This is a genomic window from Streptomyces sp. NPDC048521, from assembly GCF_043199855.1.
Lineage (GTDB): Bacteria > Actinomycetota > Actinomycetes > Streptomycetales > Streptomycetaceae > Streptomyces.
Genome location: NZ_JBICWR010000016.1, coordinates 112,245 through 169,915 on the forward strand (window position 1 = coordinate 112,245; position 57,671 = coordinate 169,915).

40 protein-coding genes and 2 pseudogenes (2 of these 42 cut by a window edge) are annotated in these 57,671 nt (G+C 71.4%); 29 read left to right on the forward strand and 13 right to left on the reverse strand.

The genetic code is table 11. The annotated features are described in order from the left end of the window. The 8 genes from ACGFRF_RS31250 to ACGFRF_RS31285 form a co-directional block, all read left to right on the forward strand. Positions 1-1,191: the 3' portion of a gamma-aminobutyraldehyde dehydrogenase gene (locus ACGFRF_RS31250; protein ID WP_393745678.1), read on the forward strand. The gene continues 345 nt to the left of window position 1, outside the view; the window shows 1,191 of its 1,536 coding nt (coding positions 346-1,536); the start codon falls outside the window, past its left edge; its stop codon occupies positions 1,189-1,191. A gap of 68 nt (positions 1,192-1,259) precedes the next feature. Continuing rightward, a complete protein-coding gene (locus ACGFRF_RS31255; RefSeq protein ID WP_393745680.1) occupies positions 1,260-2,507 on the forward strand; it encodes a spermidine/putrescine ABC transporter substrate-binding protein in 1,248 nt (415 codons plus the stop codon). Continuing rightward, positions 2,504-3,670, forward strand: coding sequence for an ABC transporter ATP-binding protein (locus ACGFRF_RS31260; protein WP_393745682.1), 1,167 nt, complete (start codon positions 2,504-2,506; stop codon positions 3,668-3,670). The genes ACGFRF_RS31255 and ACGFRF_RS31260 overlap by 4 nt, the downstream gene beginning before the upstream one ends. Positions 3,671-3,672: 2 nt before the next feature. Beyond that, the gene (locus tag ACGFRF_RS31265; RefSeq protein ID WP_393745684.1) at positions 3,673-4,602 is read left to right on the forward strand and encodes an ABC transporter permease; all 930 of its coding nucleotides are present in this window, start codon (positions 3,673-3,675) and stop codon (positions 4,600-4,602) included. Then, positions 4,603-5,403: an ABC transporter permease gene (locus ACGFRF_RS31270; protein WP_393745686.1), complete on the forward strand. Its 801-nt coding sequence runs from the start codon at positions 4,603-4,605 to the stop codon at positions 5,401-5,403. Positions 5,404-5,425: 22 nt separating this feature from the next. Then, positions 5,426-6,856: an NAD(P)/FAD-dependent oxidoreductase gene (locus tag ACGFRF_RS31275; RefSeq protein ID WP_393745688.1), complete on the forward strand. Its 1,431-nt coding sequence runs from the start codon at positions 5,426-5,428 to the stop codon at positions 6,854-6,856. 126 nt (positions 6,857-6,982) lie between these two features. Further along, positions 6,983-7,447, forward strand: a complete 465-nt coding sequence (locus ACGFRF_RS31280) for a hypothetical protein (protein WP_393745690.1) — start codon at positions 6,983-6,985, stop codon at positions 7,445-7,447. A gap of 85 nt (positions 7,448-7,532) precedes the next feature. Next, positions 7,533-9,359 (forward strand): chitinase, encoded by a 1,827-nt coding sequence (locus ACGFRF_RS31285; protein WP_393745692.1) that lies wholly within the window; start codon positions 7,533-7,535, stop codon positions 9,357-9,359. A gap of 52 nt (positions 9,360-9,411) precedes the next feature. On the opposite strand, the pseudogene ACGFRF_RS31290 reads toward ACGFRF_RS31285, so the two are convergent. Together ACGFRF_RS31290 and gabT are read right to left on the reverse strand one after the other, a co-directional pair. Continuing rightward, a pseudogene (locus ACGFRF_RS31290) lies at positions 9,412-10,287 on the reverse strand (phosphatase PAP2 family protein); the annotation flags it as partial. Between the two features lie 64 nt (positions 10,288-10,351). Beyond that, positions 10,352-11,686, reverse strand: a complete 1,335-nt coding sequence (gene gabT, locus ACGFRF_RS31295; protein ID WP_393745694.1) for a 4-aminobutyrate--2-oxoglutarate transaminase — start codon at positions 11,684-11,686, stop codon at positions 10,352-10,354. 290 nt (positions 11,687-11,976) lie between these two features. Between gabT and ACGFRF_RS31300 the strand changes: the two genes are divergently transcribed. The 3 genes from ACGFRF_RS31300 to ACGFRF_RS31310 all read left to right on the forward strand — a co-directional run bounded on the left by ACGFRF_RS31300 (position 11,977) and on the right by ACGFRF_RS31310 (position 18,421). Further along, positions 11,977-14,442, forward strand: coding sequence for an ATP/GTP-binding protein (locus ACGFRF_RS31300; protein WP_393745696.1), 2,466 nt, complete (start codon positions 11,977-11,979; stop codon positions 14,440-14,442). 116 nt (positions 14,443-14,558) lie between these two features. Further along, the gene (locus ACGFRF_RS31305) at positions 14,559-16,232 is read left to right on the forward strand and encodes a PucR family transcriptional regulator (protein WP_393745698.1); all 1,674 of its coding nucleotides are present in this window, start codon (positions 14,559-14,561) and stop codon (positions 16,230-16,232) included. Positions 16,233-16,975: 743 nt separating this feature from the next. Then, on the forward strand, positions 16,976-18,421 hold the full coding sequence (locus tag ACGFRF_RS31310) for an aldehyde dehydrogenase family protein (protein ID WP_393745700.1): 1,446 nt from the start codon (positions 16,976-16,978) through the stop codon (positions 18,419-18,421). Between the two features lie 538 nt (positions 18,422-18,959). Here the strand turns inward: ACGFRF_RS31310 and ACGFRF_RS31315 are convergent. Beyond that, a complete protein-coding gene (locus ACGFRF_RS31315; RefSeq protein ID WP_393745702.1) occupies positions 18,960-19,970 on the reverse strand; it encodes a LacI family DNA-binding transcriptional regulator in 1,011 nt (336 codons plus the stop codon). Between the two features lie 301 nt (positions 19,971-20,271). Between ACGFRF_RS31315 and ACGFRF_RS31320 the strand changes: the two genes are divergently transcribed. The 7 genes from ACGFRF_RS31320 (at position 20,272) to ACGFRF_RS31350 (ending at position 29,746) form a co-directional block, all read left to right on the forward strand. Beyond that, a complete protein-coding gene (locus ACGFRF_RS31320) occupies positions 20,272-22,209 on the forward strand; it encodes an acyl-CoA dehydrogenase family protein (protein WP_393745704.1) in 1,938 nt (645 codons plus the stop codon). A 181-nt stretch (positions 22,210-22,390) separates the two neighbouring features. After that, positions 22,391-23,662, forward strand: a complete 1,272-nt coding sequence (gene dxr, locus ACGFRF_RS31325; RefSeq protein WP_393745706.1) for a 1-deoxy-D-xylulose-5-phosphate reductoisomerase — start codon at positions 22,391-22,393, stop codon at positions 23,660-23,662. Further along, a complete protein-coding gene (locus ACGFRF_RS31330) occupies positions 23,659-24,963 on the forward strand; it encodes a M50 family metallopeptidase (RefSeq protein ID WP_393745708.1) in 1,305 nt (434 codons plus the stop codon). Before dxr ends, ACGFRF_RS31330 begins: the two co-directional genes overlap by 4 nt. Before the next feature lie 171 nt (positions 24,964-25,134). Next, positions 25,135-26,292 carry a flavodoxin-dependent (E)-4-hydroxy-3-methylbut-2-enyl-diphosphate synthase gene (ispG, locus tag ACGFRF_RS31335; RefSeq protein WP_393745710.1) on the forward strand — a complete coding sequence of 386 codons (1,158 nt, stop codon included), beginning with the start codon at positions 25,135-25,137 and terminating at the stop codon, positions 26,290-26,292. Positions 26,293-26,447: 155 nt separating this feature from the next. Beyond that, the gene (locus tag ACGFRF_RS31340) at positions 26,448-27,296 is read left to right on the forward strand and encodes a GNAT family N-acetyltransferase (RefSeq protein WP_393745712.1); all 849 of its coding nucleotides are present in this window, start codon (positions 26,448-26,450) and stop codon (positions 27,294-27,296) included. Positions 27,297-27,421: 125 nt separating this feature from the next. Continuing rightward, positions 27,422-27,952 (forward strand): GNAT family N-acetyltransferase, encoded by a 531-nt coding sequence (locus ACGFRF_RS31345; RefSeq protein WP_393745714.1) that lies wholly within the window; start codon positions 27,422-27,424, stop codon positions 27,950-27,952. Positions 27,953-28,042: 90 nt separating this feature from the next. Continuing rightward, the gene (locus ACGFRF_RS31350; protein WP_393745716.1) at positions 28,043-29,746 is read left to right on the forward strand and encodes a proline--tRNA ligase; all 1,704 of its coding nucleotides are present in this window, start codon (positions 28,043-28,045) and stop codon (positions 29,744-29,746) included. A gap of 329 nt (positions 29,747-30,075) precedes the next feature. On the opposite strand, the gene ACGFRF_RS31355 is transcribed toward ACGFRF_RS31350, so the two are convergent. The 3 genes from ACGFRF_RS31355 to ACGFRF_RS31365 form a co-directional block, all read right to left on the reverse strand. Next, entirely contained in the window at positions 30,076-30,984 is a 909-nt protein-coding gene (locus ACGFRF_RS31355; protein WP_393745718.1) for an aminoglycoside phosphotransferase family protein, read from the reverse strand. Positions 30,985-31,130: 146 nt separating this feature from the next. Further along, positions 31,131-31,625, reverse strand: a complete 495-nt coding sequence (locus ACGFRF_RS31360; RefSeq protein WP_393745795.1) for a ferritin-like domain-containing protein — start codon at positions 31,623-31,625, stop codon at positions 31,131-31,133. Positions 31,626-31,684: 59 nt separating this feature from the next. Continuing rightward, a complete protein-coding gene (locus ACGFRF_RS31365; RefSeq protein ID WP_393745720.1) occupies positions 31,685-32,197 on the reverse strand; it encodes a hypothetical protein in 513 nt (170 codons plus the stop codon). Positions 32,198-32,414: 217 nt separating this feature from the next. On the opposite strand from ACGFRF_RS31365, the gene rimP reads away from it, so the two are divergent. The 9 genes from rimP (at position 32,415) to ACGFRF_RS31410 (ending at position 44,976) form a co-directional block, all read left to right on the forward strand. After that, entirely contained in the window at positions 32,415-32,924 is a 510-nt protein-coding gene (gene rimP, locus ACGFRF_RS31370) for a ribosome maturation factor RimP (RefSeq protein ID WP_393745722.1), read from the forward strand. Positions 32,925-32,926: 2 nt separating this feature from the next. Next, a complete protein-coding gene (gene nusA, locus ACGFRF_RS31375; protein WP_393745724.1) occupies positions 32,927-33,913 on the forward strand; it encodes a transcription termination factor NusA in 987 nt (328 codons plus the stop codon). Positions 33,914-34,032: 119 nt separating this feature from the next. Beyond that, a complete protein-coding gene (locus ACGFRF_RS31380) occupies positions 34,033-34,329 on the forward strand; it encodes a YlxR family protein (protein WP_393745726.1) in 297 nt (98 codons plus the stop codon). Between the two features lie 145 nt (positions 34,330-34,474). Then, on the forward strand, positions 34,475-37,558 hold the full coding sequence (gene infB, locus ACGFRF_RS31385; RefSeq protein WP_393745727.1) for a translation initiation factor IF-2: 3,084 nt from the start codon (positions 34,475-34,477) through the stop codon (positions 37,556-37,558). A 303-nt stretch (positions 37,559-37,861) separates the two neighbouring features. Further along, positions 37,862-38,155: a DUF503 domain-containing protein gene (locus tag ACGFRF_RS31390; protein WP_393745729.1), complete on the forward strand. Its 294-nt coding sequence runs from the start codon at positions 37,862-37,864 to the stop codon at positions 38,153-38,155. A gap of 72 nt (positions 38,156-38,227) precedes the next feature. Next, on the forward strand, positions 38,228-38,698 hold the full coding sequence (rbfA, locus tag ACGFRF_RS31395; RefSeq protein WP_393745731.1) for a 30S ribosome-binding factor RbfA: 471 nt from the start codon (positions 38,228-38,230) through the stop codon (positions 38,696-38,698). Beyond that, complete coding sequence (gene truB / locus ACGFRF_RS31400; protein ID WP_393745733.1) at positions 38,695-39,600, forward strand: tRNA pseudouridine(55) synthase TruB; 906 nt, start codon at positions 38,695-38,697, stop codon at positions 39,598-39,600. The genes rbfA and truB overlap by 4 nt, the downstream gene beginning before the upstream one ends. A gap of 274 nt (positions 39,601-39,874) precedes the next feature. Beyond that, the gene (locus ACGFRF_RS31405) at positions 39,875-43,891 is read left to right on the forward strand and encodes a trypsin-like peptidase domain-containing protein (protein WP_393745735.1); all 4,017 of its coding nucleotides are present in this window, start codon (positions 39,875-39,877) and stop codon (positions 43,889-43,891) included. Positions 43,892-44,028: 137 nt separating this feature from the next. Beyond that, complete coding sequence (locus tag ACGFRF_RS31410; protein WP_393745737.1) at positions 44,029-44,976, forward strand: bifunctional riboflavin kinase/FAD synthetase; 948 nt, start codon at positions 44,029-44,031, stop codon at positions 44,974-44,976. Between the two features lie 81 nt (positions 44,977-45,057). On the opposite strand, the gene ACGFRF_RS31415 is transcribed toward ACGFRF_RS31410, so the two are convergent. The 3 genes from ACGFRF_RS31415 to eccE form a co-directional block, all read right to left on the reverse strand. Continuing rightward, entirely contained in the window at positions 45,058-48,483 is a 3,426-nt protein-coding gene (locus ACGFRF_RS31415; RefSeq protein ID WP_393745739.1) for an SCO5717 family growth-regulating ATPase, read from the reverse strand. 362 nt (positions 48,484-48,845) lie between these two features. Beyond that, positions 48,846-49,604: a hypothetical protein gene (locus tag ACGFRF_RS31420; protein ID WP_393745797.1), complete on the reverse strand. Its 759-nt coding sequence runs from the start codon at positions 49,602-49,604 to the stop codon at positions 48,846-48,848. Positions 49,605-49,609: 5 nt separating this feature from the next. Further along, on the reverse strand, positions 49,610-50,980 hold the full coding sequence (gene eccE, locus ACGFRF_RS31425; protein ID WP_393745741.1) for a type VII secretion protein EccE: 1,371 nt from the start codon (positions 50,978-50,980) through the stop codon (positions 49,610-49,612). A 206-nt stretch (positions 50,981-51,186) separates the two neighbouring features. On the opposite strand from eccE, the gene eccB reads away from it, so the two are divergent. Continuing rightward, entirely contained in the window at positions 51,187-52,710 is a 1,524-nt protein-coding gene (gene eccB, locus ACGFRF_RS31430; protein ID WP_393745743.1) for a type VII secretion protein EccB, read from the forward strand. A 23-nt stretch (positions 52,711-52,733) separates the two neighbouring features. Next, positions 52,734-54,014, forward strand: a complete 1,281-nt coding sequence (gene mycP, locus ACGFRF_RS31435) for a type VII secretion-associated serine protease mycosin (protein ID WP_393745745.1) — start codon at positions 52,734-52,736, stop codon at positions 54,012-54,014. A gap of 126 nt (positions 54,015-54,140) precedes the next feature. Here mycP and ACGFRF_RS31440 read toward each other — a convergent pair. The 4 genes and pseudogenes from ACGFRF_RS31440 to ACGFRF_RS31455 all read right to left on the reverse strand — a co-directional run. Continuing rightward, a pseudogene (locus ACGFRF_RS31440) lies at positions 54,141-54,257 on the reverse strand (DUF4333 domain-containing protein); the annotation flags it as partial. Between the two features lie 90 nt (positions 54,258-54,347). Further along, positions 54,348-54,887, reverse strand: a complete 540-nt coding sequence (locus ACGFRF_RS31445; protein WP_393745747.1) for a hypothetical protein — start codon at positions 54,885-54,887, stop codon at positions 54,348-54,350. Positions 54,888-55,204: 317 nt separating this feature from the next. Beyond that, complete coding sequence (locus ACGFRF_RS31450) at positions 55,205-55,693, reverse strand: hypothetical protein (RefSeq protein ID WP_393745749.1); 489 nt, start codon at positions 55,691-55,693, stop codon at positions 55,205-55,207. A gap of 77 nt (positions 55,694-55,770) precedes the next feature. Then, positions 55,771-57,671, reverse strand: the 3' portion of a protein-coding gene (locus tag ACGFRF_RS31455; protein WP_393745751.1) for a hypothetical protein. 373 nt of this gene lie beyond the right edge of the window; 1,901 of the gene's 2,274 nt are visible here — the last part of the coding sequence; the start codon falls outside the window, past its right edge — the gene reads right to left on this strand; the stop codon is at positions 55,771-55,773.

The following is a 57,671-nucleotide window of genomic DNA, read 5'->3' on the forward strand; positions in this document are numbered from 1 at the left end:
CGCGAGTTCGACGTGCCGGGGACCATCGACAACACCGCCTTCTTCGCCGGTGCCGCGCGGCATCTGCAGGGGCAGTCCGCCGGTGAGTACTCCGGTGACCACACCTCGTACGTCCGGCGCGAGCCCATCGGTGTCGTCGGCTCCGTCGCGCCCTGGAACTACCCGCTCCAGATGGCCGCCTGGAAGATCCTCCCGGCGATCGCCGCCGGAAACACCATCGTCCTGAAGCCGGCCGAGCTGACCCCGCTCACCTCGCTGCTCTTCGCCCGGGCCGCCACGGACGCCGGTATCCCGGACGGGGTCGTCAACATCGTCACCGGTGCCGGGAAGGAGGCCGGGGAGCACCTGGTCGGCCACCCGGACGTGGCCATGACCTCCTTCACCGGCTCCACGCCCGTCGGCAAGCGCGTCGCCGAGATCGCCACCGCCACCGTCAAGCGCCTCCACCTGGAGCTTGGCGGCAAGGCCCCGTTCGTCGTCTTCGACGACGCCGATCTGGAGGCGGCCGTCCACGGCGCCGTGGCCGGTGCGCTCATCAACACCGGGCAGGACTGCACGGCCGCCACGCGCGCGTACGTGCAGCGCCCGCTGTACGAGGCGTTCGTGGAGCGGACCGCCGCCCTGATGGAGACCGTACGGCTCGGCGATCCCTTCGCGCCCGGTACCGACCTCGGGCCGCTCATCTCGCACGCCCAGCGGGACCGAGTCGCCGGCTTCGTGGACCGCGCGCGCGCCTATGCGCGCGTGGTGACCGGCGGCGAGGCGCCGAAGGGCGACCTCGAGGACGGCGCCTACTACCGGCCCACCCTGATCGCCGGCGCCGCGCAGGACAGCGAGATCGTCCAGTCCGAGATCTTCGGACCAGTACTGGTCGTACTGCCGTTCGACGGTGATGATGAAGGCATCCGGCTGGCCAACGACACCCCGTACGGACTGGCCGCCTCCGCCTGGAGCCGCGACGTCTACCGGGCGAACCGTGCCACCCGTGAGATCAAGGCGGGCTGTGTGTGGATCAACGACCACATCCCGATCATCAGCGAGATGCCGCACGGCGGCTTTCAGGCCTCCGGCTTCGGCAAGGACATGTCGGCGTACTCCTTCGAGGAGTACACGCAGGTCAAGCACGTAATGTTCGACAACACCGCGGTGGCCCGCAAGGACTGGCACCGCACCATCTTCGGGGACCGATAGAGCCGACGGAACCGGCCGCCGACCACCGGCCGGCCGCCACCCATCCCTCCCGAAAGGGCACCACGCGCATGGAGCAGTACGAGCCCGACCGCCTGACCCCGGCCCAAGTGGCCGCCATGCGGCGCAGTCTGCGCAACGGCAGGGCCGCCATGACCCGCCGCTCGCTGCTGCGGGCCTCCGCGGGCGGCGCGCTCGCGATCGGCGGACTCGGGGCGCTGAGCGCCTGCGGGATCCCCGCGGCGGGCAAGACGCAGGGCGGCACCTCCGCGGAGGACCACTCGGCCCAGGAGAAGAAGGTGAACTTCTCCAACTGGACCGAGTACATCGACGTCGACGACAAGGGCAAGCACCACCCGACGCTCGACACCTTCCGCAGGCGGACCGGCATCACGGTCAACTACACCGAGGACATCAACGACAACAACGAGTTCTTCGGCAAGATCAAGCCGCAGCTCGCCGCGGGCCAGGACACCGGCCGCGACATCATCGTCCTCACCGACTGGCTGGCCGCCCGGCTGATCCGCCTCGGCTGGGTGCAGAAGCTGGACCCGTCCAACCTGCCGCACGCCTACACCAACCTCTCGCCCCAGTTCCGCAACCCCGACTGGGACCCCGGGCGGGCGTACTCGTACCCCTGGCAGGGCATCTCCACCGTCATCGCCTACAACAAGAAGGCGCTGGACGGCATCGAGGTGAAGTCGGTCTCCGACCTGCTCGACAACCCCAAGCTCAAGGGCCGCGTCGGCTTCCTGTCGGAGATGCGCGACTCCATCGGCATGACCATGCTCGACATGGGCAAGGACCCGGGGAAGTTCACCGACGACGACTTCGACGCGGTGATCGCCCGCCTCCAGAAGGCCGTCGACAAGGGGCAGATCCGCCGCTTCACCGGCAACGACTACACGTCCGACCTCACCAAGGGCGACTTCGCGGCCTGCGTCGCCTGGGCCGGTGACGTGGTCCAACTCAAGGCGGACAGCCCGGACGTGGACTTCGTCATCCCGGACAGCGGATACATGACGTCGACCGACAACATGTGCGTTCCCAACAAGGCGCGTCACAAGACGAACGCCGAGCGGCTCATCGACTTCTACTACGAGCCCGAGCCGGCCGCCGCGCTCGCCGCCTACATCAACTACGTGACGCCGGTCGACGGCGTGAAGCCCTACCTTGCGAAGATCGACAAGGACGCGGCGAACAATCCGCTGATCGTTCCCGACAAGGCCATGCAGGCGAAGTCCCATGCCTTCCGCTCCCTGAGCCAGAAGGAAGAGACGGCCTACGAAGAGAAGTTCGCGAAGCTCACAGGGGCGTGACGACGATGAAGACGACACCAGACAACAGCGGCGACGTCCGCCTCTCCGGCATCTCCAAGACCTACGGCGCCTTCACCGCCGTGCACCCGCTGGACCTGACCGTGCCGCAGGGCTCCTTCTTCGCCCTGCTCGGCGCCTCCGGCTGCGGCAAGACCACCACCCTGCGCATGATCGCGGGACTGGAGGAGCCCTCCTCGGGGACCGTGCGCCTCGGCGACCAGGACGTCACGCACCTGCCGCCGTACAAGCGGCCGGTCAACACGGTGTTCCAGTCCTATGCCCTCTTCCCGCACCTGGACATCTTCGAGAACGTCGCCTTCGGCCTGCGCCGGCGCGGCATCAAGAGCGTGAAGAAGCAGGTGGAGGAGATGCTCGAGCTGGTCCAGCTGGGCGAGCAGGCGCGTAAGAAGCCGCACCAGCTCTCCGGTGGCCAGCAGCAGCGTGTCGCCGTGGCCCGTGCGCTGATCAACCACCCCAAGGTGCTGCTCCTCGACGAGCCGCTCGGCGCCCTCGACCTCAAACTGCGCCGCCAGATGCAGCTGGAGCTCAAGCGCATCCAGACCGAGGTCGGCATCACCTTCGTCCACGTCACGCACGACCAGGAGGAGGCCATGACCATGGCCGACACGGTCGCCGTGATGAACGCGGGGCGCGTGGAGCAGCTCGGCTCGCCCACCGACCTGTACGAGAACCCGCGGACGACGTTCGTCGCGAACTTCCTCGGTACCTCCAACCTCATCGAGGCCGAGGTCGACACGAAGAGCGGCGACGACATCGTGCTCAAGGCGGGCGGCGGCAAGCTGGTGCTTCCCGAGGCCCGCTGTTCCGCCCCGACGACGGCCGGCGGCAGGGTGCTGGTCGGCATCCGCCCGGAGAAGATCTCGCTCACGCACGCCGACGACGCGGGCTCGATCCCCGAAGGCCGTAACCGCCTCACCGGCAAGATCGCCGACGCGAGTTTCATCGGTGTCTCCACGCAGTACGTCATCGACAGCCCGGTCTGTGACGAACTCGCGGTGTACGTGCAGAACGTCGAGCGGGACGGCCGGCTCGTCCGCGGCGCCGACGTCGTCCTGCACTGGAGCCCGGCCCACACCTTCGGCCTGGACGCGGCCCAGGACATCGACGCCGGTGTGGAGACCGTCGAGGAAGAGGCCGCATAGACATGTCGACGCTCACCGAGGCGCCCCCGCCTCTCAGTCCCGCCGCGCCGGAGAAGAAGCCCCCGCGCAAGCGCGGCCGGTTCACCCCGTACTGGCTGCTGCTGCCCGGCATGCTGTGGCTGATCGTCTTCTTCGCGCTGCCGATGATCTACCAGGCCTCCACCTCCGTCCAGCAGGGCTCCCTGGAGGAGGGCTACAAGGTCACCTGGCACTTCGCGACCTACTGGGACGCGCTCGCCGAGTACTGGCCGCAGTTCCTGCGCTCGGTGCTCTACGCGGCCTCCGCGACGATCCTGTGCCTGCTGCTCGGCTATCCGCTGGCCTACATGATCGCCTTCCGCGCGGGCCGCTGGAAGAACCTGATCATGATCCTGGTGATCGCCCCGTTCTTCACCAGCTTCCTGATCCGCACCCTGGCGTGGAAGACGATCCTCGCGGACAACGGCCTGGTCGTGCAGACGCTGAACTCGCTGCACATCCTGGACCTCACCAGCTGGATCGGCTGGACGGCCGGCGACCGGGTGCTGGCTACCCCCCTCGCGGTCGTCTGCGGCCTGACGTACAACTTCCTGCCGTTCATGATCCTGCCCCTGTACACCTCGCTGGAGCGGATCGACGGGCGGCTGCACGAGGCGGCCGGCGACCTGTACGCCAAGCCGTGGACCACCTTCCGCAAGGTCACCTTCCCGCTGTCGATGCCGGGCGTGGTCTCCGGCACGCTGCTGACCTTCATCCCCGCGGCCGGCGACTACGTCAACGCCGAACTCCTCGGCTCCGCCGACACCCGCATGATCGGCAACGTCATCCAGACACAGTTCCTGCGGATTCTGGACTATCCGACGGCGGCCGCCCTCTCCTTCATCCTCATGGCCGCGATCCTGGCCATGGTCACGATCTACATCCGCCGCTCCGGGACGGAGGATCTGGTCTAAATGCCCTTCGTCACCTGGCTCAAGCGCCATCTCGTCATCATCGCCGGCCTTGTCACCCTCGCCTACCTGCTCCTGCCGAACGTCATCGTCACGGTGTTCTCCTTCAACAAACCGAAGGGACGCTTCAACTACGAATGGCAGCAGTTCTCGACGGACGCCTGGAAGGACCCGTGCGGCGTCGCCGACATGTGCGGCTCACTGTCCATCAGCCTCCAGATCGCCGTGTGGGCGACGATGGGCGCCACACTCCTCGGCACGATGATCGCTTTCGCGCTGGTCCGCTACCGCTTCCGCGCGCGCGGTGCCGTCAACTCGCTGATCTTCCTGCCGATGGCGATGCCCGAGGTCGTCATGGCCGCCTCGCTGCTCACCCTGTTCCTCAACATGGGTGCCCCGCTGGGCTTCTGGACGATCCTGATCGCCCACATCATGTTCTGCCTCAGCTTCGTCGTCACCGCCGTCAAGGCCCGCGTGATGTCGATGGACGCGCGACTGGAGGAGGCCGCGCGGGACCTGTACGCCGGCCCGGTGCAGACCTTCCTGCGGGTCACCCTGCCCATCGCGGCGCCGGGTATCGCCGCGGGCGCGCTGCTCTCGTTCGCGCTGTCCTTCGACGATTTCATCATCACCAATTTCAACGCCGGCTCGACCGTCACGTTCCCCATGTTCGTGTGGGGTTCGGCGCAGCGCGGAACGCCCGTGCAGATCAACGTGATCGGCACGGCCATGTTCCTCGTCGCCGTGCTGTTCGTCCTGACCTCGATGGTCATCACCAATCGCCGTAACAAGCAAAAGGCATAAGCCCCTGTAGGGAGTTGAAATCATGGCCCCAAGCGCCATGAGCCGTGGCAAAGACAACTGGATCTCCTCTCTTTCCGAAGCCCAGCCGGTCCCGTACTGGCTGGAAGACCCCGGCAAGCCACCCGCCGAGCCCGCCCTCACCGGCACCGAGACCTGCGATCTGCTGGTCGTCGGCGGCGGCTACAGCGGACTGTGGACCGCGCTCAACGCCAAGGAGCGCGACCCGCAGCGCGAGGTGGTCCTGCTGGAAGGCCGCGAGGTGGGCTGGGCCGCCTCCGGCCGCAACGGCGGCTTCTGCGCCGCCTCCCTCACCCACGGGCTGCCCAACGGGCTCACCCGCTGGCCCGACGAGATCCACACGCTGGAGGAGCTGGGCCGGCGCAACCTCGACGAGATCGAGGCCGCGATCGCCCGGTACGGCCTCGACTGCGACTTCGAGCGCACCGGCGAGATCGATGTCGCCACCGAGACCTACCAGGCCTGGGAACTGCGGGACTGGCACCGGGAGTTGACGGAGAAGGGCCTCGCGGACGGCATCGAGTTCCTGGACGCGGATGCCGTGCGCGAGCAGGTGAACTCGCCCACCTTCGAGGCGGGCCTGTGGGACCGCAGGGGCGTGGCGATGCTGCACCCGGCGAAGCTGGCGTGGGGCCTGAAACGGGCGTGCACGGAGCTGGGCGTGCGGGTGTACGAGCACACGCCCGCGCTGACCCTGAAGCAGTACGGCGCCGGCATGGCCGTACGCACGCCGTACGGCGCGGTCCGCGCCCGCAGGGTCGCGCTCGGTACGAACATCTTCCCGAGCCTGCTGCGCCGCGTGCGCTCCTACACCGTCCCGGTCTACGACTACGCGCTGATGACCGAGCCGCTGAGCGCGGACCAGCTGGCGGAGATCGGCTGGAAGAACCGGCAGGGGCTGGGGGACAGCGCCAACCAGTTCCACTACTTCCGGCTGTCCGCGGACAACCGCGTCCTGTGGGGCGGCTACGACGCGATCTACCCCTACGGGGGCCGGGTGCGCGCCGAGTACGACGACCGGCCGGAGACGTACGCCAAGCTCGCGGGCCACTTCTTCGCCTGCTTCCCGCAGCTGGAGGGCGTCCGCTTCACCCACGCCTGGGGCGGCGCGATCGACACCTGCTCCCGCTTCTCGGCGTTCTTCGGCACCGCGCACCAGGGGAAGGTCGCGTACGCGGCGGGCTACACCGGCCTCGGCGTCGGCGCGACCCGCTTCGGCGCGGACGTGATGCTGGACCTGCTGGACGGGGAGCGCACCGAGCGGACCGAGCTGGAGATGGTCCGCAAGAAGCCGCTGCCGTTCCCGCCGGAGCCCTTCACCTGGACGGGTATCGCCCTCACCAAGTGGTCCCTGGCCCAGGCGGACGCGCACGGCGGCCGCCGCAACCTGTGGCTGCGGACGATGGACCGGCTGGGGCTGGGCTTCGACAGCTGACCACTCCGCGGGCGGTGTGGGTCGGCTCACTCGAAAGAGGGGGTGGAACCCGCGTAATGCCGGCAGCAAGGCCTCCCTCTCTCTCCGTGACGCCACCGCGTCCGTGAGAGAAAGGGAGGCCTACTCATGACTGGGGCGAAGACGGCGGTCGAATGGCTGGCATCCGTCGCACCGGACCCCGACGCCTGCCGCTGGGAATGGGAGCGAAACCCCCTCGGGGTCGCCCTGCTGCCCGCCGGCAAGGCCTGGGACGTCCTGATCCTGCCGGGCGACCTCGGCTACCCGACCCTGGACGTACTCACCCGCGTCCTCGGCCGGCCCGGCCCGGTGCTCGTCGACTTCGGCGACAGCCGGGTCGGGTTCTTCGTGCCGCCCGGCACCGCGGCCCGCTGGCTCGGCACCGGCATCCGTACCGCCGGATCCGGCACCTGGATCGTCGTACCGCACCCGGGCCGGGCGAGCCGGGGGGTGCGCTGGCTGGTCCCGCCGGACGGCTCGGGCACGCTGACCGATCCCGCGCTGCTGGAGCTGGCCCTGCACGAGGCGGCGGCCGGGCCGGCCCGTGTCAGGGCGAGTGATGAGGGCGGGTAGCGCCGGGACACCTTGACAAGAGGATTGGTCTGGACCAAATTGAGGGCGCTCCACCCCTCCAACTCCCCCCTCGCCGGAGGCCTTTGTGGAACGCGCCCGACGCGCTCACGGCGCCAGACGCCCCAGAACCGTCCTCGCCCTGCTCACGGCCGCGCTGCTGGCCGTGCCCGGTATCACCGCGCTCTCGTCGGCCGCCCGTGCGGCCGACGCGGACGTCAGCCGCAACGGCGGCTTCGAGTCCGGTCTGACCGGCTGGACCTGCACGGCCGGTACCACGGTGAGCTCGCCCGTGCACAGCGGGACTTCCGCGCTGCAGGCCACCCCGGCCGGCAGCGACAACGCCCAGTGCGCGCAGACGGTGACCGTCCAGCCCGACGCCCAGTACACCCTGACCGGCTACGTCCGCGGCTCCTACGTCTACCTCGGCGCGAACGGCACCGGCACCACCGACGTCTCCACCTGGACCCAGTCCGCCCCGGACTGGCAGAAGCTGAGCACCACCTTCCGTACCGGCGCCACGACCACCAAGGTCACCATCTACACCCACGGCTGGTACGGCACCGGCGCCTACCACGCCGACGACATCTCCCTGGTCGGCCCCGGCGGCAGCGGCACCGGACAGCCGCCCGCCGCGCCCACCGGCCTGAGGACCACCGCCGTCACCTCGTCCTCCGTCGCCCTGTCCTGGTCGGCGGTCACCGGCGCCACGAGCTACGCCGTCTACCGCGACGGGGCCAGGGTCCAGACCGTGAGCGGTACGTCGGCGACCGTCACCGGCCTCGCGGCCTCGACCGCGTACGGCTTCCAGGTCACCGCGAGCAACGACGCCGGCGAGTCCGCGAAGTCCGCGGTCGTGACGGCGACGACCGGCACCGGCAGCGGTGGCGGCTCCGCCGACCTGCCCGCCCACGCCCTCGTCGGCTACCTCCACGCGAGCTTCGCCAACGGCTCCGGCCACACCCGCCTCGCGGACGTCCCCGACAGCTGGGACATCATCGACCTGGCCTTCGGCGAGCCCACCTCGACCACCTCCGGCGACATCCGCTTCCACCGCTGCCCGGTCACCGAGTGCCCGAACGTTGAGAGCGACGCCGACTTCAAGGCCGCGATCAAGGCCAAGCAGGCGGCCGGCAAGAAGGTGCTGATCTCGATCGGCGGCCAGAACGGCCAGGTCCAGCTGACCACGACGGCCGCGCGGGACACCTTCGTCTCCTCCGTCTCGAGGATCATCGACGAGTACGGCCTCGACGGCCTCGACATCGACTTCGAGGGTCACTCGCTGTCCCTGAACGCGAACGACACGGACTTCAAGAACCCCACGACGCCCGTGATCGTCAACCTCATCTCGGCGCTGAAGACCCTGAAGGCCCAGTACGGCGCGAAGTTCGTGCTGACGATGGCACCCGAGACCTTCTTCGTGCAGAACGGCTACCAGTACTACGGCACCGGCAAGTGGGGCGGCCAGGACCCGCGCTGCGGGGCGTACCTCCCGGTCATCCACGCCCTGCGCGACGACCTCACCCTGCTGCACGTCCAGGACTACAACTCGGGACCGATCATGGGTCTGGACAACCAGTACCACTCCATGGGCGGCGCCGACTTCCACATCGCCATGACCGACATGCTCCTCACCGGCTTCCCGGTCGCGGGCGACGCCACCAACGTCTTCCCGCCGCTGCGCCCCGACCAGGTCGCCATCGGCATGCCGGCGTCGACGAACGCGGGCAACGGCCACGTGGCTCCCTCCGAGGTCACCAAGACCCTGGACTGCCTGACGAAGAGGACGAACTGCGGCTCGTACGCGACCCACGGGACCTGGCCCGCTCTGCGTGGTCTGATGACCTGGTCGGTGAACTGGGACCGCTACTCGAACTGGGAGTTCCAGAAGACCTTCGACGCCTACTTCGGCTGAGCACGAGGGACAGGACGGCCAGCAGCACCGTGCACAGGCACCAGCTGGCCACCACGTCCAGCGGCCAGTGCCAGCCCCGGCGGACCAGGCCGTAGGACACCGCGAGGACCAGGGCCACGCACGCGGCCACCAGGATCCGGCGGGCGGTGGGCGAGCGGAGCCAGGACAGCAGGAGCAGGGTCGCGGAGCCGTACGCGATCGCGGCCGTCGCCGTATGACCCGACGGGAAGTAGCCGACGGCCGGGGGCACCACGGGGGTCCCCGGCCGCGCGGTCCAGTCCTTGACCGGTACGACGACCGCCGGGACCAGCGCCGTCAGGACGGCCGCGGCGACGGGCGGCAGCCACCACCGGTCCATACCGGTGCCCCGTCCCCGCCACGCCGCGTACCCGAGGACCACGGCGAGCACGGGGACGGCGACCTGGATGTTGCCGAGGTCGGAGAGCAGTTCGGAGAACCGGTCCGGATGGACCAGGGCCCGGCTGAGGCGGGCGTCCAGGCGCAGGAGCGGGCCGTGGACGACGACCTGCCAGGTGATCAGCGCGAAGAGGACGGCCGGGACGCCGAGGAGCAGGGAGCGGCGGGCTGAGGTCGACACGGGCCCAGCTTCGCAGGTCCGGCTGTGCGGGGGACGGCTGAGGTCCGCCGGAAGGAGGTCGGCCGCCCCGGAACGGGGGGGTGGTTCCGAGGCGGCCGTCCGGATCGGAACGTCGCACGCCCCGGGGGGTTTGGGGCGGCGACCGTCCGATCGGTGAGGAGATCCCGGCGTCAGGCGCCGGTTGTGTGCGCGAGGGCACGACCAGGTCGAAGCTGGGGAGGCCCCGGCCTGAGGTCGCCCACAGTCCCCTGTGGGCGGGGTGTATCTCTCATCTCGGTAGAACCTACGGCAGGCCGAGGCGCTTGGGCAGACCGAATCGCGTCCCGTCATCCACCCCGCACACCTTCTTCACACGGCCTGCCGCAGGCACCCGTCACAGGTGCGGACCAGTCGCTCAGATGCGCGAAAAGGCCTGCTCGATGATGTCGAGGCCCTCGTTCAGCAGGTCCTCGCCGATGACCAGCGGCGGCAGGAAGCGCAGCACGTTGCCGTAGGTGCCACAGGTGAGCACCAGCAGGCCCTCGGCGTGGCAGGCCTTGGCGAGCGCGGCGGTGGCCTCCGGGTTCGGCTCCTTGGTGCCGCGGTCCTTGACCAGCTCGATGGCGATCATCGCGCCACGGCCGCGGACGTCACCGATGACGTCGAACTTCTCGGCCATGGCGGTGAGGCGACCCTTCATGATCTCCTCGATGCGCTTGGCCCTGCCGTTGAGGTCCAGCTCCTTCATCGTCTCGATGGCGCCGAGCGCACCGGCGCAGGCCACCGGGTTGCCGCCGTAGGTACCGCCCAGGCCACCGGCGTGCGCGGCGTCCATGATCTCGGCGCGACCGGTCACGGCGGCCAGCGGCAGACCACCGGCGATGCCCTTGGCGGTGGTGATCAGGTCCGGGACGATGCCCTCGTCCTCGCACGCGAACCACTGGCCGGTACGGCAGAAGCCGGACTGGATCTCGTCGGCGACGAAGACGATGCCGTTGTCGTTGGCGAACTTCACGATCTCCGGCAGGAAGCCCTTGGCCGGCTCGATGAAGCCGCCCTCACCGAGGACCGGCTCGATGATGATCGCGGCGACGTTGTCGGGGCCGACCTGCTTGGTGATCTGGTCGATGGCCTGCTTGGCGGCCTCGGGGCCGGCGTTCTCCGGACCGGTCGGCCAGCGGTACGCGTACGCGACGGGCACCCGGTAGACCTCGGGCGCGAACGGCCCGAACCCGTGCTTGTACGGCATGTTCTTGGCGGTGAGCGCCATGGTGAGGTTGGTGCGCCCGTGGTACCCGTGGTCGAACACGACCACGGCCTGCCGCTTGGTGTACGCGCGCGCGATCTTGACGGCGTTCTCGACGGCCTCGGCGCCCGAGTTGAACAGAGCGGACTTCTTGGCGTGGTCACCCGGGGTCAGCTCCGCGAGGGCCTCGGCGACCTCCACGTAGCCCTCGTACGGCGTGACCATGAAACAGGTGTGGGTGAAGTCGGCCAGCTGGGCGGAGGCCCGGCGGACGACGGCCTCGGCGGACGCGCCCACGCTCGTCACCGCGATACCGGAACCGAAGTCGATGAGCCGGTTCCCGTCGACGTCCTCGATGATCCCGCCGCCCGCACGCGCGGTGAAGACCGGCAGCACGGAACCCACGCCCTGGGCGACCACGGCGGTACGGCGGGCCTGCAGCTCCTGCGACTTCGGGCCGGGGATGGCGGTGACGACGCGGCGCTCCTGCGGAAGTGCGGTCATGGGGGCTCCCTGATGATCTTGCGTACCGGGCGGTCCCGGGCTGTTCCGGGCGGTGCGTTCTCGGACGCTTACCTATCCTTCTTCGCAGGCTAGGGCCGGGTGCGCGGGGTGGGCATGCTCCATGTGGGCGTTTTCGGCGGCTCCGGTTGTCCGCCGTGGACATAGCAGGGTGGCCGGGGTTCGCCCGGTCGGCAGGCCCTTACGGCCGCGTAAGCGGTGAACTCCCCTTGCGGGGGCGTTAGATTGGCTCGCTGATGGTGGACGGAACGGCTGGTCAGGGGGCAGGACGGATGGACAGCGACGGCACCCGGGACGCACGCGGCACACACGCGAACCCGGTCCCGCGCCCGGCGGACCCGACGGACATGCCCGCCGTCTCCCGGGGCGCGCCCACGACGCCGTACGGCGGCTCCGCCGTGCCACCGCGGCCGACGCGGGCACCCGATGTGGCGCCTTCCCATGTGCACCCCTCGTACGTGCCACACACCCCGCATCCCCCCTCGCCCGTCGCCGACTGGCTCGATGAGCCGCGCCCGATCGTCGAGCCCGGCATCTGGCGGTGCGGCTACCGCCTGCCCAAGGGCGCACGCCAGGAACAGCGCCTGGCGCCCGTCACCGTCGTCGGCTTCTTCGTCCCCTTGGCAGTGGGACTGCTGCTGTGGTCACTGTGGCGGCACGGCAGCATCCCTTATCAGTGGGCAGTCCTGAAGCTGCTCACACCGGACGACTGGTGGTGGGCCGGGACCACGTCGCCGAAGGGTTACCAAGGCGCTGAGGCCATCACCGTCGCCGACGGCGTGGCCTTCGGGATCCTCGTCTTCGCCATGGCGCGCCTGGGCAGTTGGTCCGACATCGTCAGGCACGTCGTCACCCGACGCGCGCAGCCCGCTCGTGCCCTGATCGCCGCCCTGGGCGCACTCATCGCGTTGGCGTTCGTCTTCCCCGGCACCTTCGGCATCGGCTGGGACGCCCTGCCGGTGCAGGATCCGTTGTTCTCCCTCATCGTTCTGATCACCGGCGACTACGGCGTGTTCGCGTCGGAGCCGCTGACGAATGGGCTGTACGCGCTCATCACCCTGCTGGTGCTGTGGCCGTTCGCCCGGATCGGAGGCTGGTGGCCCCTCGCGAAGGAGGCGCTGGCCGCGCGCGGACGGGCTCAGGCGGTCCAGGCCGCACCGCCGGCCGTCGACCGGCGGCCGTCGCAGTGGCCCGAGCTGCGGGAGGCCGGTCAGCACCAGGCCGCGGACGTGCTCGCCGCAGAGGTGCACGCCGGCCGGATGAATGATGTGGACTGTGCCAGGATCGGCCACATGTGGACGATGGCCCGTGCCCGGGCGCGGCTCTCGTCCTTCACCGATACGGTGCTGCGTGAGGGCGCCGCCGCGTGGACCCATCCCTCCGGCGCCCGTGATCTGCCAGGTCGCGTCGCCCGGCACGATCTGCTCGCAGGGCAGGTGCACATCGGGCAGTGGGCGGTGGGGGACCGCACCCCGCTCGCCTACGGCGGCGCAGGAGCGGCTCTCGGACCCGACACCCTCGGCACCTCGCTGCTGGCCGTGGGACCTTCGGGCTCTGGCAAGACCCGCTATCTGATCCAGCCCGTCGTTGAGTCCCTCGGCCTGCAAGCCCTCGCCGGACGGTGCGCCGTCGTCGCCGTCTGCGCGGCCGGCACACCGCTCGGCCCCGACTCCGCCTACGACGTCGTCGTACGCCTGGGAGACCCCACGTCCGTCCACGATCTCGACCCGTACGCGGACTCCGGTGACCCGGATGAAGCTGCCGCCTTCCTGGCGGAGGGGCTGGTCGGCGACCTGGACACAGTGAGCGGACAGCGGGCTGTCACGGCGCTTGCCCAGCTCCTCGGCCCCTACCGGGCGGCGTACGGACGCTTCCCGACGCTGCCCGTGCTGCGGGAGCTTCTGGAAGGCGAGTCGTCGGCCCTGTCCGCGCTACGTGCGGCGCTCTCGGCGGACGAGCACACGGCGATGCGCCGTGAACTGGATGCACGCGCCCGGCAGGCGGGCAGCGCGGGCGATCCCGGCCCGGTCCTCGCCGACCGGCTCGCCGTGCTGGACCGGCCGGCGTTCGCCGAGTTCTTCGGCGCGGGCCAAGGGGGGCCCCGACCGTTTTCGCTGCGCGCTGTCGCCCACCATCCGCTGCGGGTCCGTATCGACCTTCCCGACCGCGGACACGAGGAGGCCTCACGGCTCATCACGCGGCTGCTGCTCGCGCAGTTCGGTGCCGTGGCGATGGCGGGCGACCGGGCCCACTTCGCGTGCCTCGTCCTGGACGATGCCACGGGTGCGGTGACGAGCGAGTCCGCCCGACGCATCCAACGCCTGCGCTCTCGCAACGCGGGTGTGGTGCTGGCCCTGCGCACCGTCGGTGACATCCCCGAGGCGCTGCACGGGCCGCTGTACGCGGCCGTCGGGTGCCGTATGGCGTTCTCGGGGGTCACCACATGGGACGGCAGCCGGTTCGCGGACGCTTGGGGCACACAGTGGGTGGAGACCCAGGACGTGGCCCGGCACACCGTGTTCGCGGACCAGCCGATGACACGCGCGATCCATGCTTTGCGCAAGCTGGTGACCGGCAAGGCGGTGACGACGGAGGCCGTCACCGTGCGGCAGGTGGAGCGGGAGCGGTGGTCGGCTTCCGAGTTGGCGCACGGGGTGCCGCCCGGGCATGCGGTGTTGTCGTTGACGACCGTGCAGGGGGAGCACGCGCCGCCCTTGCTGGTGGATCTGCGGGGGTGAGGCGCGGGCGCCAGCGGGTGACCGTACGGTGAGGCAGAATCGGCGTAGGCCGTTCATACGCGGCGGCCAAAAGATCACCGTGATCACCGGAAACACCCCCTCACCGTGAAGGCCTCATGCCCCCGACCCTCGCCTCGCTCGTCCACCACTCCGCGCTCAAGCTGACCGTGCGCGCGGGCGAGGACCGCCTCGACGTGCCCGTCCGCTGGGCGCACGTCAGCGAGCTGGCCGATCCCGTCCCTTATATGGAGGGCGGTGAACTGCTGCTGATCACCGCGCTGAAGCTGGACGCGGAGGATCCGGAAGCCATGCGGCGGTATGTGCGGCGGCTGGTCGGCGCGGGCGTCGTCGGGCTCGGCTTCGCCGTCGGCGTCAACTACGAGGAGATCCCCAAGGCCCTCGTCGACGCCGCCCAGGAGGAGGGGCTGCCGCTGCTGGAGGTGCCCCGCCGCACCCCCTTCCTCGCCATCAGCAAGGCCGTGTCCGCGGCGATCGCCGCTGACCAGTACCGGGCGGTCACGGCCGGCTTCGCCGCCCAGCGCGAGCTGACCAAGCAGGCCCTCACCTCCGGGCCCGAGGGCCTGCTCACCGCGCTCGCCGGACAGGTCGACGGCTGGGCGGCGCTCTACGACGCCTCGGGCGCCGTCGTCGCCGCCGCGCCGGAGTGGGCCGGCCGGCGGGCCGCCCGCCTCACCGCCGATGTCCAACGGCTGCGGGAGCGCCCCGCCCCGGCGTCCTCGGTCGTCGGCGGACCCGACCACGAGGACCGGGTCGAGCTGCACTCCCTGGGCACGGGACGGCGGCCGCGGGCGGCGCTCGCCGTGGGCACGGCCGCCGCTCCCGGCACCGCCGAGCGGTACGCCGTCCACTCCGCGATCGCGCTGCTCACCCTGACCACCGAACGCTCCCGTTCCCTGCACGCGGCCGAGCAGCGGATCGGTACGGCGGTGCTGCGCATGTTGCTCGCCGGGGAACCCGACCACGCCCGGGCCGTCGCCGGGGACCTGTACGGGGCGCTGCTGGACGCTCCCTTCCGGGTGATCGTCGCCGAGTCGGCGTCCGGGGCGGCCGCGCGGGCGCACCCGGATGCCCACGCGCGCGTGCCGGTGGCTGCCGTCAAGCCGGGCCCGGGCGCCTCCGTCGCGCTCGCCGTCGCCGGCACCGGCGGTGATCCGCTGGGTGGTCTCGCCGAGACCGTGGAGTCCGCCGCCGCACGCTCCGGGGAGGCCGTGCTGGTCGTGCCCGAGGGGGAGCGGCTGGTGGTGCTCGCCGCGGACGGGGGTGCGGCGGTGGCCGCCTGCGCGACGTACGCGGCCGCGCTGGAGGCGGCGCGGGCGGTGCCCGAGCAGGCGGGTGCGGACGAGTACGAGCTGGTCGTCGGCCTGTCCGCGCCGGCCGGACCGATCGCCGCGGCGGCGGCGTACAAGCAGGCCGAGCAGGCGTTGTCGGTGGCGCGGCGGCGCGGGCGGGTGCTCGTGGAGCATGAGCAGCTGGCCGCCGGGTCCGTGCTGCCGTTGCTGGCCGACGATGCGGTGAAGGCGTTCGCGGACGGGTTGCTGCGGGCGCTGCACGAGCACGACGCGACGGGGCGGGGGGATCTGGTCGCCTCGCTGCGGGCGTGGCTGTCGCGGCACGGGCAGTGGGACGCGGCCGCGGCGGACCTGGGGGTGCACCGGCATACGCTGCGGTACCGGATGCGGCGGGTCGAGGAGATCCTGGGGCGCTCGCTGGACGACCCCGACGTGCGGATGGAGCTGTGGCTCGCCCTGAAGGCGACGTCGACCGACTGACCCCGTGGGGACTCCGCCCCCTGGACCCCCGGTGGGCCGACACGCCGGCTCGCCAAGCCGAAGGACAAACACCGACCGGAACTCGAGCGGCCGACAGGCCGACGACGACCGCGGCGCCCATGAGCAGCGGGCGGGTGACGGCCGGGGCCCGTGCGGTGCGGAGGTGGCCGGCGAACGGAACTGGGGGGCGGGGACGTGGGCGTCGTCCGCGGTTCGGGCGGTCCGGAGGCGGGCGGTGGCTGGTCGCGGCGCCCGCAAAGGCGCCGTGGCCGCGGGCAGCCGTGCCGTCGGGGCGGCCCGGGCCCCGGCCGTCCGGAGGCGGGCGGTGGCTGGGCCCCGGCCGTCCGGAGGCAGGCGGTGGCTGGGGCTCGGGTGAGGAGGAGGTCGGCGGTGGCTGGGGCTCGGGTGGGCAGGATGCGGTCGGCGGGCGGAACTCGGGCGGCCGGGACGTGGGCGTCGTCCTTGCCCCGGGCGGTCCGGAGGCGGCCGGTGGCTGGGCCCCGGCGGTCCGGAGGCGGGCGGTGGCTGGGTGCGGGTGGCCAGGACGCGGTCGGCGGGCGGGACTCGGGTGGCCAGGATGCGGGCGGCGACCGTAGTTCGGGTGGTCGGGAGGGGACTCCGACATTCCGGCGTGCCTCTCGTCCCGACTGCTACGACTCGGACAAGCGACCCCCGGCCGCCTCCGCCCTACCGTGGAGCACGAAAGCCAAGCACACCCCCAACGCGGAAGGGCCGGGACTCACATGACTTCCACCCACGCCTTCTGGCTCGCCGGCCGCCAGGTCACCGGCGAGGACAGCTTCGACGTCACGTCCCCGTGGGACGGCCGGCTCGTCGGCAAGGTCAGCATGCCGACCGACGCCCAGGTCGAGGAGGCCGTGGCCGCCGCGTACGCCGTCCGCGAGGACTTCGCCGCCACCCCGGCGCACGTGCGTGCCGCCGCCCTCGACCACGTCAGCAGGCGGCTGGTGGAGCGCACCGAGGAGATCGCCCAGCTGATCTCCGCCGAGAACGGCAAGCCCATCAAGTGGGCCCGGGGCGAGGTCGGCCGTGCCGTCTCCGTGTTCCGGTTCGCCGCCGAGGAGGCCCGCCGGTTCAACGGCGGCGAGGCCCAGCGGCTCGACACGGACGCCGGTGGCCAGGGCCGTCTCGCCCTCACCCGGCGCTTCCCGAAGGGTGTCGTCCTCGGCATCGCGCCCTTCAACTTCCCGCTGAACCTCTGCGCCCACAAGGTCGCCCCGGCCATCGCCGCCGGTGCGCCGATCATCCTGAAGCCCGCCCCGGCCACCCCGCTCTCCGGTCTGATCCTCGGTGATCTGCTCGCCGAGACCGAGCTGCCCGCGGGTTCCTGGAGCATCCTGCCGGTCCCCAACGACCGCATGCCCGCCCTCGTCCAGGACGAGCGCCTGCCGGTGATCTCCTTCACCGGTTCCGAGAAGGTCGGTTACGCGATCATGGACTCGGTACCGCGCAAGCACTGCACCCTGGAGCTGGGCGGCAACGGCGCGGCCGTCGTGCTGGCGGACTTCGCGAGCGACGAGGACCTGGACTGGGCCGCGAACCGCATCGCGACCTTCTCCAACTACCAGGGCGGCCAGTCCTGCATCTCCGTGCAGCGTGTGATCGCCGACGCCTCCGTCTACGACCGGCTGGTGCCGCGCATCGTGGCCGCCGTCGAGGCCCAGGTCACCGGTGACCCGTCCGACCCCAAGACCGATGTCGGCCCGCTGGTCAGCGAGGCCGCCGCCGAGCGCGTCGAGTCGTGGGTGAAGGAGGCGGTCGCGGCCGGCGCCACCCTGCTCACCGGCGGTGACCGCGACGGCGCCTCCTACGCGCCGACCGTCCTCACCGACGTACCGGCGGGTGTGACCCTGTCCTGCGAGGAGGTCTTCGGGCCCGTCCTCACCGTGCAGAAGGTGGACGGCGAAGCCGAGGCGTTCGCCGCGGTCAACGACTCCAGGTACGGCCTCCAGGCAGGCGTGTTCACCCATGACCTGCAGGTGGCCTTCCGTGCCCACCGCGCCCTGGAGGTCGGTGGCGTGGTGATCGGCGACGTCCCGTCCTACCGTGCCGACCAGATGCCGTACGGCGGCGCCAAGCAGTCCGGTGTGGGCCGCGAAGGCGTACGGTTTGCGATGGAGGACTACACCTACGAGCGCGTGCTGGTTCTGACCGGTCTCGCGCTCTGACCTGCCACGGACAGGTCGGACGGAACGGCCGGTGCCCACTGTGCGGGGGCACCGGCCGTTCCTGTTGCCCGCGGGGAGGAGCGGGCGCCCGCCATCGGGCGTTAATGGGAACCGTTTTCATGTAGTCTGACGTGGTGCGGGTCCGCCCGCTCGTGCAGGGCCCGGCACCGCTGCCTTCCGGTGCCGGGCCCCTTCCTGGTGCCGGCCCCTTTCCGGACCCTCGACCGTCAGAAGCCGACGTGCGCGAGCCGCAGCGGGCCGCGCAGCCGAAGGTGGACGTCGTGCACGCCCTCGGCGGCCATGCCGGCGCTCAAGGTGGTGTAGGCGTAGGGGCCGGCTGGGGGTGGCGAGGGTCATGCGGACTTCCTCCGGCGCCCAGCCGCTCGACGTCGTCGCCGGAGAAGACCGCGTCCTCACCCTGGGGGCGCGGTGACTGGAGCACCTCCCCCCACCCATGGAAGGGACACCATGGCCATACGCACGCCGAGCAAGGTCGCCAAGGATTCGGGGCCGGCCCTCCCCCGCGGGACCGGCCCCCTTACGCGACCGGCGCCGGTCCCGAACTCGCCCGTGCCGTCAGCTCGGGCGCGAGCAGCACGACCTCGTCGCTGCCCCGCCCGTCCAGCTTGGCCACCAGGTGCTCCACGGCGTGCCGGCCCATCTCCTGCGCGGGGACGGCCACCGAGGTCAGCCGCACCGAGGCCTGGACGGCGACCTGGTCCGGGCAGATCGCGACCACGGACACGTCCTCGGGAACGGCCCGGCCCTGCTGGCGCAGCAGCGCGAGCAGCGGCTCCACCGCCGACTCGTTCTGCACCACGAAGCCGGTCGTCCCCGGGCGCTCGTCGAAGACCCGGGCCAGGGTCAGGGCCATCGCGTCGTACCCGCTCTCGCACGGCCGGTGCAGCAGCCGGAGGCCCGCCTCCCGGGCCCGGGAGCGCAGTCCGTCGAGGGTGCGTTCGGCGAAACCCGTGTGCCGCTCGTAGACGGCCGGGGCCTCCCCGATGACAGCGATGTCACGGTGCCCGAGCTTGGCGAGATGCTCCACGCACAGCGCGCCCGTCGCACTCCAGTCCAGGTCCACGCAGGTCAGACCGGTGGTGTCGGCGGGCAGGCCGATCAGGACGGAGGGCTGGTCGGTCCCGCGCAGCAGCGGCAGCCGGTCGTCCTCCAGCTGGACGTCCATCAGGATCATCGCGTCGGCGAGACCGCTGCCGGTGACCCGGCGCACCGCGTCGGGACCCTCCTCGCCGGTGAGCAGCAGGACGTCGTAGCCGTGGGTGCGGGCCGTGGTGGCCACCGCGATGGCGATCTCCATCATCACCGGCACATACATGTCGGTGCGCAGCGGGACCATCAGCGCGATGATGTTCGACCGCTTGCCGGCCAGGGCGCGGGCGCCCGCGTTCGGGTGGTAGCCGAGTTCCCGGATGCTCTGCTCGACCCGCTGCCGCGTGGTCGCGGAGATGGACCGCTTGCCGCTGAGGACGTAGCTCACCGTGCTCGCCGAGACTCCGGCGTGCTGGGCGACCTCGGCAAGGGTGACCATCCAGCTCTCCAAGCTTTGTGAAGCGCTTCGACAGGGGCGCGGTGTTGATCAGGGTGAATGAGGGTGTTTCGACAGTACCCCCAGCGTACTCGGTGTCCACAAGCTGTCGAAGCGCTTCGACAGCTTTTCCGGGAGTCGACGGAGCCGTGGGGCAAGTATGTCTCCACCGACCGGGTCCGCCTACGCCGAACGGCGCCTGAGGGGTGGTGGGGTCGCCCCGTTTCAGGTACCAACGATCCAGTAGCACGGGTCGGTAAGGAACGATCCGCAATCATCCCTCTTCGCGGCGAGGTGAGCCTCAATGTCCGCCACCACCACCCCACGCACCACCGTCACCGAGCGCGAGGCCCGTCAGGTGGCGGAGGCCGCCCGGCAGCAGGACTGGCACAAGCCCAGCTTCGCCAAGGAGCTGTTCCTCGGGCGCTTCCGGCTCGACCTCATCCACCCCCACCCGCTCCCCGACGACGAGTCCGTCCGGCGCGGCGAGGAGTTCCTGGCCAGGCTGCGCGCGTTCTGCGAGACGGCCATCGACTCCGCCCGCATCGAACGCGAGGCCCGCATCCCCGACGAGGTCGTGGCCGGGCTCAAGGAACTCGGCGCCCTCGGCATGAAGATCGACCCCAAGTACGGCGGTCTCGGCCTCACCCAGCTGTACTACAACAAGGCCCTCGCCCTGGTCGGCTCCGTGAGCCCCGCCGTCGGCGCGCTGCTCTCGGCCCACCAGTCGATCGGCGTACCGCAGCCGCTGAAGATGTTCGGCACCCAGGAGCAGAAGGACGCCTTCCTGCCCCGCTGCGCCCGCACCGACATCTCCGCCTTCCTGCTCACCGAGCCGGACGTCGGGTCCGACCCGGCCCGCCTCGCCACCACCGCCGTCCCCGACGGCGACGACTACGTCCTCGACGGGGTCAAGCTGTGGACCACCAACGGGGTGGTCGCAGACCTGCTCGTGGTCATGGCGCGGGTGCCGAAGTCCGACGGCCACAAGGGCGGCATCACCGCGTTCGTGGTGGAGGCGACCGCCGAGGGCGTCACCGTCGAGAGCCGCAACTCCTTCATGGGCCTGCGCGGCATCGAGAACGGCGTCACCCGCTTCCACCGGGTCCGGGTCCCCGCCGCCCACCGCATCGGCCCCGAGGGCGCCGGGCTGAAGATCGCGCTCACCACCCTCAACACCGGCCGGCTCTCGCTGCCCGCGATGTGCGCCGGCGCCGGCAAGTGGTGCCTGAAGATCGCCCGCGAGTGGGCGGCCGAGCGGGAACAGTGGGGCAAGCCGGTCGCGCTGCACGAAGCCGTCGGCTCCAAGATCAGCTTCATCGCGGCCACCACCTTCGCCCTCGAGGCCGTCCTCGACCTGTCCTCGCAGATGGCCGACGAGGACCGCAACGACATCCGCATCGAGGCCGCCCTCGCCAAGCTCTACGGCTCCGAGATGGCCTGGCTGATGGCCGACGAACTGGTCCAGATCCGCGGCGGCCGCGGCTACGAGACGGCGGAGTCGCTGCGGGCGCGGGGCGAGCGCGGTGTCCCGGCCGAGCAGATCCTGCGCGACCTGCGTATCAACCGCATCTTCGAGGGCTCGACGGAGATCATGCACCTCCTCATCGCCCGGGAGGCGGTCGACGCCCACCTCTCGGTCGCCGGTGACCTCATCGACCCGGACAAGTCCCTGTCCGACAAGGCGAGGGCGGGCGCGAACGCGGGTGTCTTCTACGCCAAGTGGCTGCCGAAACTGATCGCCGGCCCCGGCCAGCTCCCCACCTCCTACGGCGAGTTCAAGCACGGCACCGACCTGTCCGGCCATCTGCGCTACGTCGAGCGGACCGCCCGCAAGCTGGCCCGCTCCACCTTCTACGCCATGTCTCGCTGGCAGGGCCGGATGGAGACCAAGCAGGGCTTCCTCGGCCGGATCGTGGACATCGGCGCCGAACTGTTCGCCATGAGCGCGGCCTGCGTCCGGGCGGAGCTGCTGCGCAGCCGGGGCGAGCACGGCCGCGAGGCCTACCTGCTCGCCGACGTCTTCTGCCGCCAGGCCCGCATCCGGATCGAGGAACTCTTCGGCCGGCTGTGGACCAACACCGACGACCTCGACCGCACGGTGGTCAAGGGGGTCCTCGGCGGGGCGTTCGAATGGGTGGAGGAGGGCATCCTCGACCCCTCCGGAGACGGCCCGTGGATCGCGGACGCGACCCCCGGACCCTCCGCCCGCGAGAACGCCCGCCGCCCCTTCGGGCCCTAGGTGTGCTGTCCGGACAGCGCACGGGCCGGCCCACCACCGGCCCGTGCCGACCCGCCGGCCCGTGATCTTCACCAGTGGTTCACAGCGGGAGGAACGTTCCGTCCGTCGACGAAAGCCGTTCACACACCCGCCCGAGGGACGCGCTGTCCTGACGGCCGCCGCTTGCGGCGACAATGGGGGGATGACCGACAGTCCCGCCCATCCGGCACCACTCGCCGACCCGCACCTCGTCTACGACCCCCTCGCCGGGGACGGCCCCAAGGACGTGGTGATCCTCGGCTCCACCGGATCCATCGGCACCCAGGCCATCGACCTCGTGCTGCGCAACCCCGACCGTTTCCGGGTCACCGCCCTGTCCGCGAACGGCGGCCGGGTCGGCCTTCTCGCCGAGCAGGCGCACCGGCTGCGGGTGCGCACCGTCGCGGTCGCCCGCGAGGCTGCCGCACCCGCCCTGCGCGAGGCGCTCGCCGCCGAGTTCGGCCCCGGGGAGCCGCTGCCGGAGATCCTCGCCGGACCGGAGGCGGCCACCCAGCTCGCGGCCTCCGCCTGCCACACCGTGCTCAACGGCATCACCGGATCCATCGGCCTCGCGCCCACCCTCGCCGCCCTGGAGGCCGGCCGCACCCTCGCGCTGGCCAACAAGGAGTCGCTGATCGTCGGCGGCCCGCTGGTCAAGGCGCTCGCCGAGCCCGGGCAGATCATCCCGGTCGACTCCGAGCACGCCGCCCTCTTCCAGGCCCTGGCCTCCGGCACCCGCGCCGACGTGCGCAAGCTGGTCGTCACCGCTTCCGGCGGCCCCTTCCGCGGCCGGACCAGGGCCGAGCTGGCGGACGTCACCGTCGAGGACGCCCTCGCCCACCCGACCTGGGCGATGGGCCCGGTGATCACGATCAACTCGGCGACCCTGGTGAACAAGGGACTGGAAGTCATCGAGGCACACCTCCTCTACGACATTCCCTTCGACCGCATTGAGGTGGTCGTGCACCCGCAGTCGTATGTCCACTCGATGGTCGAGTTCACCGACGGTTCCACGATCGCCCAGGCGACGCCCCCCGACATGCGCGGGCCGATCGCCATCGGCCTGGGCTGGCCCGAACGCGTCCCGGACGCGGCGCCCGCCTTCGACTGGAGCAAGGCCTCCACCTGGGAGTTCTTCCCGCTCGACGACGAGGCCTTCCCCTCGGTGAACCTCGCCCGGCACGTGGGGCAGCTCGCGGGGACGGCGCCGGCGGTGTTCAATGCGGCCAACGAGGAGTGCGTCGAGGCCTTCCTGGGCGGCGCGCTGCCCTTCAACGGGATCATGGAGACCGTCACCCGGGTGGTCGAGGAGCACGGCACCCCGGTCACGGGAACCTCGCTCACCGTGTCGGACGTCCTCGAAGCGGAGACCTGGGCGCGGGCCCGGGCCCGCGAACTCACAGCCACGACGGCGACCGCGGAGGCGCGTGCATGACGACCTTGATGTTCATCCTCGGCATAGCGGTCTTCGCGGTCGGCCTGCTCGTCTCGATCGCCTGGCACGAGCTGGGGCACCTGTCCACGGCCAAGCTCTTCGGCATCCGCGTCCCGCAGTACATGGTCGGCTTCGGCCCGACCATCTGGTCGCGGAACAAGGGCGAGACCGAGTACGGCATCAAGGCCATCCCGCTCGGCGGCTACATCCGCATGATCGGCATGTTCCCGCCCGACGGCGAGGGCCGGGTCTCCGCCCGCTCCACCTCCCCGTGGCGCGGCATGATCGAGGACGCCCGCTCGGCCGCGTTCGAGGAACTCAAGCCGGGTGACGAGACGCGCATGTTCTACACGCGCAAGCCGTGGAAGCGCGTCATCGTCATGTTCGCGGGACCCTTCATGAACCTGGTTCTCGCGATCGGTCTGTTCTTCACCGTGCTCATGGGCTTCGGCATCCAGCAGCAGACCACCACCGTCGCCTCCGTCTCGCCCTGCGTCATCGCCCAGAGCGAGAACCGCGACAGCTGCAAGAAGTCCGACCCGGCCTCTCCGGCCCAGGCCTCCGGCATGCACAAGGGCGACCGGATCGTCTCCTTCGACGGCAGGTCCACCAAGGACTGGAACACCCTCTCGGACCTCATCCGCGACAGCGCCGGCAAGACCGTGCCGATCGTCGTCGAACGCGACGGCAGGCAGCTGACCCTGCACGCGAAGATCGCCACCAACCTGGTCGCCAAGAAGGACTCCAGCGGCACCTACGTCCAGGGCAAGTACGTCAAGGCCGGTTTCCTCGGCTTCAGCTCCGCCAGCGGCGTGGTGAGACTGGACTTCGGCGACTCCGTGACCTGGATGACCGACCGGGTCGGCGACGCCGTCGACTCCCTCGCCGCCCTGCCCGGCAAGATCCCCGCCCTGTGGGACGCGGCCTTCGGCGACGGCCCGCGCGAGCCGGACTCCCCGGTGGGCATTGTCGGCGCCGCCCGCATCACCGGCGACATCGCCACCCTGGACATCCCCGCCTCCCAGCAGGTGGCGATGTTCGTGATGCTGCTCGCCGGGTTCAACCTCTCGCTGTTCCTGTTCAACATGCTCCCGCTGCTCCCGCTCGACGGCGGGCACATCGCGGGCGCCCTGTGGGAGGCCCTGCGGAGGAACGTGGCGCGGGTGCTGCGCCGGCCGGACCCCGGTCCGTTCGACGTGGCGAAACTGATGCCGGTGGCCTACGTGGTGGCCGGGATCTTCGTCTGTTTCACCGTCCTCGTGCTGATCGCCGACCTCGTCAACCCCGTGAAGATCTCCTAGTCATCCGATGATCCAGGCGGCCCGGAACCCTTGTGGTTCCGGGCCCCGACCATCGGGTGGGTTTAGCGGGTGGGATGTGCTGGCGCAGGGGCCCGTGCCGTAATCTCGAAGCCTGGAGCCCGCCGTTCACGGGACCGGACCTTGATCCACGACCTTGGGGTTGCACAGCAGATGACTGCGATTTCTCTCGGCATGCCGTCCGTTCCGACCAAGCTCGCCGAGCGCCGGAAGAGCCGGCAGATCCAGGTCGGAAGCGTGGCGGTCGGCGGAGACGCACCCGTCTCGGTCCAGTCGATGACCACGACCCGCACGTCCGACATCGGCGCCACCCTCCAGCAGATCGCCGAGCTGACCGCCTCCGGCTGCCAGATCGTCCGCGTCGCCTGTCCCACCCAGGACGACGCCGACGCCCTCGCGACCATCGCCAAGAAGTCGCAGATCCCGGTCATCGCGGACATCCACTTCCAGCCCAAGTACGTCTTCGCCGCCATCGAGGCCGGCTGCGCCGCGGTCCGCGTCAACCCCGGCAACATCAAGCAGTTCGACGACAAGGTCAAGGAGATCGCCAAGGCCGCCAAGGATCACGGCACCCCGATCCGCATCGGCGTCAACGCCGGTTCGCTCGACCGCCGCCTGCTCCAGAAGTACGGCAAGGCGACCCCCGAAGCCCTGGTCGAGAGCGCCCTGTGGGAAGCCTCCCTCTTCGAGGAGCACGACTTCCGCGACATCAAGATCTCCGTCAAGCACAACGACCCGGTCGTCATGATCGAGGCCTACCGCCAGCTCGCCGAGCAGTGCGACTACCCCCTCCACCTCGGTGTCACCGAGGCCGGTCCCGCCTTCCAGGGCACGATCAAGTCGGCTGTCGCCTTCGGCGCCCTCCTCTCCCAGGGCATCGGCGACACCATCCGCGTCTCCCTGTCGGCCCCGCCCGCCGAGGAGGTCAAGGTCGGCATCCAGATCCTGGAGTCGCTGAACCTGCGCCAGCGCGGCCTGGAGATCGTCTCCTGCCCCTCCTGCGGCCGCGCCCAGGTCGACGTCTACAAGCTCGCCGAAGAGGTCACCGCCGGCCTGACCGGCATGGAGGTCCCGCTGCGCGTCGCCGTCATGGGCTGCGTCGTGAACGGTCCGGGCGAGGCCCGCGAGGCCGACCTCGGCGTCGCCTCCGGCAACGGCAAGGGCCAGATCTTCGTCAAGGGCGAGGTCATCAAGACCGTCCCCGAGTCCAAGATCGTGGAGACCCTCATCGAGGAGGCCATGAAGCTGGCCGAGCAGATGGAGAAGGACGGCGTCGCTTCGGGCGAGCCGTCGGTCTCGGTGGCGGACTGAGCTCCACCGCCCCGAAGGGGCGCGGCGGACTGCGCGGCAAGCCCGAGACGACCCGCGGCCGCCGGAGGACCAGGCCCCCGAGGTGGGAGGCGCACGGCCAAGCCGGCGCAGCTATAGTGCGGAGATCAGCAGAACCCCACGGTGAGGCCCCGCACGTGTTGACCCAGACCACCTCACGGGTGCTCGAACCGAGCGACCTGGACGCCGCGCTCGCCGTCCTCGACCGCGAGCCGGTCGCGAACGCCTTCGTGACCTCCCGGGTCCAGGTCGCCGGCCTCGACCCGTGGCGGCTCGGCGGCGAGATGTGGGGCTGGTACGAGGACGGCATGCTCACGTCGCTGTGCTACGCGGGCGCCAACCTGGTCCCGATCTGCGCCACCCCGCGCGCCGTCCGCGCCTTCGCCGACCGCGCCCGCCGGGCCGGCCGCCGCTGCTCCTCCATCGTCGGCCCCGCCGGACCCACCGCCGAGCTGTGGCGCCTGCTGGAACCCCACTGGGGCGCGGCCCGCGAGGTCCGCGCCCACCAGCCGCTCATGGTCACCGACCGCATGCCGGCCGACATCGCCCCGGACCCCTACGTCCGCCGCGTCCGCAAGGACGAGATGGAAACGATCATGCCGGCGTGCGTGGCGATGTTCACCGAGGAGGTCGGCGTCTCCCCGCTGGCCGGTGACGGCGGCCTGCTCTACCAGGCCCGCGTCGCCGAACTCGTCGGCTCCGGCCGCTCCTTCGCCCGCCTCGACGACCACGGCAAGGTCGTCTTCAAGGCGGAGATCGGCGCGGCGACCTCCCAGGCCTGCCAGATCCAGGGCGTGTGGGTGGCCCCCGAATACCGGGGCCGGGGCCTGGCGGGCCCCGGCATGGCGGCGGTCCTGCGCTACGCCCTGACGGACGTGGCGCCGGTGGTCAGCCTCTACGTGAACGACTTCAACACGGCGGCGAGAAGGACGTACCTCAGGGTGGGCTTCCAAGAGGTGGGCGCCTTCATGAGCGTTCTCTTCTAGGGGCGCGGGCGGCCGGCCCGGAGGGGCGCGGACCGTACTGATACGCGGCCGCGACACGTGGGCGCGGGCCACCACGATCGACCCGACCCCGGCGCGTCACAAGCACCCCCCTGTACGCTCCCCGCATGGACCTCGTGATCGGCCCCCTGGACCTCGCAGCCCACGTAGACGAGGCCCTGGCAGTCCAGGCCGTCGCCTTCGGGCTCGGCCCCGACGAAGTCGCCGTACGCCGCCAGATCGTCCAGCGGCACATGCAATACCAAGGAGCGCGAGCCCTGGGAGCGACCGTCGGCGGCCACCTCGTGGGCTTCGTCTACGGCATGCCCAACAACCGCACCCACTGGTGGTCCACCGTCGTGGAGCCGTACCTCCGCGCGGGCGGCAAGGACTTCTGGCTCGACGACTCCTTCGTCATCACCGAGCTGCACGTCCACCCCGACCACCAGAACCGCGGCATCGGCCGGCGCCTGATCACCACCATCACCGACACCGCCACCGAACCCCGCTCGATACTCTCCGCGATCGACGCCGACAGCCCGGCCCGCGGCCTCTACCGCTCCCTCGGCTACGTCGACCTCGCCCGCCAGGTCCACTTCCCGAGCGCACCCAGGCCGTACGCGGTGATGGGCGCCCCCCTGCCCCTGCGCCGCACGTAGGGACGTTCACCCTTAACCGATTTCCACCGGCACAGTCGGCCCGGCTAACCTCCTATGCCATCACCCTTACCCGGCAGGAGTACGAGAACCATGGCCAACGCACCGGTCCAGCGCATGTCCCAGTTGATGGCGAAGACGCTGCGCGACGACCCGGCGGACGCCGAGGTCCTCAGCCACAAGCTCCTCGTCCGCGCCGGCTACGTCCGCCGCACCGCCGCCGGCATCTGGAGCTGGCTGCCCCTCGGCAAGAAGGTCCTCGCCAACGTGGAGCGGATCGTCCGCGAGGAGATGGACGCCATCGGCGCCCAGGAGGTGTCCCTGCCCGCCCTGCTGCCGCGCGAGCCCTACGAGGCGACCGGCCGCTGGGAGGAGTACGGCCAGGAGCTGTTCCGGCTGAAGGACCGCAAGGGCGGCGACTACCTCCTCGGCCCCACCCACGAGGAGATCTTCACCCTCCTGGTCAAGGACCAGTGCACGTCCTACAAGGACCTGCCGGTGATCCTCTACCAGATCCAGACCAAGTTCCGCGACGAGGCCCGCCCCCGGGCCGGCATCCTGCGCGGCCGTGAGTTCCTGATGAAGGACTCGTACTCCTTCGACCTGGAGGACGAGGGCCTCGCGAAGTCCTACGCCCTGCACCGCGCGGCCTACCAGCGCGTCTTCGAGCGCCTCGGCCTCGACTACCGCATCTGCGCGGCCACCGCCGGCGCCATGGGCGGCTCCAAGTCCGAGGAGTTCCTCGCCCCGGCCGAGGCCGGCGAGGACACCTTCGCGGACTGCCCGAACTGCGACTTCGCGGCCAACACCGAGGCGATCACCTACGAGCTGAAGCCGGTCGACGGCTCGGCCGTGCCCGCGCTCGAGGAGATCCCGACCCCCGACACCCCGACCATCGAGACCCTCGCCGCCTCCCTCGGCGTCCCGGCCTCCGCCACGCTGAAGAACCTGCTGGTCAAGGTGGACGGCGAGATCGTCGCCGTCGGCGTGCCCGGCGACCGCGAGGTCGACCTGGACAAGGTCGAGGCGCACTTCGCCCCGGCCGCCGTCGAGATGGTCACCGAGGCGGACTTCGCCGGCCGCCCCGACCTGGTCCGCGGCTACGTCGGCCCGCAGGGCCTCGGCGAGAAGGTCACGTACATCGCCGACCCGCGCGTGGCCCCCGGCACCGCCTGGATCACCGGCGCCAACAAGGAGCACACACACGCCAGGAACGTCGTCGCCGGGCGTGACTTCGAGGTCGACGAGTACGTGGACGTCGTCGTGGTCCAGGACGGCGACCCCTGCCCCAAGTGCGGCACCGGCCTGAAGCTGGACCGCGCCATCGAGATCGGCCACATCTTCCAGCTGGGCCGCAAGTACACCGACGCCCTCAAGCTGGACGTGCTCGGCCAGAACGGCAAGCCGGTCCGCGTCACCATGGGCTCCTACGGCATCGGCGTCTCCCGCGCCGTCGCCGCCCTCGCCGAGCAGACCGCCGACGACAAGGGCCTGGTGTGGTCCAAGGAGGTCGCCCCGGCCGACGTGCACGTCGTCGCAGCCGGCAAGGCGCTGCAGACGGAGCTGGCGCTGGACGTCGCCGAGAAGCTGGCCGCCGCGGGCGTCCGCGTCCTGGTGGACGACCGCGCCGGAGTCTCCCCGGGCGTGAAGTTCACCGACGCCGAGCTGATCGGCGTACCGCAGATCCTGGTGGCCGGCCGCCGCTCCGGCGAGGGCGTCCTGGAGCTGAAGGACCGCAAGACCGGTGAGCGCGAGGAGCTGACGGTCGAGGACGCGATCGCCCGCCTGACGGCGTAGCGGAGCCACCCGACCCGGTCGGCCGGCTGACGGCACCCTCGGGATTCCCCCGAGGACCCCAGCCGACCGGCCGGGCCGTTGCGGCAACCATGACCTCCGGCCCCGGTCCGGGACTGCCTTGCGGGCGTGCTGCGGTTCAGGACCGTCCGATCACACGCCGCGGAACGGGGGCTCGGACGGAAGAAAAAAGGGGGGCGCGGGGAACCACGCACCCTCGCCCCCACCGGCCCGCAGCGGACGAACCGCCATGCCTCCGCCAGACGGCCAGACCTCCGCGAGACGGCCAGACCCCCGCGAGACGGCCAGACCCCCCGAAGACGGGAAGACGGCTAGAGCCAGCCCGCGAACTCCAGCAGCAACTCCCCGTCCTTCGGCCGCCCCACGCGCAGCGCCCGCACCCCCGACTCCACCGCCCGGAACAGCGTCCAGCCCCGCAGCCGCTCCTGATCCACCTCCAGGGACTCGGCGAGGCGCTTGATACGGCGCCGCGTGGTCGCCGGGCCCGACGGCGTCGCGATCAGGTCCTCCACCCGGTCCCGCACCAGCCGAGCCAGGTCGAAGGCGGACTCGCCGACCACCGGGTCCGGGCCCACCGCGAGCCACGGCATCCGCTCCCCGGCGAGCACCTTGCTCTGCCGGAACGTGCCGTGCAGCAACCGGTGCTCCGGCGGTGCGGCCAGCAGTTCCTCGCGGGCCGTGAGTGCCGCGTCGACCAGTGGCGCCGTCTCGGGGTCGGCCTCGGCGCCCGCCCGCATGGCCGCCGCCTGCCGCCCGGTGCGCTCCGCGACGGTCTCGAAGACGTGACCGGCCGGCGGCTCGACCCACAGCCTGCGCAGCGTCCCCGCCGCCTCCAGCAGCGCCCTCGCCTCCGGCAGCGACCGCACCGACACATCCGGGTGCAGCCGCTCCAGCAGCAGCGCGCCCTCCGTGGCGTCCTCGGGGTCCGCCGCCAGAAGCTGTACCGCGCCCAGGCCGGCCCAGTGCGCCAACGCCGCCCGCTCGCTCTCGGGCCGGGACCGCGACGGGGCCAGCTTCAGCACCGCGGGGGTGCCGTCCGCCTGCCGGACCAGCACCACCAGGCTGCTGCGGCCACCCGGTACCTGGATCCGCTCGACGGTCAACTCGCGCCGGGCGACGGCCCGCCCGGCCGTCTCGGGCAGCCGCGCCAGCCAGTCGTCCCCGGCCGGTGCGGTCTCACCGAGCGCCCGCACCAGGCGCTGCGGCGGTTCGAAAACCATGCGCGAGTCGTTCCCTTCCTGTCGAAGTCCTACCCGGCCGCCGGCTGGGCTGCCGCCACCAGTGTGGTCCGGTCAGCACCCGGGTCCGCGCCGGGCTGCCGTGGGCGGCGTGTGGTCCGGGCGGTGTCCGGGTCCGTAGGCGGGGCCTAAGGGGACGCCGAGGCGGAAGGCGCCGGGGTCGTGCCGGCGGCGCCCGTCCCCTCGCCGGAGGACCGCTCGGCGAGACCAGGGAAGGTTACGCTCTGCCCGCTCCAGCGCACCGCCCGCACCGCGGCCTCCCGCAGCGCCGCGGCCGCCGCGCCGCGCCGCGCGCCCGTCGTGGCCCGCACCAGGTCCGAGTACACCCCGGCCACCCGCTCCTCCAGCCGGGCGGCCAGCCGTACCGCGGCCGTCGCGTCCGGCACCGGGAACGGCAGCGCGTAGGCGGCGCTCGCGGCGACCGGCACGCCGCCCAGCTCGCGCACCTCGCGCACCAGCGCGTCCCGGCGCGCCCGGTGGGCGTCGTACGCTGCCCGTGCCTCGGTGCGACCCCGTTCGCCGATCCTGCCGCCGACGACGCCGTACCCGTACACCGCCGCGTGCTCCGCCGCCAGCGCCGCCTGCAGCGCGGTCAGCTCGGCCTGCCTCGCCTTCTCGCTCACTTCCGCCCCCTTGTCGGTGCCACGGCGTGCGCCGCTTCCGCTGTGCCCGGCGTCGACGGTCACCTGGCCCCCTCCCTGAGCAGGTACGCGTGCGCCGCCCCGGCCGCCGCCACCGACGCCATCAGCCGGGCCAGCTCGCCGGGCACGTCCAGCAGGGCCTTCGCCCGCCGGTCGGCGAGGGTCCGCTCGGCGGTCGCGAGATCGGCGAGGGCGTCCTTCTCCGTGGCGGGCACGACAGGCGGGGACGCCGTGGAGGCCGTGGCCGTGGGAGACGGGGACTTCGTGGCCTTGGCGCCGCCGAACGCCTCCGCGTGCGCCGCCACCTCGGCGCGCAGCGGCCGCAGCCGCTCCGCCAGCGCCGGGTGGGCGGCGAGCACGGCGTCGTACCGCTGCAGCAGCCCGGCGCTGTCCTGGGCCGCACGCGCGCGTGCCCGGTCGGTGGCCGACGGGCCGTCGCCGCCGGAGTCCGGATCGGCCGAGCAGCCCGCCAGCAGGGCCGCACCGGCGGCCGAGGCGAGCAGGGTTCTTCTGCGCGGCCCAGAGGGGCCGCGGAGAGAGGAGGGGTACGGCACTGCAGACGTCCTCGGGGAACTCGTACGGAGGGGGCAACGGAGGAAGAACAGCCGGCGGGCGGCCCGCCCGTGATCACCGTACCCGCGCACCCCTCGCACACCACTCACCGGCACCGCCCGTACACAGGTGGACGGCATCACTCCTCGCGACCGGATACCCTTTCACCAGACACGCGACCCATCCCACAACAGCACACGCGGCCGAGGAGTCACCCGGATGAGCACCACCCAGAGCGAGAGGCTGCGAGAGCTGCTCGAACCGCTCGTCACCTCCCAGGGGCTGGATCTCGAAGAGATCGCCGTGGACTCCGTCGGACGCAAGCGGGTGCTGCGCGTGACCGTCGACTCCGACACCGGAGCCGATCTGGACGCGATCGCCGATGTGAGCCGCGCGCTCTCGGCGAAGCTCGACGAGACCAACGCGATGGGCGACGACGCGTACGACCTCGAGGTCGGAACCCCCGGCGCGGAGCGCCTCCTCACCGAGCACCGGCACTTCGTGCGCGCCACCGACCGGCTCGTGAAGTTCCAGCTGACCGAGGGCGGCGAGCTGGTCGCGCGGATCCAGCAGGTCGACGAGGAGGGCCTCGACGTCGAGGTGCCCGGCGTGAAGGGCCGCAAGGCCACCGCCCGCAGACTCGGCTTCCCGGAGATCGCCAAGGCGCGCGTGCAGGTCGAGTTCAACCGCAAGGACAAGAAGGACATGAAGGAAGAGGAGGAGGCGTAGCCGTGGACATCGACATGAGCGCCCTGCGGGGCTTGGTTCGGGAGAAGGAGATCTCCTTCGACCTGCTGGTCGAGGCGATCGAGTCGGCCCTCCTCATCGCCTACCACCGCACCGAGGGAAGCCGCCGGCACGCGCGCGTGGAGCTCAACCGGGAGACCGGGCATGTGACCGTGTGGGCGAAGGAGGACCCGGAGGACCTCGAGGAGGGTCAGGAGGCCCGCGAGTTCGACGACACCCCGTCCGGCTTCGGCCGGATCGCGGCGACCACCGCCAAGCAGGTGATCCTGCAGCGGCTGCGCGACGCCGAGGACGACGCGACGCTGGGTGAGTACGCCGGCCGCGAGGGCGACATCGTCACCGGTGTGGTCCAGCAGGGCCGCGACCCGAAGAACGTGCTCGTGGACATCGGCAAGCTCGAGGCCATCCTTCCGGTGCAGGAGCAGGCGCCCGGCGAGACCTACCCGCACGGCCTGCGGCTGCGCAGTTACGTCGTCCGGGTCGCCAAGGGCGTCCGCGGTCCCTCCGTGACCCTCTCCCGTACGCACCCCAACCTGGTGAAGAAGCTCTTCGCCCTGGAGGTGCCGGAGATCGCCGACGGCTCGGTGGAGATCGCCGCGATCGCCCGTGAGGCCGGTCACCGCACCAAGATCGCGGTACGGTCCACCCGTTCGGGCCTGAACGCCAAGGGCGCCTGCATCGGCCCCATGGGCGGCCGGGTGCGCAACGTGATGGGCGAGCTGAACGGCGAGAAGATCGACATCGTCGACTGGTCGGACGACCCGGCCGAGATGGTCGCGAACGCCCTGTCACCCGCTCGGGTGAGCAAGGTGGAGGTCGTCGACATGGCCGCCCGCTCCGCCCGGGTGACCGTGCCGGACTACCAGCTGTCGCTGGCGATCGGCAAGGAGGGCCAGAACGCCCGCCTCGCGGCCCGGCTCACCGGATGGCGGATCGACATCCGGCCCGACACCGAGCAGGTCGCGGAGTAGGGCAGGGCCCGGTGGGCGGCGGGGAATAGATCCCGGCCGCAGGCCGCTTGGATTACGACAACAACCGTTCGATCTCTGCCCCAAAGGGGTGAGGTCGGTACGGGGAGGTAGACTTAACCGTGTCTGGCCGGACGCACACCCGAGCATGCCCAGAACGCACCTGTGTGGGGTGCCGGGAGCGGGCGGCCAAGAACGATCTCCTGCGGATCGTGAAGATCGAGGACGCGTGCGTTCCCGATCCTCGCGGTACGCTGCCCGGCCGGGGTGCCTACGTACACCCCGCCCTGGTCTGTCTCGACCAGGCGGTACGCCGCCGGGCGTTCCCGCGGGCACTGCGCGCCCCGGGAGCGCTCGACACAAAGGCGTTGCGCCAATACGTCGAGCAGACAAGAGTTGCCGAGCAGGCAACACCGTAAGACGAGCCGTACGGAACACCGTGCGGCCTGGTACCTCGCGAGTCGAAAGCAGGTCGAGATTGCGATGAGCACTCGATGAGTACGCGATGAGTACGCCCATGAACTAGCGACGGTCCGGCTTCAACCCGGACCTCAAAGGAGCGAAGTGGCTAAGGTCCGGGTCTACGAACTCGCCAAGGAGTTCGGTGTCGAGAGCAAGGTCGTCATGGCCAAGCTCCAGGAACTCGGTGAATTCGTCCGTTCGGCGTCTTCCACGATCGAAGCGCCGGTTGTACGCAAGCTGACCGACGCCTTCCAGGGCGGTGGCAACGGCAAGTCCGCCGGTAAGCCCGCCCCGCGCAAGGCTGCCCCCAAGCCCGCCGCGCCCTCTCCGGCGCAGGCGGCCCGTCCGGCTGCCCCGAAGCCGGCGGTTCCCAAGCCTCCGACGGCTCCGGCTGCCCAGCAGCCGGCCGCCCCGTCGGCCCCGTCGGCCCCCTCGGCACCCGCGCCGGCCTCCGGCCCGCGTCCGGTGCCGGGTCCCAAGCCCGCGCCGCGCCCGGCCCCGGCCGCCCCGGAGTTCACCGCTCCGCCGGCTGCCCCGGCCGCGCAGACCCCGCAGGCTCCGGCCGCCCAGGGTCCGCGTCCCGGCGCCCGTCCGGGTGCCCCGAAGCCCGGCGGCTCTCGTCCGGCTCCCGGTCAGGGCCAGGCGCCCCGTCCGGGCCAGGGCGACCGACGTCCCGGCGGCCAGGCCCCGCGTCCCGGCGGTGCCCGTCCGGCCGGTCCGCGCCCGGGCAACAACCCCTTCACCTCCGGCGGCAACGCCGGCATGGCGCGCCCCCAGGCGCCCCGTCCGCAGGGCGGCCCGCGTCCGGGCGGCCCCGGTGCCCCCGGCGCCGGTCCCCGTCCGCAGGCGCCCGGCGCCCAGGGCGGCGGTCCGCGTCCGCAGGCTGCGGGCGGTTCCCGTCCGTCGCCGGCCGGCATGCCCCGTCCGCAGGGCGGTCCGCGTCCCGGCCCGGCCGGTCCGCGTCCCAACCCCGGCATGATGCCGCAGCGTCCCGCTGCCGGCCCGCGTCCCGGTGGCGGTGGCCCCGGCGGTCGTGGTCCCGGTGGCGGCGGTCGTCCCGGTGGCGGCGGCGGTCGTCCGGGTGGCGGCGGCTTCGCCGGTCGTCCCGGTGGCGGCGGCGGTGGCGGCTTCGCCGGTCGTCCCGGTGGTCCCGGTGGCGGTGGTGGCGGCTTCGCCGGTCGTCCCGGTGGTCCCGGCGGTGGCGGCGGTGGCCGTCCCGGCTTCGGCGGTCGTCCCGGTGGTCCCGGTGGCCGTGGTGGCACGCAGGGCGCCTTCGGCCGTCCCGGCGGTCCCGCGCGTCGCGGCCGCAAGTCGAAGCGGCAGAGGCGCCAGGAGTACGAGGCCATGCAGGCCCCGAGCGTCGGCGGCGTGATGCTGCCGCGCGGCAACGGCGAGACCATCCGTCTCTCCCGCGGCGCGTCGCTCACCGACTTCGCGGAGAAGATCAACGCCAACCCGGCGTCCCTCGTCGCGGTCATGATGAACCTCGGCGAGATGGTCACGGCCACGCAGTCCGTCTCCGACGAGACCCTGCAGCTCCTCGCCGACGAGATGAACTACACGGTTCAGATCGTCAGCCCCGAGGAGGAGGACCGCGAGCTGCTCGAGTCCTTCGACATCGAGTTCGGCGAGGACGAGGGCGACGAGGAGGACCTGGTGGTCCGCCCGCCGGTCGTCACCGTCATGGGTCACGTCGACCACGGTAAGACCCGCCTGCTCGACGCCATCCGCAAGACGAACGTCATCGCGGGCGAGGCCGGTGGCATCACCCAGCACATCGGTGCCTACCAGGTCGCGACCGAGGTCAATGACGAAGAGCGCAAGATCACCTTCATCGACACCCCGGGTCACGAGGCGTTCACCGCCATGCGTGCCCGTGGTGCGAAGTCGACCGACATCGCGATCCTGGTCGTCGCGGCCAACGACGGCGTCATGCCGCAGACGGTCGAGGCGCTCAACCACGCCAAGGCGGCCGACGTGCCGATCGTGGTCGCGGTCAACAAGATCGACGTCGAGGGTGCCGACCCGACCAAGGTGCGCGGTCAGCTGACCGAGTACGGCCTGGTGGCCGAGGAGTACGGCGGCGACACCATGTTCGTCGACATCTCCGCCAAGCAGGGTCTGCACATCGACTCGCTGCTGGAGGCCGTGATCCTCACGGCCGACGCCTCGCTCGACCTGCGGGCCAACCCGAACCAGGACGCGCAGGGCATCTCGATCGAGTCCCGTCTCGACCGCGGCCGTGGTGCCGTGGCGACGGTCCTCGTCCAGCGAGGCACGCTGCGGGTCGGCGACACGATGGTCGTGGGCGACGCCTACGGTCGCGTGCGCGCCATGCTCGACGACAACGGCAACAACGTGGCCGAAGCGGGCCCGTCGACGCCGGTCCAGGTCCTCGGCCTGACCAACGTCCCGGGTGCGGGTGACAACTTCCTGGTGGTCGACGAGGACCGTACGGCCCGTCAGATCGCCGAGAAGCGCGCCGCCCGTGAGCGCAACGCCGCGTTCGCCAAGCGCACGCGCCGCGTGTCGCTCGAGGACCTGGACAAGGTGCTCAAGGCCGGCGAGGTCCAGCAGCTGAACCTGATCATCAAGGGTGACGCTTCTGGTTCCGTCGAGGCCCTGGAGTCCTCCCTGCTCCAGCTCGACGTCGGCGAAGAGGTCGACATCCGCGTCCTGCACCGTGGTGTCGGTGCGGTCACGGAGTCGGACATCGACCTGGCGATGGGCTCGGACGCCATCGTGATCGGCTTCAACGTCCGTGCGGCCGGCCGTGCCGCGCAGATGGCCGAGCGCGAGGGCGTGGACGTCCGCTACTACTCGGTCATCTACCAGGCGATCGAGGAGATCGAGGCGGCCCTCAAGGGCATGCTCAAGCCGGAGTACGAGGAGGTCGAGCTCGGTACGGCGGAGATCCGCGAGGTATTCAAGTCGTCCAAGCTGGGCAACATCGCCGGTGTCCTCATCCGCTCCGGCGAGGTCAAGCGCAACACCAAGGCGCGCCTCATCCGCGACGGCAAGGTGGTCGCGGAGAACCTCAACATCGAGGGTCTGCGTCGCTTCAAGGACGACGTCACCGAGATCCGCGAAGGCTTCGAGGGTGGTATCAACCTCGGAAACTTCAACGACATCAAGGTCGACGACGTCATCGCGACGTACGAGATGCGCGAGAAGCCGCGGGCGTAACCGGCCGACGGTTCGCCGCTGGCCGACAGAACTCCGGTTCTGTCGGCCAGCGGCCCTTTTGACCACCTTTCCGCTCCGGCCCGCTCGGTCTGTCGCGTGAAGGCACCCTGGCGGCCGGCCGAGACGGGCCGGCGGGTGGGCGAGCGGGGGTCTGGGGGCGGAGTCCCCAGGCGGTCCCGCAGCCGACGGCCGGAGGAAACCCTGTCGAGCCACCGGCAGGTACGCGGTACGGTTCTTGATGTCCCCGGCCCACACGGACCCGGGGCCATCGATCCCGTACCGGCGGGTGAACCGGCTACACACATGTACGTGGGGACTCTGTCCTTCGACCTCCTCCTCGGCGACGTCCACTCGCTGAAGGAGAAGCGCTCCGTCGTCCGCCCGATCGTCGCCGAACTCCAGCGGAAGTACTCCGTGAGCGCGGCCGAGGTGGACCACATGAACCTCCACCGGCGAGCGATCATCGGCCTGGCCATGGTCTCCGGCGACGCGGCGCACCTCACCGACGTACTGGACCGGTGCGAACGGCTGGTCGCCGGCCGTCCGGAGGTGGAGCTGCTGTCGGTCCGACGCCGCTTCCACGGCGAGGACGACTGACAGGCGGCTGACACGGCAGCCGACGACCAGACCACAGAACGCAAGAAGAAAGAAAGAACGGGAGCTGGACCAGTGGCCGACAACGCGCGGGCGAAAAGGCTGGCGGACCTCATCCGGGAGGTGGTGGCCCAGAAGCTGCAGCGCGGGATCAAGGACCCGCGGCTCGGCTCGAACGTCACCATCACGGACACCCGGGTCACGGGTGACCTGCGGGAGGCGACCGTGTTCTACACGGTCTACGGGGACGACGAGGAGCGGAAGGCCGCTGCCGCGGGCCTGGAGAGCGCCAAGGGCATCCTGCGCTCCGAGGTCGGCCGCGCGGCCGGTGTGAAGTTCACGCCGACCCTGACCTTCGTCGCGGACGCCCTGCCGGACACCGCCCGGAACATCGAGGATCTCCTCGACAAGGCGCGGCAGTCCGACGCGAAGGTTCGCGAGGCGTCCGCGGGGGCGTCGTACGCGGGCGGCGCGGACCCGTACCGCAAGCCGGCCGACGACGAGGCGGACGAGACGACCGACACGGACGGCGACGCCGCGGAATGACCCAGAAGCACACCACGCCCGACGGCCTCGTCATCGTCGACAAGCCGTCGGGCTTCACTTCGCACGACGTGGTCGCCAAGATGCGCGGGATCGCCAGGACCCGCCGCGTCGGTCACGCCGGCACCCTCGACCCGATGGCGACCGGCGTCCTGGTCCTCGGGGTCGAGCGCGCCACCAAGCTCCTCGGGCACCTCGCCCTCACCGAGAAGGAGTACCTCGGCACTGTCCGCCTGGGCCAGAACACGGTCACCGACGACGCCGAGGGTGAGGTGACCTCCTCCACCGACGCGTCCAAGGTGACCCGGGACGCCATCGACGCGGGAATCGCCAAGCTGACCGGCGACATCATGCAGGTGCCGTCCAAGGTCAGCGCCATCAAGATCGACGGCGTACGGTCGTACAAGCGGGCCCGCGACGGCGAGGACTTCGAGATCCCCGCCCGCCCGGTGACCATCTCCTCCTTCACGGTGTACGACGTCCGGGACGCCGTCGCCGAGGACGGCACGCAGGTCCTCGACCTGATCGTGTCCGTGGTCTGCTCCTCCGGCACCTACATCCGCGCCCTCGCCCGTGACCTGGGCGCCGACCTGGGCGTCGGCGGCCACCTCACCGCGCTGCGCAGGACCCGCGTCGGGCCGTACAAGATCGACACGGCGAAGACGCTGGACCAGCTCCAGCAGGAGCTGACCGTGATGCCGATCGCCGAGGCCGCCGCGGCCGCGTTCCCGCGCTGGGACGTGGACGCCAAGCGCTCCCGGCTGCTGCTCAACGGTGTCCGGCTGGAGATGCCCGACGCGTACGCGGGCGCGGGTCCCGTCGCCGTGTTCGACCCCGAGGGCCGCTTCCTCGCGCTCGTCGAGCAGCACAAGGGCAAGGCGAAGAGCCTGGCCGTCTTCGGCTGAGCCCCCCACGGGCACGTCCATCGGCGGTTGCCCGTGGTGCCCGTGGAGCGGCGGCCGGCCACGGGTGGTCTCCTGCCGCCGCTCCACGGTCCCCCCTCGGTTCCCCCACCCCTAGGGTTATCCAACGGCTCGCGCCTATTCACCCGTCCGGGCAGGCGCTCGGAGTGAACCGGGGGAGCGGAAGGGGGCGCGTTCGCCACGAGATCTGTCCCGCCGATCATCACGCGCCTACCGTCGGAGCGAGGGCACGCGGTGCGGGCGGGGAGGTATGGCCATGGCGGAACGGGACCCCCACACCGAAGGCGGCAGCCGCCCAACGGCGGAGGGCACGCGGGAGGACGGGGCGTGGAGTACGCCGGGCGGTACGGGGAGGGTGGCCGACGGTGTGTGGCGGGACGAGGCGAGTGCGCCGTCGCCCACGAGTGACGCCCCCTGCCCGGACGACACCGTCCTCGTCCGGATCCGTGACCTCGCCGGCCGCCCCCGCGGCATCGGCTTCCTCGCCGATCACGAGGGCACCCTCCTCACCAGCCACGAGGCGGTCGACGGCCTGCCCCGGCTGGTGCTGCAGGCGGCCGGGGACCGCACGTGTGTGGTCGGCGCGGATGCCGTCACCCCCCTGCCCCAGCTGAACCTGGCCCTGGTGCGCACCGCGGGCCTGGACGTGGCGCCGCTGCCGCTGACCGTGCAGGAGCGGATCGACGCCGGTACCTACGTACGGATCGCCGCGGGCTGCTGGCGCGAGGCCCGGGTGCTGGCCGCCACCCAGGTGTCGTACACCGCAACGGACCGCTTCCACCTCCTCGACGACGTCCTGGAACTGGCGATCGGCACCGCCGGGCGGGACGCGCTCCGGCTCGGCGGCGGGGCGGCCGGGGGACCGGTCCTCGACGCCTGTACCGGCGCGGTCCTCGGCGTGCTCGGCACCGCCCTGCACACCGCCGAGCGCGACGCGGGCTTCGCGGTCCCGCTGCGGCCCGCCGACGGCGCCCTCGCCGACCTGCTCGCACGCAACGCCGCCACCGTCCCGGCCTACGGCGCCGACCTGAACCTGGCCGGCATGCTGGAGCTGACCGCCACGTCGGTGGCCCAGGACGGTCCGCACGGCATCCACGCCGGCCCGGTGGCCCCCGTCGAACGAGCGGACACAGCGCGTGAGTTGACCGCGTTCACCGAGGGCGACCGGACCGTGCTCGGCCTCGTCGGCGCTCCTGGCAGCGGCCGTACGACCGAACTCGCGGCGCTGGCCGCCCGCTGGGCCCGGGGCGAGCGGCCCGCCCCCACACTGTGGCTGCGCGGCGCCGACCTCGAGGAAGCCGACCACTCCGTGGCCGACGCGGCCCGCCGCGCGCTGGAGCGTGCCGTCCGGATCGTCGCCGCCTCCCGTTCCGTGCCCCCCGAGGACCTCGGCGACCTCACCCCCGAACACTTGGCCCGCCTCGCCGTCCGCACCGGCCGCCCGCTGCTGCTCCTCCTCGACGGCCCCGAGGAGATGCCCCCCGTCCTCGCCCACCGGCTGCCCGAGTGGACCAGGGGGACCGCGAACTGGCTGCGGGAGACCGGGACGCGGCTGGTGGTGGCCTGCCGGGAGGAGTACTGGGAGCGAGCCGGCACCCAGTTCCCCCCCGACCTCCTGCACACCCCGCACGACCACCCGGACCCGCGCCCGACCCCGGCTGCCGCCACGGACCCACGTCCGACCCCGGCTGCCGCCACGGACCCACGTCCGACCCCGGCTGCCGCCACGGACCCACGTCCGACCCCGGCTGCCGCCACGGACCCGTCCCACGCCTGGCCGGGCCACGCGGGCTCGTCCCATGCGCCGGCCGATGCGACGGACGCGTCCCACACCTCGTCCGGCTACGCCGACCCCACCCACGCGTCGCCTGCCCCGCCCGGCCACGCGGGTGCGCATGCGCCGACCGCTCAGACCAACCCGGTCCACGCCTCGGCTGCCTCGGCCGGTCGTACGGATCCGCCCCCTGCCTCGGCTGCCTCGGCCGGTCGTACGGATACGCCCCCTGCCTCGACTGACTCGGCCGGTCGCGCGGAGCCGCCCGATGCATCCCCTGGCTCGGCCGGTCGTACGGATCCGTCCCCTGCCTCGGCTGCGCCGCCCGATCGTCGTGGCTCGCTTCCTCCCTGTGTGCGGCTGGCCGATCTCGACGGTGACGAGGCTCGGCGGGCGCGCGCTCGCTACGGCATTCCCGACGGTGTGCTCGCCGAGCGCGACGCCGGGCACCCGCTCACCCTGCGCCTGCTGTCCGAGGTCCGCGCCGCCGTACCGGACGCTCCGGCCGCCGCCGGACCCGTCGACCGGCACGAGGTGTTCGCCGCCCACCTCGACCTGATGTGCCTGCGCATCGCGGTCCGCCTCGCCGCCGGGAACGGTCTGCGCGGCACGGCCGTACGACGGCTCGCGGCGCGGGTGGCCGGACAGGTGCACGAGGCCGCCCGACGCAGCCTCGGACCCGGACAGGGCGAACTGGACCGGGACGCGTTCGAGGCGGTGTTCCCCTGGGGACCCGCCCCGGCCCGGCTCGGCGGCGGCACCGGCTGGGCCTCCGCCGTTCTCACCGAAGGTCTCCTCGTCCCGGCCGGCAGCGGCTACCGCTTCGCCCACGAGGAACTGGCCGACTGGATCCAGGGCATGCACCTCGACCTGGACGAGGCCCTGCACGCCCTGGTCCACCGCCCGCGCGGCACCGGCGAGGCCTGCCCCGTCCCCGTGCCGCATCACCGCATCGGACCGGTCGTCCAGGCCCTGCTCCTGCTCGCCCGCCAACAGGGCCCGCGGCAACTCGCTTTACGTCTGCACGAGTTGACCGAAGCCCTGGACCGTGACCCCGGCTCCTGGTGGGCCGCCCGGCTGCTCGCCCGAACCCTGCTCCAGGTGCCGGACGCGACGCCCTACACCGAGGTGCTGCGCCCGCTCGCCGACCGCATCGTCGCCTGGCACCGCGAACAGCGGCCCGTACCGGCCGAGTTCGGTCCCGCCTTCTGGACCGCCGTGCCCGTCTGCGACGCCGAGCGGCTCGACCTGCTGCGCCGGCTCGTCCTCGCGGACCCGGCGCCGCCGGTGCCCGGCGAGCGCTACCTCGACGCCGTCGCCCGGCTGCTCGACGCCCAGCCCGTCCCCGTACAGCGGCAGCTGACGCACTGGTTCGACGACGAGCGGCCGCTGCCCGCGACCCCGCACGCCACCGTGGCCACCGCCGCCCAGGCGCTGCTGCACACCCACCGGCACGGCGCCCTGGACGAGCTGACCGAGGTGCTGGTGGCCGGCGCCCACCGGCGCGCCGACGAGCTGCTCGCCACCCTCGCCGAGGACGAGCCGTCCGCGCTCTGCCGGGCCGTGGACCGCTGGGCGCACGACGAGCGCCCCGCCCGCCGGGTCGCGGCGGTGGCGTTCGGGCTGCGCGTGGCCCCGTACATCCGCTCGGCGGCCGACCGCGAGCTGCTGCGCTACGCCGCCCTCGCCCTGCTGGCCCGCCCCGCCGACTGCACCCTGCACGGTGGCGCCCGCGCCCTGCTGGTCCGTGACCCGCACACCCGTGACCGGCACCTCGACGCGGCCCTGCGCCACTTCGCCGACGGCGACCCGCACGTCCCGCCGAGCGCCCTGGTCCCCGCCCTCACCACCCACCCCGAACCGGTCCTGGAAGCCTTCCGCGCCCGTCTGCGCGGCCCGGACGCCGGGGAGGCCCTGCGCGCCCTCGCCGACGTCACCACCCCGGCCCTGGCCCGCCGCACCGCCGCCCTCGTCCGGGAAGCGGCGCGGCTGCGACCCGAGACCGCCGGGCACGTCGCCGCCTACGTCGACCGCCGCCTGGAACAGGGCCCCACCGCCCGCCCGGTCCTGCTGCCCCTCGTCACGGGCCTGCTCGACGGCGGCCCCGAACAGGTCCGGGCGGCCCTCGCCACCGTCCTCGCCGCCGCCGGCACCCCCGCCTCCCGCCCGCTGCGCCGCGAACTCCTGGAGTTCCTGTTCACGCACGAGCAGGAGCCGTCGGTCCTGCACGCCGTCCTGCACGCGGCGGCCGACGACGGGGGCCGCCGGGAAGAGGAGGCCCGCGGGCTCGTCCACCGCACCGGCCTGCTCCTGGTCCGCACCCCCGAGGGCGCCACCCGCTTCGACCGGGGCCTGGTCGAGCTGGGCCGGCAGGTGCCCGGCTTCGCCGCGCTCATGGCCCGCTGGCTGACGGACGCCCCGGACGACTGGGCCGCCGTGGTGGGCCCCAGCACCCGCCGCATGCTCGAGAACCTGGCGGGTGTACGCGTACCGGCGTGAGCCGTCGCGCGGAACGTGCGCCCCGTCACAGCCCCCATCTCCATGCCCGATGCCGGACCGGGGCACCCGGCATGGCACCCTTAGACCTGCACAAGAGGTCAAGGTAGACACGGACACGGGTTCGAGGAGCGGTCACAGTGCAGCGCTGGCGTGGCTTGGAGGACATCCCCCAGGACTGGGGGCGCAGCGTCGTCACCATCGGTTCCTACGACGGCGTCCACCGCGGCCACCAGCTGATCATCAAGCACGCCGTCGACCGCGCCCGCGAGCTGGGCGTCCCGGCCGTCGTCGTCACCTTCGACCCGCACCCCAGCGAGGTCGTCCGTCCCGGCAGCCACCCGCCCCTGCTCGCCCCGCACCACCGCCGCGCCGAGCTGATGGCCGAGCTGGGTGTGGACGCGGTGCTCATCCTGCCCTTCACCACCGAGTTCTCGAAGCTGTCACCCGCCGACTTCGTCGTGAAGGTCCTGGTGGACAAGCTGCACGCCAAGGCGGTCGTGGAAGGCCCGAACTTCCGCTTCGGCCACAAGGCGGCCGGTAACGTCGAGTTCCTCGCCGAGCAGGGCAAGATCTACGACTTCGAGGTCGAGGTGGTCGACCTGTACGTCTCGGGTGCGGCGGGCGGCGGCGAGCCGTTCTCCTCGACCCTGACCCGCCGCCTGGTCGCCGAGGGCGATGTCGAGGGCGCCCGGGAGATCCTGGGCCGCCCGCACCGGGTGGAGGGCGTCGTCGTGCGTGGCGCCCAGCGCGGCCGCGAGCTGGGCTTCCCGACGGCCAACGTCGAGACGCTCCCGCACACCGCGATTCCCGCCGACGGCGTGTACGCCGGCTACCTGCACGTCGAGGGCGAGGCCATGCCGGCCGCGGTCTCCGTCGGGACGAACCCCCAGTTCGACGGCACCGAGCGCACGGTGGAGGCGTACGCGATCGATCGCGTCGGCCTCGACCTGTACGGCCTGCACGTCGCCGTCGACTTCCTCGCGTACGTGCGCGGCCAGGCGAAGTTCGAGTCCCTGGAGGCCCTGCTGGAGCAGATGGCCGCGGACGTGAAGCGGTGCCGGGAGATCGTGGCGGCGGAGGCGTAAGCCCCGCTTCGGGCTCCAGGGCTCCACGACGCGAAAGGGCGGCCGGTGCGGTGAGCACCGGCCGCCCTTCGTCATACCGCTCTACTGCTGCGGGGGCGGGGCCTGCGGCGGCTGCTGCGCCTGTGGGGGCTGCGCCTGCGGCTGGGGCTGGGCCTGCCCGGGCTGCTGCGGGTAGCCGGGCTGGGGCGGGTACGGCTGACCCTGCTGTGCCTGCTGCGGCGGGTACGGCTGGCCCCCGGGAGCGGCCTGCGGGTAGGGCCGGCCCTGCTGAGGCGGATAGGGCTGCTGCCCCTGGGGGTACGGCGGCTGACCCTGCGGATACGGCTGACCGTGCTGCGGCGGGTACGGCTGACCCTGCTGCGGTGCGTACGGCTGACCCTGCGCGTACGGCTGGCCCGGCATCGGCCGGCCCGGCATCGGCGGGGCAGCCACCGGCGGCGGGTTGCCGTCGCTGGTCCACAGCCCGTGGGCCTGCTGGTGCCGTACGAAGTCCTCGGCCACCATCGCGGCGAGGTTGAAGTACGCCTCGCGCGTCCGCGGCCGCATCATGTCGAGGTCGACCTCGGCACCCGCGGCCAGGTGCTCGTCGAAGGGCACGACGATGACCCCGCGGGTCCGCGTCTCGAAGTGCGACACGATGTCCTCGACCTTGATCATCTTCCCGGTCTCGCGGACCCCGGAGATCACCGTCAGGGACCGGGAGACCAGGTCCGCGTAACCGTGCGCGGACAGCCAGTCCAGCGTCGTGCTGGCGCTGCTCGCGCCGTCCACGGAGGGCGTGGAGATGATGATGAGCTGGTCGGCCAGGTCGAGCACGCCGCGCATGGCGCTGTACAGCAGACCCGTACCCGAGTCGGTCAGGATGACCGGGTACTGCCGGCCGAGCACGTCGATCGCGCGCCGGTAGTCCTCGTCGTTGAACGTCGTCGAGACGGCCGGGTCCACGTCGTTGGCGATGATCTCCAGGCCGGAGGGCGCCTGGGAGGTGAACCGGCGGATGTCCATGTACGAGTTCAGGTACGGGATCGCCTGGACGAGGTCACGGATGGTCGCCCCCGTCTCCCGGCGCACCCGCCGCCCGAGCGTACCGGCGTCCGGGTTGGCGTCGATGGCGAGGATCTTGTCCTGCCGCTCGGTGGCGAGGGTGGAGCCGAGTGCGGTGGTCGTGGTCGTCTTGCCGACGCCGCCCTTGAGGCTGATGACCGCGATCCGGTAGCAGGACAGCACCGGCGTGCGGATCAGTTCCAGCTTGCGCTGCCGCTCGGCCTCCTCCTTCTTGCCGCCCAGCTTGAACCGGGACGCCGCCGCTGCGGGCCGTCCGCTCTTCGCCTTCTGCCTCTTGTTGTTCAGCAGCCGGTCCGAGGACAGCTCCACGGCGGCGGTGTAACCCAGCGGCGCTGCACCGGGGTTGGTCGGCTGCCGCTGGTCGTGCTGTATGGGCTGCGGCCACGCGGCCCCGGACCGCGGGTCGACCGGAGCGTGCGGAGGCTGCGGCTGGGCTGCCTGAGCGGACTCGGGGTGCTGCGGGTGCTGCGGGTCCTGCGGGGCCTGAGGGAAGCCGTAACCGCCCGGCTGCGGCTGGCCGTTGGGCGTCGGCTGGGACGCCGGGGGCTGGGGGAATCCGTACCCGCCGGGCTGCGGCTGCGGCTGCGGTTCCGGTTGTGGCTGGGCGTTGGGGGTGGGCTGCGGTGCCGGGGGTTGCGGGAAGCCGTAACCACCCGCCTGACCTTGCGGGTTGGGGGCGCCGGGCGGCGGGAATCCGTACCCGCCGGGCGCGGTGGGGCCGTTGGGCGTCGGCTGGGACGCCGGGGGCTGGGGGAATCCGTACCCGCCGGGCTGCGGCTGCGGCTGCGGTTCCGGTTGCGGCTGGGCGTTGGGGGTGGGCTGCGGTGCCGGGGGTTGCGGGAAGCCGTAACCACCCGCCTGACCTTGCGGGTTGGGGGCGCCGAGCGGCGGGAAGCCGTAACCGCTGGGTGCGGTGGGGCCTGCCGGGTTCGGCTGCGGCCCGGCCTGCGCGGACGCCGGCGGGGTGGGCGCACCGGGCTGGTTCGGCTGGTTGGCTTCATGCGGCTGGTTCCAGGCCGCGGGTGCGGGCTGCGGGGCCTGCGGCTGAAACGGCGGCTGCTGACCGGGCGGCTGCTGACCGGGCACCCCCGCAGGACCCTGCGCGGCCCCGGGCTGCGTCTGACCGGGCATCGGCCCGGGTTGCTGGGGCGCGGCTTGCTGCGGTGCGGGCTGCACGGGCCACTGGGCGGCGGGCGCCGGGGCGGCGGGCTGGTACGAGGGCGGCAGCGGGGGCACGCCGTTCTGCGGGGCCGGGGGAGGGGTCCAGGCGGGCTGGGCGTCCTGCGCGGGGTGCGGGTCAGGGGTGGCCGTGGGGGCGCCCGGTGCGGCGTCGGGGCTCGCGGTGGGCGCGGGGGCGCCTGGTGTGGCGTCCAGGCTCGCGGTGGCGGAGGAGGCGCCCGGAGCCGCATCCGGGCTCGCGGTGGCCGTGGAGACGTCCGGCGCGGCGTCGGGGCTGGAGGCGCCTGGTGTGGCGTCGGGGTTCGTGGTGGCCGCGGGGGCGTCTGCTGCGGCATCGGGGCTCACGGCGGCGGGTCGGCCGCTCTCTGCGTCTTCGCTCGCGGCGGGAGCCTCGCCTGCCTGGACGTCGCTGGTTCCCGGGACTGCCGTGTGCGTGCTCGGCGCCGAAGCGTCCGGGGACGCGCCGCCGTCGGCCTGGGCGGCGTCCGCTGCCGGCGCCTCTGAGGTTCCGGCCGTGTCACCGGCGCCCTCACCGTGCTCGGTGGCGGGCGCGGACCGGTTGTCGTCGTCGAGGCCGTGGAGGCCGGCATCCTCGTCGTCCCCGCGGGCGTCAGCCGCCGCGTCTTCGGACGCGTCGTCGCCGCCCTCCTGCTCCCCGACCTGCTCCGGGGCCGTACCGGTGAACTCGTTCCGGGCCTCCGGTCCCTGACCGCCGTCGCTGGTCGCCGCCGGCTCTGCAACCGCCGCCTCTTCGGCCGAAGTCTCGGTGGACGCCTCGGCGCCGGGCTCGGGGTTCGTGCCGGCCTGGTCGCCGGGGGTCTGCGCCGCCGCCCGCTCCGCGATCTCACGCTTCAGCGCGGAGGCGGAGATCCGCATGGTCGCGCCGCTGACAAGGTCGCCGTTCTCACCGTCCTCCTGGTGCGGCACCAAGGGGGAGGCGACAGGGGTGGCCGGACCCTCGGGCGGTGCCGGTGGGGCGGACGCCGCCGTCCAGGCCGGCTGGAAGCCGCTGCCGGGCGGCAGGTCCGGCACGCCGACCGGCGGACCGACCGGCGGCGGGGGCGTGGCGGGAGCGGCCGCCTGGGGTGGCACCGGGGCCGACGAGGGCGCACCGGACGTACCAGAGGCGTTCTGCGTGTACCAGGCCGGCGGCGCGTAGTCGATCGTGAACTCGCCCGTCATCTCGATGCCGGACTCCGCGTCGGTCTGGTCGTCGTCGGGTGTGTCCCAGCCCCCGCGGATCCCGTCCCGATCGCTGTTCACAGTTCCTCCTGGTGTGGTCGAACACCCTCATGCCGTGCTGGGGGGGGCGACCGTTCCTGTCGTACGATTCGCCGGGCTTCCCGCTCGGGTCACTGGACCCCTTGGTCGCAAAGCGTGCACCCCCCGCTCGCGGGAACGCGCGACGTGCCCTGCCCCAGCCTAATCACCAAAACGGCGGACCCGGCAGGCCCGGCCACTCCTTCGTGCCCATCCGGGGCGTCACACCGGGCCCGGGACCACCGCGGCGCACGCGTACGTACACCAAACCGTGACGAAGACGTATCTCACCCAGGCCCCGAAAGCACACCGATTCACGCGATAGCGCGCCAGTCCCCCTGAAAACGGGCCAAGTTGGACCCGTGTCAGTCCATTCGGCGCGCGACGCCCAGGAGTCCGGTCTCGGCGTCCGTCGCCCGCGTCACCACGTACTGCCGGTCCCGCTCCGTGCACCACAGCGTCACACCGTCCGGAAGCGTGGGCAGGGTCTCGAGCTCCGGGCGCGGCAGCCCTATCACCCGCCCGATCTCCGCCGCCTCGTCGGGCGACACCCGCTGCACGCCCACCAGACGCGCCTGGCGCATCAACCGCGGTGCCACCGGGCTCAGATACGGCAGCAAGGTCAGCACCGACTGCCACGGCGCGGAGACCACGCGTCCGCGCGGCGGCCGCATGCCGCAGTCCCGCACCACCAGCACGGGCGTCCCGGCCGATGCGCCCTGCGGGGGCACGCGGCCGACGTCGTACACCGCGAGACCGTTCTGCCCGCCGCCCATGGCGTGCACCATCGGCATCCAGGCCTGCGCCCGCCCGGTCTCCACGGCCACCCGCGCGCCCGTCGCCGCCGCGCGCAGCGCCATGACCTGAGCGGTCCACAGGCCGCCGATGAGCACGATGTCGTACGGCGTCGGACGGTTCACCCCCAGTACGGCGGGGTGACCCTCGGCGTTGACACCGACCACCACGCCGTCGTCGCCGATGGGCAGGGACAGCGCATCGGCCTGCTCCACGGGCAGGGCATGCCGCGGATGGCGCGGGCCCAGCAGGCCGAAGCCCGTGCGCAGCCGTGTGCCGAGGCCTGGTGCCGACGGGGTCGTGCCCGATGGGGTGGGCGAGGTCGTCATGGCCATCAGCGGGCACCTCCGAGCGGCAGGGTGGCTAGAACGCCGGGGAGTTGTTCACGGTCCAGACGCGCGAGGCCGGTCCGTGCCTGCCGCGCGGCCCGCTCCAGTTCGCGCCGCGCGTCGGTCAGCTCCTGGTTGCTGCGGCCGGTGATCCGCAGGTGGCCGGTGAGGGCCACGTTCTGCTGCGCACCCTTGGCCAGCGTCAGGCTGAAGGTCGTCGCCAGCGCGGGCACCGCGGTCAGCTGTGCCACCAACTGCGCCAGTGATCCTCCGGCTCCGCCCAGTGGGGGCCAGCGGCGCACCCAGTAGGTCGTGTGCCGGCGGTTGTCGCAGCGCCAGCTGCGGCTGGACTCCTCGGTACGCCGCTGGGGCGCCTCGCCGCGCCCTGCCTGGGCCGCCTGGGCGGTCACCATCGGGTTGGCGCAGGCGGAGGTGGCGATCGCGGCCGTCAGCTCCTCCTCGGTGAGCACGCTCGCCCGGAACCCGGCGCCGGTCAGCCGGCTCGACAGGTGCTCGGCCGAACGCGCCAGGCACTTCTGCGCCCCCAGCAGCCCACCGCCACGCGCTGCCACCGCCTCCGGGCACAGTTCGGGATCGAGCTTCAGCGCGATCCACGTGATGCGGACCGCGGGGGAGCCGGTCTGGGCTTGGAGCGGCGCGTAGTTACTCACCACGACCGACTGCTGGGGCAGGTGCAGTGCGGGCGCGGGCTGCGTGTGCACCACGATCTGCGCCGACTCCAGCCGGATCCCGTCCACTTCGAGGACGTCCTGTACGAGGGCCACCGGCAGCGGTCTGCGGCTGCGCTCGGCGCGCAGCGCGTCGGCGTCCGACTCGATCTGGAGCACCGCGGTCAGGAAGCCGCCGTCGCCGACCATGCCGATCGGCCGCTGGTCGCGGTCTTCGCCGCGGCTGTAGCTGTAGGTGCGAAGCGTCGGGTCGCACTCCACGGCGGGCGCGAGACCGGAGTCGGTTCCCGGCGGCACCGGTGTGCCCGCGGCCCGCCGCATACGGGCGCGCAGCGCCATATGGGTGCCGAGCCATTCCGGCAGCGAGCGCCCCCGGCGTCGTACGACAGCGAGCACCACGAGCACCGTGGCGACGACGGCGGCGGCGATCAGGGCGATCGTCCCCACGAGCCACCCGCACACCACGAGTGCGCCCGCGATCTCCAGCAGCACCAGCCGTTGCAGCGCGAACGAACCCCCGCGCCCGGAGCGCGACTCCAGATGCGGCGCGAAAGCGCCCTGGTAGGGCGTGGTCGCCGACTGGGCGTCCGGCCGGGAGGACGCAGAGCGGCGGGCACCTGACCGGCGCGCGCCGCCCGATCGAGACCCCGATTGCGATCGCGACCGGGTCCGCGTTGCGGAAGCCATCACTCCAAACCCCCCGAACTCTCCCGAATACCCTTGCGCTCCGGTCCCTTCAAGCCCTGAGCACCCTACCCGTGCCACCAGCACGTCCGCGCAACAGGCATAGTAGGGGCCGGGTCTGACAGTCGAGGCACCAGAGGCAACCGAAGGCGGGGGACGGATCTTCACAGGTCCCCCACGGCTCCGCAACGGGGAGAGAGCGGACACAGATGGCATCACGGCGGGACGAACTCAACGCCTACACCTTCGCGAAGCGCCGCACGCTCGCATCATTCCTGCAGCCTTCCCCCTCCGGTTCGGAGGAGGGCGCCCCCAAGCCGCTGGGCGCACTGGTGCCCGGCGTCGTCGTCGGCGTCGTGATCCTCGCGGTGTTCGGCGCGATCGGCATGTTCAGCCCGACGGCGCCCAAGGGCTGGGACACACCGGAAGAACACGTCATCGTCGCGAGCAAGTCGACCACGCGGTACGTCGTGCTGAAGACGGGCAAGCAGAAGCAGCTGCACCCGGTCCTCAACATGGCCTCGGCCAAGCTCCTGCTGGATCCCAGCAAGACCAGCGTCATCACCGTCGACGAGAAGGTCCTGGACAGCGGCAAGCCCCCGCACGGCGCCACGATCGGCATCCCGTACGCCCCCGACCGGCTGCCCTCCTCGGACGAGGCCGAGACCGCCAAGCGCTGGGCGGTCTGCGAGCGCCCCGGCGACGGCGGCCGGGCCATCCAGAAGGCGGCGTTCGTCCTCGCGAAGAAGGAATGGTCCAAGACGGAAGGGTCCGCCAAGCTCTCCCGCGGCGACCTGATGTACGTCGTCGGCCCGGACGGCAAGACCCAGTACGTCGTCGACGCGCGGGGCACGGCGTACGAGATCGCCGAACCGGGCGACAAGGAACTGCTCAAGGCCCTCGACACTCAGGGCCGCGCCCCGCAGCGCGTCTCCCAGGACTGGCTCGACACCCTCCACAAGGGCGACCCGATCGCCATCCCGACGATCCAGGGCACGCCCGGCGCGAAGGCCGACGCCTCCGGCCTGCTGCGGCAGTACGACAAGGTCGGCGAGGTCATCAAGGCCTACGACGGCCAGACGATGCAGTACTACGTCGTGCTGCAGGGGAAGGTGGCCCGCATCTCCGAGTTCACGGCCACGCTCCTGCTCAACAGCGGTGACCTCGTCGGCGTGGGCCAGGCCGGTGAGGCGCAGCAGGTCAGCCCCGGCGCGGTCGTCGACAGCACCACCTTCGACGGCAACAAGAACTGGCCGACGTACAAGCCGAAGACGGTGAACGACGGCTCCAGCCCCACCAGCGGCCGCAACACGGTCTGCAACGTTCTGCGCTCGGTCGGCGCCAAGGGACGGACCACCCTGTCGACCTGGGTCGGCGAGGACTTCCCCGCCCAACTGCCCACCGGCTCCTCCAGCGCGTACGTCACCCCCGGCTCCGGCCAGCTCTACCGTCAGTTCCAGGGCACGGAGACCTCGGCCGGCGGCGTCTTCCTGGTGACCGACACAGGCCTGCGCTACGCCCTGCAGTCCAACAGCGACAGCGCCACCGACGACAAGGGCATCGGCACCTCCGCCAAGAAGCGCAAGGAGGAGCTGAGCGAGGCGAGGATCGCCCAGACCCGTCTCGGCTACGAGAAGGTGACGCCCACGCCCGTCCCGATGGAGTGGTCGAGGTTCCTGCCGACGGGCCCGCGCCTGTCGGAGGCGGCGGCGCGGCAGCCGCAGGGTTCGTAGCGGCGGCGGAGGAGAACCGACTCATGCTGAAGGCAAGGACGCCAGTGACCGGGACGTCGGAGACAGCGGCCCGAGCGGTGGCCGTGGCCGCCGCCGTGGTCCTCACCGCGACGACCACGGTGGTCGCCCTGCCCGCTTCCCCGGCCCGGGCGGACGACGGCCAGTGCACGTTCCCGTCGAAGCCGTACGCGGGCCGGCCCTGGGCGCTGCAGCGCGTCAACCTGGACGAGCTGTGGGCGCAGTCCACCGGCAAGGGCGTCCAGGTGGCCGTGATCGACACCGGGGTGGACGTCAAGAACCCGCAGCTCACCAAGGCCGTGGACGTGGCCAGGGGCAAGAACCTGCTGCCCACGAAGAACTCCAAGGGCGAAAAGATAGAGCGCGGCAACAAGTCGGGTACGACGGACACGGTCGGCCACGGCACGCGCGTGGCGGGCATCATCGCGGCCCGCCCGGCGAAGGGGACGGGTGTCGTGGGCCTGGCCCCGGACGCGACGATCATCCCGATCAAGCAGAACGACGCCGAGGGCGACGGCACGGCGGAAACGCTGGCCTCGGGGATCCGGTACGCGGTCCAGGCGGGCGCCGACGTCATCAACATCTCCCAGGACACGGCCAACGCGCTCGACCCGAAGGACTCGGACCTGAAGGACGCCATCGACTTCGCCCTGCGCCAGCGGGTCGTGGTCGTGGCCTCGGCCGGCAACGACGGCCTGGGCGGCAACGTCAAGGTGACGTACCCGGCGGCCTACAAGGGCGTCCTGGCGGTGGCGGCCTCCGACCGCAACAACGAACGGGCGGCCTTTTCACAGTCGGGAGACTTCGTGGGCGTCGCGGCTCCGGGCGTCGACATGATCTCCACCGTTCCGGGCAACGGCCACTGCTCGGACAACGGGACGAGCTTCTCGGCGCCGTACGTGGCGGGCGTCGCGGCCCTGTTGAAGTCCAAGTACCCCAAGTGGACGGCCCAGGAGGTCGCCGCCCAGATCGAACAGACCGCGGAACGCTCGATCCCCGGGCACGACCGGCTGGTGGGCTGGGGAGTGGTGGACCCCGTCAGGGCGTTGACGGACGTGGATCCGGCGCACCCCGTCCAGTCGCCGAAACCCGAGCAGGGCGTGTCCAAGGGCGAGGCCCCGTCGGTCACGCCACTGCACTTCGGTGAGACGGCGGAGGAACGCAACACCCGTCTCGCGACGTACGTGATCGTGGGCGGCCTGGTCGTGGTGGCGGGGCTGAGCGGCACGGCGGTGGCGGTACGGGACGCACGACGCAGGCGCGGGCGTCGGTTGAAAGCCGGATGACGGACGGCCTGACCCAATCGGCGGCGAGTGCTGATCTCACCGACACGGTGAAGGGACGCACCGGCCGCCCGTACCGGGGGCCCGCTGCGCGCCGACCGACGGCGACGGGCGGACGACGACTCGTGAGTTCGTCGCCGACGAAGCCTCGTCGCCGGCCTTGATGTCGTAGCCGATCCTGTCTCCGTTGACGGACGAGACGGTGACCGTCACACCGAGCGTGCTGCCGTCGTCCGCGGTGAGCGTGCTGAGCCATCGCCCCGCGCTTCGTACTGGCAGTGACTCGGATAGTGCTCATCGACCACCCGGAAAGCTTCCTGTTGGGAGGGTCGATCATCAGGAAGCGCGCTTGCAGGGCTGCTGTTCTTTGAGCGAAGCCGTGTAGTCGGTGATCAGGTCCTTCATGGCCGATTCGTCCTGGCGCGCGGGCTTCAGCACCTTGATCAAGGTGCTGATGTCTTCTTTCTCGACACCAGTCCCACGACACTTGACCAGCGAGACAGCGGCTCGATCGGCATATACGACGGATCCCCCCTCTGCAGACTTCTGCCGCGAAATGGAAAGCCGACTGAGCAGAATGCTCCGCGCCGATTCACCGACGTCGACTCGCTCCCTGCTGACCACCAACACCATGTCTCCGTCAACCGTGACATTGCACAACACGGAGCCATCGTCCGGCCCCCCGACCTGTTCAGCGGAGAGTCGCTTCCCGGAAGCGGGCAGAAGGCGGGACAGAGCCTTGGCTGGTACGGAGATCCCGCACAAGGCCTTCGGGACCGTGAACTCCTGCTTCGGCTCGTCCGAAGAGCAGGCGGCCACCGCCATGGCGGCAACGAACAGCGATACAGCACGCAGACCGTGCGATGTGGAATTCAACGTCCGCTACTCTCCGATTTCCACTGTGCGCCGTCCGAGTGGCTATGGCCGGCTGATGTGCGCGCGGCTCGCCTCAGGTCGTCGGCCGTGTCAGAATTGATGGACTGGTTGTTCATCAAGGCGTGATCGACGGCTTCAATGTACGCCGAGCTGCATCTTGGGCTGCGGGCCGAACGCTTTCTAACATCGCCCACGCAGGCACGGTCCTGCGTACCTTCACCGAGCACGCGGCGAAAGCACACGCCTGTTCCGCGACCAGGTGGCCGTGACCAGGAAAGGCTGAGAGTGAGGTCACGCGGAGCCGCTATCCCGGGCTCCTATCGGCAAGCTTTGGATTGTTCAACCGCCTTGGTGTAGGTGGTGATCAGCCGCTTCATGGCCGCTGCGTCTTTGTTTTTCGATCCGGTGGCCTGAATAGCGGTGTAAAGGACTTGGTCATCATGCTGACTGTTGCGGCAACCTTCTGTTTTGCCGAAAGCCTGATTCCCCGAGTATGCGAAACGCCCGTCGTCTGTCTGGTGGTCCACCTTCTCAAGCGTCAGGCCTTGGGCGAACTCGAACACCGTTATGTCGTTCCACCATTCTTGAGCGGTATAGATGATCCGCTTTCCGTCCACTGAGACAGAGCACCGAGTGGCCGAGGGTGAAAGAGTCGTCGCCTTCGTCGAGAGCTTCTTCCCGGCGGGGAGGAACTTGGAGAGTTCCTCTGCGTCGACGGTGGTGCCACACAAAGACTGGGGTGTGGAATATTCGCGCTTCTGCTCATTCTCTGAGCAACCCGAGAGTGTGATGAGGATGACGGACATCGCGATGGTTGCTCCCACGCGATGGCCTCGACGAAGAATAGAGATCGCATTCATGGCATTCTCGCAACTATGGGAGATCAGGAAGTTGTCGTTGTGCTGCCGGGGGCCTGCCCCTGCAAAATGGCACGTGCATTGATGTAACCCTGCCGAGAACCTTCTCGCGACCACGTCCCGATGTCGTCCGCGTTCGCCAAGTGGTGCTTCTCGGCTGCAGTCTGCGCGCCCAGCGCCACGTACTCGTTGTTCTTCGTCAGGCCAGCCTGCCAGCGGCTTCCCATTTCGTCGGCGGCGTTCTCAAGAGCATGTCCTTCGGCATCCTTGAAGACCCGCTCCAGCACCACGCTTGTGACCGTACCCGCCGCACCGCCGGCAGCCGCGCCCACCCAGGGGGTTGCGACGAACGACGTTCCGACGCCGACGACCGTTCCGACCCCGCCCGAGATCCAGTTCTTCCGCTGCGAAACGCTGTAGTCGTAGGCGTCGTCCTTCTCGCCGGCCGGCTTCGCGATCTCCTCCTGCCGCCCGAGACCGAGGATGCCCGATACCTCTCCGGACCGTTCGGAGATGTACTTGACCGTGGTCTCCTGATCTTGGGAGAATCGCTGATCCGCCGGAAGGTCCGGATCGAGGTGGTACGTCATGAGCTTGGACATGTAGGCCTCTTGCCCAACCTCGACCGCGGCGTACCCTGCGGGATTCTGACCGATGGCGAAAAGGAATTTACTGACGTCCCGGTGATGCACTCCGGAATCAGCGCCTGCGATCGGGTAGAGCTTCTCGACTCCGGCCCAATCTTCCGAATCCCTGCTGACGTCAGTCGTTGCCCGGTTGATGTCCGGCAGGTATTCGGAAGCGATCTGCCCCATGCTGTCGGACATGTAGTCGTGACCGGTCAGCCGTTCCGGGTCGTCGCCCACCGAGGAAACGATGGCGTTGAAGAGTTTGGCCTGTTCCTTGTTGTGTGCAGGGGTGTCGAGTGTGGGAATTTCCCCTGCGGGATGCCCGGTCGTCGCTGCCTCCAACGCCGAGGCCAGGTTGTTCCGTGCATCGTCGCTCGCGTCGCCGCTGAAGTCGTTCTTGATTGCTTGCGGCCAGTGGCGCTCTTCAAATAGATATTTGAAGTTGGAAACAGCGTGCTTGTGGTCGTCGTCTTTCGGGATGAAGTCGGCGTTGAAGAATTCGGTAGCAGCGTCCGGACTGTTGGAGAGTCCCTTCAGGTAACCACCCAGCGGGTCCCAGCCTGTGTCGCCCCCCATCCGGTTGAGATAGGGGTCGAATCCCAATTGCTGCCAGGCGGTGTGCTTGCCGTCGCCTGTGAACTTCCGCTCCGTCTCCATCAGACGCTTGCCGTATTGGGTCATGAAGGAATCGTCATAGTCGCCCGCGCGCATGAGATTGCTCATGACCTGGAAGCCAAGGACGTTTCCTCGGTGGCCGACCTGTTTGTCACCCATCTCGATGACATCGTGTTTCCACTTCGTCATGCCAGTTGTGTCGCTCTGGCTAGCTGTAGCCAGCGTCAGGCTCAGATTCCTCTGCAAGTCGTCCAACTGCTCGCGGCGTTCCCGAGTGAGATCGGGTGTCACCTGTGGATCTGCGACGCCGGCCCAAAATTCCAGAGTCTTCTGCGGTCCGAGGTCGGTGGCGAAGCGCTCCGCGAACAGCGGATCGTCGTGGTACCTCTTGAGTCCGGCATTCAGGCGGTCGAATTCCTTGACCGTTAGCTCGTCCGGATCCTTCTTCGCGAGCTTGGCCAGTTCGTCGGCTTCGTCGACGGCTGCTTGCGCGGCGTCCCGGTCCTTGTAGCTGGCGTCGGAGAATCCCATGGTGGCCTGGTCGACGATGGCTTTCAGTACCTGCTGGGCCGAGGTGTCGCTCTCGGTAGCCTTGCGCAGGATCTCCTGCACCTCGTTCCGCAGAGCTGTGACGTCGCTCTCGTCGTGCTCGGGGACAGTGGTGCCCTTCGCGGCCCGGTCCG

Coding starts and splice junctions, on each gene's coding strand:
- ACGFRF_RS31255 (WP_393745680.1), top strand. CDS start 1,260: ATGGAGCAGTACGAGCCCGACCGCCTGACCCCGGCCCAAGTGGCCGCC.
- ACGFRF_RS31265 (WP_393745684.1), top strand. CDS start 3,673: ATGTCGACGCTCACCGAGGCGCCCCCGCCTCTCAGTCCCGCCGCGCCG.
- ACGFRF_RS31270 (WP_393745686.1), top strand. CDS start 4,603: ATGCCCTTCGTCACCTGGCTCAAGCGCCATCTCGTCATCATCGCCGGC.
- ACGFRF_RS31275 (WP_393745688.1), top strand. CDS start 5,426: ATGGCCCCAAGCGCCATGAGCCGTGGCAAAGACAACTGGATCTCCTCT.
- ACGFRF_RS31280 (WP_393745690.1), top strand. CDS start 6,983: ATGACTGGGGCGAAGACGGCGGTCGAATGGCTGGCATCCGTCGCACCG.
- gabT (WP_393745694.1), bottom strand. CDS start 11,686: ATGACCGCACTTCCGCAGGAGCGCCGCGTCGTCACCGCCATCCCCGGC.
- ACGFRF_RS31300 (WP_393745696.1), top strand. CDS start 11,977: ATGGACAGCGACGGCACCCGGGACGCACGCGGCACACACGCGAACCCG.
- ACGFRF_RS31305 (WP_393745698.1), top strand. CDS start 14,559: ATGCCCCCGACCCTCGCCTCGCTCGTCCACCACTCCGCGCTCAAGCTG.
- ACGFRF_RS31310 (WP_393745700.1), top strand. CDS start 16,976: ATGACTTCCACCCACGCCTTCTGGCTCGCCGGCCGCCAGGTCACCGGC.
- ACGFRF_RS31315 (WP_393745702.1), bottom strand. CDS start 19,970: ATGGTCACCCTTGCCGAGGTCGCCCAGCACGCCGGAGTCTCGGCGAGC.
- ACGFRF_RS31320 (WP_393745704.1), top strand. CDS start 20,272: ATGTCCGCCACCACCACCCCACGCACCACCGTCACCGAGCGCGAGGCC.
- dxr (WP_393745706.1), top strand. CDS start 22,391: ATGACCGACAGTCCCGCCCATCCGGCACCACTCGCCGACCCGCACCTC.
- ACGFRF_RS31330 (WP_393745708.1), top strand. CDS start 23,659: ATGACGACCTTGATGTTCATCCTCGGCATAGCGGTCTTCGCGGTCGGC.
- ispG (WP_393745710.1), top strand. CDS start 25,135: ATGACTGCGATTTCTCTCGGCATGCCGTCCGTTCCGACCAAGCTCGCC.
- ACGFRF_RS31345 (WP_393745714.1), top strand. CDS start 27,422: ATGGACCTCGTGATCGGCCCCCTGGACCTCGCAGCCCACGTAGACGAG.
- ACGFRF_RS31350 (WP_393745716.1), top strand. CDS start 28,043: ATGGCCAACGCACCGGTCCAGCGCATGTCCCAGTTGATGGCGAAGACG.
- ACGFRF_RS31355 (WP_393745718.1), bottom strand. CDS start 30,984: ATGGTTTTCGAACCGCCGCAGCGCCTGGTGCGGGCGCTCGGTGAGACC.
- rimP (WP_393745722.1), top strand. CDS start 32,415: ATGAGCACCACCCAGAGCGAGAGGCTGCGAGAGCTGCTCGAACCGCTC.
- ACGFRF_RS31390 (WP_393745729.1), top strand. CDS start 37,862: ATGTACGTGGGGACTCTGTCCTTCGACCTCCTCCTCGGCGACGTCCAC.
- truB (WP_393745733.1), top strand. CDS start 38,695: ATGACCCAGAAGCACACCACGCCCGACGGCCTCGTCATCGTCGACAAG.
- ACGFRF_RS31405 (WP_393745735.1), top strand. CDS start 39,875: ATGGCGGAACGGGACCCCCACACCGAAGGCGGCAGCCGCCCAACGGCG.
- ACGFRF_RS31420 (WP_393745797.1), bottom strand. CDS start 49,604: ATGACGACCTCGCCCACCCCATCGGGCACGACCCCGTCGGCACCAGGC.
- eccE (WP_393745741.1), bottom strand. CDS start 50,980: ATGGCTTCCGCAACGCGGACCCGGTCGCGATCGCAATCGGGGTCTCGA.
- eccB (WP_393745743.1), top strand. CDS start 51,187: ATGGCATCACGGCGGGACGAACTCAACGCCTACACCTTCGCGAAGCGC.
- mycP (WP_393745745.1), top strand. CDS start 52,734: ATGCTGAAGGCAAGGACGCCAGTGACCGGGACGTCGGAGACAGCGGCC.
- ACGFRF_RS31450 (WP_393745749.1), bottom strand. CDS start 55,693: ATGTCCGTCATCCTCATCACACTCTCGGGTTGCTCAGAGAATGAGCAG.